51 protein-coding genes and 1 pseudogene (1 of these 52 running past the window's edge) are annotated in these 57,671 nt (G+C 70.6%); 10 read left to right on the plus strand and 42 right to left on the minus strand.

Annotation, left to right across the window (positions count from 1 at the left end; genetic code table 11):
• The 24 genes from EIZ45_RS08755 to EIZ45_RS08860 all read right to left on the minus strand — a co-directional run.
• Positions 1-195: acyl-CoA dehydrogenase family protein (locus EIZ45_RS08755; protein ID WP_134736039.1), on the minus strand; the 195-nt coding region annotated here is incomplete at its 3' end.
• Between the two features lie 5 nt (positions 196-200).
• A complete protein-coding gene (locus EIZ45_RS08760) occupies positions 201-1,073 on the minus strand; it encodes a TIGR03621 family F420-dependent LLM class oxidoreductase (RefSeq protein ID WP_134662183.1) in 873 nt (290 codons plus the stop codon).
• A complete protein-coding gene (locus EIZ45_RS08765) occupies positions 1,070-2,674 on the minus strand; it encodes a PQQ-binding-like beta-propeller repeat protein (RefSeq protein WP_134662184.1) in 1,605 nt (534 codons plus the stop codon). The genes EIZ45_RS08760 and EIZ45_RS08765 overlap by 4 nt, the downstream gene beginning before the upstream one ends.
• A gap of 62 nt (positions 2,675-2,736) precedes the next feature.
• The gene (locus tag EIZ45_RS08770) at positions 2,737-4,197 is read right to left on the minus strand and encodes an aldehyde dehydrogenase (protein WP_205669853.1); all 1,461 of its coding nucleotides are present in this window, start codon (positions 4,195-4,197) and stop codon (positions 2,737-2,739) included.
• A gap of 2 nt (positions 4,198-4,199) precedes the next feature.
• On the minus strand, positions 4,200-5,429 hold the full coding sequence (locus tag EIZ45_RS08775; RefSeq protein ID WP_134662186.1) for a CoA transferase: 1,230 nt from the start codon (positions 5,427-5,429) through the stop codon (positions 4,200-4,202).
• The gene (locus EIZ45_RS08780) at positions 5,426-6,412 is read right to left on the minus strand and encodes an alcohol dehydrogenase catalytic domain-containing protein (protein WP_134662187.1); all 987 of its coding nucleotides are present in this window, start codon (positions 6,410-6,412) and stop codon (positions 5,426-5,428) included. The genes EIZ45_RS08775 and EIZ45_RS08780 overlap by 4 nt, the downstream gene beginning before the upstream one ends.
• Positions 6,394-7,758, minus strand: a complete 1,365-nt coding sequence (locus EIZ45_RS08785) for an FAD-binding oxidoreductase (protein ID WP_134662188.1) — start codon at positions 7,756-7,758, stop codon at positions 6,394-6,396. The genes EIZ45_RS08780 and EIZ45_RS08785 overlap by 19 nt, the downstream gene beginning before the upstream one ends.
• Complete coding sequence (locus EIZ45_RS08790) at positions 7,752-11,204, minus strand: indolepyruvate ferredoxin oxidoreductase family protein (RefSeq protein WP_134662189.1); 3,453 nt, start codon at positions 11,202-11,204, stop codon at positions 7,752-7,754. Before EIZ45_RS08790 ends, EIZ45_RS08785 begins: the two co-directional genes overlap by 7 nt.
• On the minus strand, positions 11,201-12,109 hold the full coding sequence (locus EIZ45_RS08795; protein ID WP_081685179.1) for a TIGR03620 family F420-dependent LLM class oxidoreductase: 909 nt from the start codon (positions 12,107-12,109) through the stop codon (positions 11,201-11,203). Before EIZ45_RS08795 ends, EIZ45_RS08790 begins: the two co-directional genes overlap by 4 nt.
• On the minus strand, positions 12,106-12,507 hold the full coding sequence (locus tag EIZ45_RS46010) for a Zn-ribbon domain-containing OB-fold protein (RefSeq protein ID WP_167756382.1): 402 nt from the start codon (positions 12,505-12,507) through the stop codon (positions 12,106-12,108). The genes EIZ45_RS08795 and EIZ45_RS46010 overlap by 4 nt, the downstream gene beginning before the upstream one ends.
• A 5-nt stretch (positions 12,508-12,512) precedes the next feature.
• Positions 12,513-13,685 (minus strand): thiolase family protein, encoded by a 1,173-nt coding sequence (locus tag EIZ45_RS46015; RefSeq protein ID WP_167756383.1) that lies wholly within the window; start codon positions 13,683-13,685, stop codon positions 12,513-12,515.
• Positions 13,686-13,706: 21 nt separating this feature from the next.
• Positions 13,707-14,663 carry a cyclase family protein gene (locus EIZ45_RS08805; RefSeq protein ID WP_134662191.1) on the minus strand — a complete coding sequence of 319 codons (957 nt, stop codon included), beginning with the start codon at positions 14,661-14,663 and terminating at the stop codon, positions 13,707-13,709.
• Positions 14,660-16,228 carry a class I adenylate-forming enzyme family protein gene (locus EIZ45_RS08810; RefSeq protein WP_043840120.1) on the minus strand — a complete coding sequence of 523 codons (1,569 nt, stop codon included), beginning with the start codon at positions 16,226-16,228 and terminating at the stop codon, positions 14,660-14,662. The genes EIZ45_RS08805 and EIZ45_RS08810 overlap by 4 nt, the downstream gene beginning before the upstream one ends.
• 26 nt (positions 16,229-16,254) lie before the next feature.
• The gene (locus tag EIZ45_RS08815; RefSeq protein ID WP_043840019.1) at positions 16,255-18,273 is read right to left on the minus strand and encodes a hydantoinase B/oxoprolinase family protein; all 2,019 of its coding nucleotides are present in this window, start codon (positions 18,271-18,273) and stop codon (positions 16,255-16,257) included.
• Positions 18,270-20,381: a hydantoinase/oxoprolinase family protein gene (locus tag EIZ45_RS08820; RefSeq protein WP_167756384.1), complete on the minus strand. Its 2,112-nt coding sequence runs from the start codon at positions 20,379-20,381 to the stop codon at positions 18,270-18,272. Before EIZ45_RS08820 ends, EIZ45_RS08815 begins: the two co-directional genes overlap by 4 nt.
• Before the next feature lie 80 nt (positions 20,382-20,461).
• On the minus strand, positions 20,462-21,778 hold the full coding sequence (locus tag EIZ45_RS08825) for an MmgE/PrpD family protein (protein WP_134662193.1): 1,317 nt from the start codon (positions 21,776-21,778) through the stop codon (positions 20,462-20,464).
• A 3-nt stretch (positions 21,779-21,781) separates the two neighbouring features.
• Complete coding sequence (locus tag EIZ45_RS08830; protein WP_200864585.1) at positions 21,782-23,122, minus strand: MFS transporter; 1,341 nt, start codon at positions 23,120-23,122, stop codon at positions 21,782-21,784.
• 192 nt (positions 23,123-23,314) lie between these two features.
• Entirely contained in the window at positions 23,315-23,947 is a 633-nt protein-coding gene (locus EIZ45_RS08835; protein WP_134662194.1) for a TetR/AcrR family transcriptional regulator, read from the minus strand.
• 34 nt (positions 23,948-23,981) lie between these two features.
• Positions 23,982-24,545: an alkaline shock response membrane anchor protein AmaP gene (locus EIZ45_RS08840; protein WP_134662195.1), complete on the minus strand. Its 564-nt coding sequence runs from the start codon at positions 24,543-24,545 to the stop codon at positions 23,982-23,984.
• A complete protein-coding gene (locus tag EIZ45_RS08845; RefSeq protein ID WP_134662196.1) occupies positions 24,542-25,069 on the minus strand; it encodes a DUF6286 domain-containing protein in 528 nt (175 codons plus the stop codon). The genes EIZ45_RS08840 and EIZ45_RS08845 overlap by 4 nt, the downstream gene beginning before the upstream one ends.
• Entirely contained in the window at positions 25,066-25,434 is a 369-nt protein-coding gene (locus tag EIZ45_RS08850) for an Asp23/Gls24 family envelope stress response protein (protein ID WP_134662197.1), read from the minus strand. The genes EIZ45_RS08845 and EIZ45_RS08850 overlap by 4 nt, the downstream gene beginning before the upstream one ends.
• Positions 25,435-25,437: 3 nt before the next feature.
• Complete coding sequence (locus tag EIZ45_RS46020; protein WP_037812875.1) at positions 25,438-25,614, minus strand: hypothetical protein; 177 nt, start codon at positions 25,612-25,614, stop codon at positions 25,438-25,440.
• A complete protein-coding gene (locus EIZ45_RS08855; protein ID WP_037812876.1) occupies positions 25,611-25,928 on the minus strand; it encodes a hypothetical protein in 318 nt (105 codons plus the stop codon). Before EIZ45_RS08855 ends, EIZ45_RS46020 begins: the two co-directional genes overlap by 4 nt.
• A gap of 12 nt (positions 25,929-25,940) precedes the next feature.
• A complete protein-coding gene (locus EIZ45_RS08860) occupies positions 25,941-26,402 on the minus strand; it encodes an Asp23/Gls24 family envelope stress response protein (RefSeq protein WP_037812877.1) in 462 nt (153 codons plus the stop codon).
• A gap of 183 nt (positions 26,403-26,585) precedes the next feature.
• Here EIZ45_RS08860 and EIZ45_RS08865 point away from each other — a divergent pair, with 183 nt between their 5' ends.
• Positions 26,586-26,795, plus strand: coding sequence for a CsbD family protein (locus EIZ45_RS08865; RefSeq protein WP_037812879.1), 210 nt, complete (start codon positions 26,586-26,588; stop codon positions 26,793-26,795).
• Positions 26,796-26,934: 139 nt separating this feature from the next.
• On the opposite strand, the gene EIZ45_RS08870 is transcribed toward EIZ45_RS08865, so the two are convergent.
• The 6 genes and pseudogenes from EIZ45_RS08870 to EIZ45_RS08895 form a co-directional block, all read right to left on the minus strand.
• The gene (locus EIZ45_RS08870) at positions 26,935-27,648 is read right to left on the minus strand and encodes an alpha/beta fold hydrolase (RefSeq protein ID WP_205669834.1); all 714 of its coding nucleotides are present in this window, start codon (positions 27,646-27,648) and stop codon (positions 26,935-26,937) included.
• A 248-nt stretch (positions 27,649-27,896) separates the two neighbouring features.
• Positions 27,897-29,282: an MFS transporter gene (locus EIZ45_RS08875; RefSeq protein ID WP_134662199.1), complete on the minus strand. Its 1,386-nt coding sequence runs from the start codon at positions 29,280-29,282 to the stop codon at positions 27,897-27,899.
• 33 nt (positions 29,283-29,315) lie between these two features.
• A complete protein-coding gene (locus tag EIZ45_RS08880; protein ID WP_051728932.1) occupies positions 29,316-30,338 on the minus strand; it encodes an ADP-ribosylglycohydrolase family protein in 1,023 nt (340 codons plus the stop codon).
• 14 nt (positions 30,339-30,352) lie between these two features.
• Positions 30,353-31,288, minus strand: a complete 936-nt coding sequence (locus EIZ45_RS08885; protein ID WP_134662200.1) for a carbohydrate kinase family protein — start codon at positions 31,286-31,288, stop codon at positions 30,353-30,355.
• Positions 31,285-32,004, minus strand: a complete 720-nt coding sequence (locus tag EIZ45_RS08890) for a GntR family transcriptional regulator (protein ID WP_134662201.1) — start codon at positions 32,002-32,004, stop codon at positions 31,285-31,287. The genes EIZ45_RS08885 and EIZ45_RS08890 overlap by 4 nt, the downstream gene beginning before the upstream one ends.
• Before the next feature lie 107 nt (positions 32,005-32,111).
• Positions 32,112-32,222 (minus strand): annotated as a pseudogene (locus EIZ45_RS08895) (superoxide dismutase); the annotation flags it as partial.
• Between the two features lie 215 nt (positions 32,223-32,437).
• Between EIZ45_RS08895 and EIZ45_RS08900 the strand changes: the two are divergent.
• Together EIZ45_RS08900 and EIZ45_RS08905 are read left to right on the plus strand one after the other, a co-directional pair.
• Positions 32,438-32,815: a hypothetical protein gene (locus tag EIZ45_RS08900; RefSeq protein ID WP_134669838.1), complete on the plus strand. Its 378-nt coding sequence runs from the start codon at positions 32,438-32,440 to the stop codon at positions 32,813-32,815.
• Between the two features lie 57 nt (positions 32,816-32,872).
• Positions 32,873-33,448 (plus strand): DUF305 domain-containing protein, encoded by a 576-nt coding sequence (locus tag EIZ45_RS08905; RefSeq protein WP_134669840.1) that lies wholly within the window; start codon positions 32,873-32,875, stop codon positions 33,446-33,448.
• Positions 33,449-33,730: 282 nt separating this feature from the next.
• Here EIZ45_RS08905 and EIZ45_RS08910 read toward each other — a convergent pair whose 3' ends face one another.
• The gene (locus tag EIZ45_RS08910) at positions 33,731-35,119 is read right to left on the minus strand and encodes an IS1380 family transposase (RefSeq protein WP_037805948.1); all 1,389 of its coding nucleotides are present in this window, start codon (positions 35,117-35,119) and stop codon (positions 33,731-33,733) included.
• Positions 35,120-35,433: 314 nt separating this feature from the next.
• Here EIZ45_RS08910 and EIZ45_RS08915 point away from each other — a divergent pair, with 314 nt between their 5' ends.
• A complete protein-coding gene (locus EIZ45_RS08915) occupies positions 35,434-36,018 on the plus strand; it encodes a helix-turn-helix domain-containing protein (RefSeq protein ID WP_051728933.1) in 585 nt (194 codons plus the stop codon).
• A 42-nt stretch (positions 36,019-36,060) separates the two neighbouring features.
• Here the strand turns inward: EIZ45_RS08915 and EIZ45_RS08920 are convergent, their stop codons facing one another.
• Positions 36,061-37,227 (minus strand): LLM class flavin-dependent oxidoreductase, encoded by a 1,167-nt coding sequence (locus tag EIZ45_RS08920; RefSeq protein ID WP_134662202.1) that lies wholly within the window; start codon positions 37,225-37,227, stop codon positions 36,061-36,063.
• Positions 37,228-37,423: 196 nt separating this feature from the next.
• On the opposite strand from EIZ45_RS08920, the gene EIZ45_RS08925 reads away from it, so the two are divergent.
• The 6 genes from EIZ45_RS08925 (at position 37,424) to EIZ45_RS08950 (ending at position 42,362) form a co-directional block, all read left to right on the plus strand.
• The gene (locus tag EIZ45_RS08925; protein ID WP_134662203.1) at positions 37,424-38,791 is read left to right on the plus strand and encodes a cytosine permease; all 1,368 of its coding nucleotides are present in this window, start codon (positions 37,424-37,426) and stop codon (positions 38,789-38,791) included.
• On the plus strand, positions 38,788-39,195 hold the full coding sequence (locus EIZ45_RS08930) for a RidA family protein (RefSeq protein ID WP_134662204.1): 408 nt from the start codon (positions 38,788-38,790) through the stop codon (positions 39,193-39,195). Before EIZ45_RS08925 ends, EIZ45_RS08930 begins: the two co-directional genes overlap by 4 nt.
• A 12-nt stretch (positions 39,196-39,207) precedes the next feature.
• The gene (locus EIZ45_RS08935) at positions 39,208-39,984 is read left to right on the plus strand and encodes a creatininase family protein (protein ID WP_134662205.1); all 777 of its coding nucleotides are present in this window, start codon (positions 39,208-39,210) and stop codon (positions 39,982-39,984) included.
• A 34-nt stretch (positions 39,985-40,018) separates the two neighbouring features.
• Positions 40,019-40,591, plus strand: coding sequence for an NADPH-dependent FMN reductase (locus EIZ45_RS08940; protein ID WP_134662206.1), 573 nt, complete (start codon positions 40,019-40,021; stop codon positions 40,589-40,591).
• On the plus strand, positions 40,588-41,205 hold the full coding sequence (locus EIZ45_RS08945; RefSeq protein ID WP_134662207.1) for a 3,4-dihydroxy-2-butanone-4-phosphate synthase: 618 nt from the start codon (positions 40,588-40,590) through the stop codon (positions 41,203-41,205). The genes EIZ45_RS08940 and EIZ45_RS08945 overlap by 4 nt, the downstream gene beginning before the upstream one ends.
• A 425-nt stretch (positions 41,206-41,630) precedes the next feature.
• Entirely contained in the window at positions 41,631-42,362 is a 732-nt protein-coding gene (locus tag EIZ45_RS08950) for a twin-arginine translocation signal domain-containing protein (RefSeq protein ID WP_051728937.1), read from the plus strand.
• A gap of 537 nt (positions 42,363-42,899) precedes the next feature.
• Here EIZ45_RS08950 and EIZ45_RS08955 read toward each other — a convergent pair.
• The 10 genes from EIZ45_RS08955 to EIZ45_RS09000 all read right to left on the minus strand — a co-directional run.
• Complete coding sequence (locus EIZ45_RS08955) at positions 42,900-43,580, minus strand: winged helix-turn-helix transcriptional regulator (RefSeq protein WP_205669835.1); 681 nt, start codon at positions 43,578-43,580, stop codon at positions 42,900-42,902.
• Positions 43,581-43,592: 12 nt separating this feature from the next.
• Positions 43,593-44,024 (minus strand): thioesterase family protein, encoded by a 432-nt coding sequence (locus EIZ45_RS08960; RefSeq protein ID WP_134662209.1) that lies wholly within the window; start codon positions 44,022-44,024, stop codon positions 43,593-43,595.
• The gene (locus EIZ45_RS08965; RefSeq protein ID WP_167756385.1) at positions 44,021-49,231 is read right to left on the minus strand and encodes a type I polyketide synthase; all 5,211 of its coding nucleotides are present in this window, start codon (positions 49,229-49,231) and stop codon (positions 44,021-44,023) included. Before EIZ45_RS08965 ends, EIZ45_RS08960 begins: the two co-directional genes overlap by 4 nt.
• Positions 49,228-50,160, minus strand: coding sequence for an enediyne biosynthesis protein UnbU (locus EIZ45_RS08970; RefSeq protein WP_205669836.1), 933 nt, complete (start codon positions 50,158-50,160; stop codon positions 49,228-49,230). Before EIZ45_RS08970 ends, EIZ45_RS08965 begins: the two co-directional genes overlap by 4 nt.
• Positions 50,157-52,070 carry a CRTAC1 family protein gene (locus tag EIZ45_RS08975; RefSeq protein ID WP_134662211.1) on the minus strand — a complete coding sequence of 638 codons (1,914 nt, stop codon included), beginning with the start codon at positions 52,068-52,070 and terminating at the stop codon, positions 50,157-50,159. Before EIZ45_RS08975 ends, EIZ45_RS08970 begins: the two co-directional genes overlap by 4 nt.
• Entirely contained in the window at positions 52,067-52,999 is a 933-nt protein-coding gene (locus EIZ45_RS08980) for a DUF1702 family protein (RefSeq protein ID WP_134662212.1), read from the minus strand. The genes EIZ45_RS08975 and EIZ45_RS08980 overlap by 4 nt, the downstream gene beginning before the upstream one ends.
• Complete coding sequence (locus EIZ45_RS08985) at positions 52,999-54,267, minus strand: AarF/ABC1/UbiB kinase family protein (protein ID WP_134662213.1); 1,269 nt, start codon at positions 54,265-54,267, stop codon at positions 52,999-53,001. The genes EIZ45_RS08980 and EIZ45_RS08985 overlap by 1 nt, the downstream gene beginning before the upstream one ends.
• 291 nt (positions 54,268-54,558) lie before the next feature.
• Positions 54,559-55,677: a cobalamin-independent methionine synthase II family protein gene (locus EIZ45_RS08990; protein ID WP_134662214.1), complete on the minus strand. Its 1,119-nt coding sequence runs from the start codon at positions 55,675-55,677 to the stop codon at positions 54,559-54,561.
• Between the two features lie 213 nt (positions 55,678-55,890).
• Positions 55,891-56,913 (minus strand): LLM class flavin-dependent oxidoreductase, encoded by a 1,023-nt coding sequence (locus EIZ45_RS08995; protein ID WP_037812899.1) that lies wholly within the window; start codon positions 56,911-56,913, stop codon positions 55,891-55,893.
• A 28-nt stretch (positions 56,914-56,941) separates the two neighbouring features.
• Positions 56,942-57,671, minus strand: partial view of a N,N-dimethylformamidase beta subunit family domain-containing protein gene (locus tag EIZ45_RS09000; RefSeq protein WP_134662215.1) — the 3' portion only. It continues 1,403 nt past the right edge of the window; only the last 730 of its 2,133 coding nucleotides appear in the window; its start codon lies off the right edge, out of view — the gene reads right to left on this strand; it ends in the stop codon at positions 56,942-56,944.

The raw sequence follows: 57,671 nt of genomic DNA on the forward strand, positions 1-57,671 counted from the left end.
GCCGTACTCCTCCGGGATGGTGAGCCCGAACAGGCCCATCTCCTTCATGCCCTCGACGATCTCCGCCGGATACGCGTCCGCGTGCTCCAGCGCCTGCGCGTGCGGGATGATCTCCTTGTCCACGAACGAGCGCACCGTGGACAGAATCTCCTGCTGCACATCCGACAAACCCGCGGTCCGGGCCAAACGAGCCATCAGGGTCAGCTCCTCATCGCGGCGATGACCCGAGCGAAATCGCGCATCGCCGGTTCGGGCACCGTGACGTAGCTGAAGCCGAACGTCTTCCGGTGCTGGTGAAGGGTTTCCGCGATCTCCGCCGGAGGTCCGGAAAGGACAGTGGGCACCTGCGCCAAATCGATCGGTTGCGCCTCGAACCGGGGCAGCCGGTCGACTGCGGACTGGCGGTCGCCGTCGAGGGCGACGGCGTGGATCAGCAGGTTGAGTTCGAGGTCGTCGAAGCGGTGCGGGGCCGCTTGCCGCACGTGGTCCACGCGGGCGGCGAGCGCGTCCGCGCCGAGGAACCGGAGCATCCCGGGGTGTTGCCCGGGTGCGGCCCCGCTGAACGCGACGATGTCGGCATGTTCAGCGGCGATCCGCAGGACCCGGTCGCCGTTGCCCGCTACGCACAACGGCGGCCGCCGGACCGGGCTCGGACGGTGGTCCGGGTCCGCGAGGAGCCGCCCCACCTCCAGCACGGTGCGCTCAAGGTGGTCGACCCGCTCGGACGCGCTGCGCCAGGGAATCCCGGCGCGGTCGAATTCCGCTTTGACGTAGCCGGTTCCGAGCGCGACCTCGAGGCGTCCGTCGAGCAGCGCGTCCGTTCCGGCGAGGTCACGGGCCAGCAGCACCGCGTTGTAGAACCCGGAGTTCAGCACGAATACCGCGAGCCGGGGCCGGGTGGTGGCTTCGGCCGCCGAAACAAGCGCGGGCAACGGCGCGGGCATGCCGAGGTGGTCGGCGACGGCGATGACGTCGTAGCCGAGGTCTTCGGCTTCGCGGCACCGCGCCTGCCATTCCGCGCGCGAGGACGGCGTGAGCAGGTTGACGCCGAACCGGAACTCCCGTGCGGTCATCCGCGGGTCTTCCGGATCGCGTCGACGGCGTTGTGCCGGTCCGCGGCGACGTAGACAGTCCCGTCGGAGCCGAGCGCGAGACCGCCGGAGCGGGCGTACGGGACGTCCAGGTAGCCGACGTCGAGCCCGGTCGCCAGCACCTCGGTTTTTCCTTGCCGGTTCACCGAAAGCACGCGGTGGCCGGTGGCGTCGAGGACGACGGCCGTTCCGTCCGGCCGGACCGCGACGGCCCGCAGCCCGCCGAGCCCGGCAGTTCGTTCGACGACCTTTCCGGAGGCGGGTTCGACCTCGACGAGACGGCCGCCAGCATCGGCGACCAGCACTGTCCCGCGCTTCGTGACGGCAAGACCCGTTGGTGCACCGAGGTTCTCGACCAGCGGACGGACGTCCTCGCCGACGACGCGCAGCAGCCTTCCCTTCGCGGGTTCGGAAACCACCAGGCTGCCGTCGGACAGTTCGACGGCATCCGCGGGATTGTCGAGACCGTGCACTTCTCGGACAACCTTCCCAGTGCGGCGGTCCACCACCTGGACGGACCCGATCAGCTCCGAGGTGAGCACGAAATGCCCCGCGGTGACGCTGATCCCGGACGGAAACTCCAGCGAGGACGACAGCCGACGCTGGATTTCGCCGACCGCACCGGTGCGCGGGTCCACGGTGCGCAGCGCGGTCGCGTCCGCGACGTAGAGCGTCCGCCCGTCGGAGGCGAGATCCGCGGGGAAGGCGAGGCGGCTCGACGTAATGACCGTGACAACGCCGGTGTTCAGGTCCACTCGGGAGACGGAACTGTCGGCCATGTTGCTGACATAAGCGTACCCACGGGAGTCGATGATCATGTTGTCGTCCGCGGCGGGCAGCATCGCCACGGTGTGCTTGGCGCCGTCCGGGTCGATCCGGGCCAGCTGACCGGTCGCGCCGTCGAGCGCGTAGAGGCGGTTCCGCGGATCGAAACGCACGGACACCGGCTGCCGGAAGCCCTGGGCCAGCACCGAAATCGCTCCGGTTCGCGGATCGACCCGGGCCACTTCCCCGTATTTCGAACGCGGCGCGTAGATCATGCCGTCCGGTCCGAAGGCGAACGCGTTGAGCCCGCCCGGATCACGCACGACGAGGCGCGGCGCGGCCTGGCCGGCAAGGTCGATCTCCCAGAGCGCATCGGCGAAGGTCAGCTGCCCGACGTACAGGTGCTTGCCGGACCGGTCGAACGCGATCGAGTTGACGCCGGGCAGGTCGCGGGCGACGGTGCGGATCCGGCCGTCCGGCGCGCGGCCTTTCACCACGCCGCCGACCGGGTCGGTCCACAGGATTTCGCCGGAGGGGGCCACCGCGAGGTCGTCGGAACGGCCGTCGCGCGGGCCGACGAGGGTGTGGTTCCGCCCGGTGCGCGGGTCCACCGCGGAAATGGTTTCGCTGGCGAGACTGGCGGTGAGCAGGTCGCCGTTCGGGGCGAGGGCGATGCCGTTCGGCGAGTGCAGCGTGGTGCCGCTGACCAGCCGCTGGACCCGGTAGCGGGTGGCGGCGGCAGCGTCCGGGACAACAGTCAGGGGCACGATGAGCGCGAGGGCGAGCGCGACAGAGCGCAGGCGTCGAGCAGGGGGCACGGGTCTTCTCCTCCGCGGTCGGTCCCCGGGGCCGCACGGTGCGGCCCCGGGGCGGCGCTGGGTCAGAGCTGGGCGGCGCTGGCGTAGACGGACTGGAATTCCAGGTAGCTGTCGAGCGCCTCGGGCCCGAGTTCGCGGCCGACGCCGCTGCCCTTCATCCCGCCGAACGGCGCGCCGAGGTCCTGGAGGTAGTAGTTGAGGCCGATGGTCCCGGTCCGCACACGGCGGGCGAGGGCGAGGCCGCGCTCCTCGTCGGCGGTCCAGACCGAGCCGCCGAGCCCGTACTCGCTGTCGTTGGCGAGGCGGACCGCGTCGTCCTCGTCCTGGTAGGGGGTGATGGTGACGACCGGGCCGAAGATCTCCTCCTGCGCGATCCGTTCGCGGTTGTCCACGTCGGCGAACACCGTCGGCTCCACGAACCAGCCGCGGGACAGCGCGGCGGGACGGCCGCCGCCCGCCACCAGCCGGGCGGCGGAGGCGCGGCCCAGTTCGAGGTAGCCGAGGACCCTTTCGAGCTGTGCCTTGCTGGCCATCGGACCGCACGTGACGGCCGGGTCGAGCGGATCGCCCAGCACCATTTCGCGCGCGTACTGCGCGACCGCGTCGACCACCTCGGCGTAGCGCGAGCGCGGGGCGAGAATGCGGGACTGGACGGTGCAGGTCTGGCCGTTGTTCTGGAAGCAGGCGTTGTCGAGACCCGCGACGAAGGTGTCGAGGTCCGCGTCGTCGAGCACGATGGCCGCCGACTTCCCGCCCAGTTCCAGCGTGCACCGGCGGATCAGCCGCCCGCATTCCGCGCCGATGGTCCGGCCCGCGGCGGTGGATCCGGTGAACGCGACCTTGTCCACCAGCGGGTGGGACACCAGCGACGCACCGGCTTCGCGACCGGCGACCACGATGTTGAGCACGCCCGGCGGCAGCCCGGCTTCCGCGGCGGCGTCGGCGAAAACGTACCCGTCGAGCGCGGTTTCCGGCGACGGCTTGAGCACCACGGTGCAGCCCGCGGCGAGCGCCGGCGCGATCTTCATCATCGCGAGCACCTGCGGGTAGTTCCACGGCGTGATCGCAGCGACCACGCCTACGGGCGCGCGCCGCACGACCGTCGATCCGGACGCGCTCGGCCGGATTTCCTCCAGCTGCGTCGCCTCGATCTGGTCGGCATACATGTTCAGCAGCCCGCCCGGCGCGTCCCCGTTGAAGGCGTTCGACAGCCCGATCGGCATGCCGTTCTCCCGGCTGACGAGCGTGGCGGTGTCGGCGGAGCGGGCCGCCAAAGCCGCGGCGAACCGGCGCATCGTCGCCGCGCGTTCCGCAGCGGTGGTCCGGCCCCACGGACCCTCGTCCAGCGCGCGGCGGGCGGCCCGGACGGCGGCGTCGATGTCAGCGGCGGAACCCAGTGCGGCGCGGCCGAGCGGTTTCTCGGTGGCGGCTTCCAGCGCGAGGTGGGTTTCGGTGCCCTTCGGCTCGGTCCAGGCGCCGTCGATGAAGAACCGGGTGCGGTCGAGGGCGATGCTCGAATCGATGGTCAACGTACCTCCTTGTACGGGTTTTCCGGCGCGGCGATGACCCGCCGGTCGTGCAGGCCGCCGAGTTCGGCGGCGGTGAGGCCGAGCACGTCGGCCAGGACGGAATCGGTGTCCGCGCCGAGCGCCGGGCACGCTCCGGCGGGACCGCGTTCGCCGGAGAAGCGCAGCGGCGACCGCGCCGTGACGGCCGGGCTGCCGCTGGGCAGCCGCAGGTCCGCGAGCACGTCGTGGGCTTGCTCGCGGTGTTCGGCCACGAGGTCGGCCATCCCGCGGTAGCGGCCCCACAGGACCCGGGCGGCGTCGAGTTCCTTGCCGACCTCGCCGAGGTCGCGCGCGGCGAACCACGGCCGCAGGACCGCCGCGATGGTCTCGCGCAGGCGGTACCGTTCGGCTTCGTCGCGCAGGTCCGCGTTCAGTGCCTTTTCCAGTGCGGTGAACACTTCCGCCGTCCCGGTGGCCGACTGCAACGCGCGCCACTGGCCGTCGGTGAGCGCCACGACCATCACGCGGGCGTCGTCCCGGCAGGCGAAGTCGACGCCGAAACTGCCGTAAACGTGGTTGCCGTGCCGGGGCCGTTCCCCTTGCCGGTCAGCGGCTTCCGACAGCCAGCCCAGGTTCGCGACGCCGGCGAGAGCCACGTCGGACAACGCCAGCTCCACATAGGACCCTTCGCCGGCGCGGTCGCGACGGTGCAGCGCGGCGAGCACGCCGGTCGCGACGCTCAGCCCGGTGACGAGATCCCACGCGGGCAGCACGTGGTTCACCGGGGCGGCCCAGTCGCCGCTGCCGGTGATGCCCGGGACCCCGACCTCGGCGTTCACCGTGTAGTCGACCGCGGGCCGTCCGTCCGGATATCCCTGGACGCGCACGTGAATCATGTCGGGACGGCGGTCGGCCAGCCGCTCGTGGGCCAGCCATGGACGGCCGACTGCGTTGTCGATAAGGATTCCGCGATCGCGGCCGGGAGCGGTGGCCAGGGCGAGGACCAGTTCGCGGCCTTCCGGATTCCGCAGGTCGATCGCGACAGAACGCTTGCCCTTGTTCAGGGACGCCCAGTAGTAGCTCTCCCCCGTCGGCGCGACCGGCCAGCGGAGGTAATCGCTGCCGCCGCCGATCGGGTCGATCCGGACGACGCCGGCGCCCAGTTGCGCGAGAGTCAGGCCGCCGGTCGGCCCGGCGACGAAACTCGCGCACTCCACGACATGAGTACCGGCCAGCGGTCTAGTCACGACTCTCCTCCAGAAGGAACCAGCACAGCCCGCCCGGTCACCCGGTCAGCGAAAGCGCGCGCCGCGGCTTCGAGCGGGTAAGGAGTCACCACGGGTCGCACCCGGCCCTCCGCGACCAAGGCCATCGCGTCGGCGAAGGTGCGCATCAGCGTGGACCCCGAGCCGGTGATGACGGCTTCCTTCTCGAACACGAAAGCCGGGTGGACCCGGATCGGCTCCCCGCTGACCTGCCCGGTCAGCACGTACCGGCCCGCATGGGCGAGGACGCGGAAAGCTTGGCGGAACACGGATTGGTGGCCGGTGTTGTCGAGCACGACGTCGACGCCCCGACCGTCAGTCGCGTCGAGGATGTCCTGCCCGGCGGTCTCTCCGGCGAGCACCACCTGAGCGGCATTCCCCAGTTGCGCGGCCTTGTCCGGGCTCCGGGTGAGCGCAAGCACGCGCGCCCCGAGCGCGGCGGCAACCTGAACTGCGTGCAACCCCAATCCCCCACCGGCTCCGGTGACGAGGACCGTCTCGCCGGGCTCGACGCGCGCTACCCGGCGGAGAGCTTGCAGTCCGGTGCCGACTGCGCAGGCAACGACCGCGGCCTCGGCCAGCGGCACCCCGGGCGGCACCGGGAGCAGGGCGGATTCCGGCAGGACGGCGTATTCGGCGAACCCGCCGTAGAGGAACGCGCGCTGCGGACAGCGCAGTTCGTCGCCCATCGCGCACGGTTCGCAGCGGCCGCAGGTGCCGAACTGCTTCGCAGCGACGCGGTCCCCTGCCGCGAACCGGGTTCCACCGGCGACGACGGTTCCGGCGATCTCGTGACCGAGCACCGCGGGCAGCGGAAGGTTCAGCAAACCAGTCCGGTCGGCCTGATCGTGCCCGCACACCCCGCAGGCGGCGACCTTCACCAGGACCTCGCCGCTGCCGGGTTCCGGACAGGCCACCTCAGCGACCGCCAGCTCTCCCGGAGCGCTCAGGACGACGGCGCGCACGACGCGATCACCTTGCCCGGGTTGAGGATTCCGTGCGGATCGAGCGCGTTCTTGACCGCCGCGTGCATCGCCAGCACCGCCGGGCTGAGTTCCCGGGAGAGCCCGCCGCGTTTGAGCAGGCCGACGCCGTGTTCCCCGGTGACCGTGCCGCCCAGCGCGATCGCCTCGTCGAGGATCTCCTCGAACGCGGCCTCCGCGCGTGCCCGTTCCTCGGCCGGGACGACGAGGACCGGGTGCAGATTGCCGTCCCCGGCGTGCGCGACATTCGCGATCCGCACGTCATGGCGTACGCCGATGGCTTCGATCCGCCGCAGCATTTCCGGCACCGCGCCGCGAGGTACGCAGACGTCCTCGGTGAGCACCGGGCCCAACCGTTCGAGCGCCGGGTATGCCAGGCGCCGCGCGGCGAACAGCGCCTCGGCTTCGTCCACATCGGACGATGCGGCCGCCCAGGTGGCTCCGGCCGCGGTGAAGCAGTCGGTCAGCATCTTCGCCTCGTCCTCGCCGGGCGCGTCGGTACGGCCGAGCAGCACCGCTTCGGCTTCGGCGGACAGGCCCATGTTCTTCCAGGCGTCCACCGCGGCGAGGGTGTGCCGGTCGATCAGCTCCAGCGCCGACGGCACCACACCCGACTCGCTGACGGCCGCGACCGCGTCTCCCGCCGCCGACAAGCTGGGGAAATACCCGGCGACCGTGCGTTCGGCGGCCCGTGCGCCGCGCAGCCGCACGGTGACCTCGGTGACGATGCCGAGCGTGCCTTCCGAGCCGACCATCAGCCCGGCGAGGTCGTATCCGGCCACGCCTTTCGCGGTCCGGCGGCCGAGCCGGACCAATTCCCCGGTCCCGGTGACGACGTCCATCCCGAGCACGTAATCGCGGGTGACGCCGTATTTGACACAGCACAGCCCGCCGGCGTTGGTCGCGACGTTGCCGCCGATGGTCGACCACGGCGCACTCGCCGGGTCCGGCGGATACCAGAGCCCGTGGTCCGCGCACGCCGTCCGCAGGGTCTCGTTCACGACCCCGGGTTCGACCACTGCGAGCCGCTCGGCGGCGTTGATCTCACGGATGGCGGTCATCCGCTCGGTGGACAACACGATCCCGCCGCCGACCGCGTTCGCCCCGCCGGACAGTCCCGTGCCAGCCCCGCGCGGCACGATCGGAACGCGGTGGCGCAGGCACACCTGCACGATCTGCTGGATTTCCTCGGCGGTGTGCGGCCGCACGACAGCCAATGGCAGATCGTGCGGAGCCCAGGCTGCCTCGTCGTGGGCGTAGGCAGCGAGGACGTCCGGATCAGTGAGGACCCGGCCAGCGGGCAACGCCCGGCGAAGTTCGTTCAGCACGGCGCACCAGCTTTCACCGCACGGAACTCGTCCATCCGCTGCGCGAGCGTGCTCCGGTATTTCGCGACCGTGCCGAGCTTGACGTCCTCGTACCCGCGCACCAGATCCGGCAAGAGCGCCGTTTCCACTGCCAGGGCATGGTTTTCCGGGTCCAGCCGCTCGGCCAGCTCGCCGACGACCCGTTCGTATTCGGCGATCAAATCCCGTTCCAGCCGCCGGACCGCGGCGCGGCCGAACGGGTCCAGCGGGGTGCCCCGCAACCGCCGTCCCGCCACCAGCACCCGGAAAACCGGCTTGAACCACGGTCCCAGTTCGATCTTGCGGCGCATGCCGAGCGCCTTCAGCACCGGCGGATGCAACCGGTACGCGATGCGGGCGTCAGCGCCGAACCGCGCGCGGACCTGGCGTTCCTGCGCCGGATCCAGCGAAAGGCGCGCGACCTCGTACTCGTCCTTGTAGGCCATGAGCTTGTACAGATTCCGCGCTACCGCCTCGGTCAGCGCCGTCGAACCCGGGATCGCGCTGGACTCGGCACGGCGCACCCGTTCGACCTGTTCCACGTAGCGGCGCGCGTAGGCGACGTTCTGGTACGCGATCAGATCCGGCACCCGGACCCGCAGCAACCTCGCCACTTCAGCGCTCTCGCCGACGGTGGACAGGAGTTCGCGAGCTTCCGGGGTCAGCGCGGCCTCCGGTTCGGGTTCTCCGCGCAAGCTCGCGAGCAGAGCCGCCAGCGCCCCCTGGTCCGCGACCCACTGCCGACCGCGGCGGAACGCCTGCACGTTGGTCTCGACCCGAACCCCGTTGCGGGAAATGGCTTCTTCGATCGCCTCGGCCGGAATCGGCAGCGCACCGCGCTGGTAGGCCACCCCCGTCAGCAGGAGGTTGGCGTACTGGTCCTGGCCGAACAACACCTCGGCCATTTCCCGGGCGTCCAGCGCGGTCACGGTTCCGGTCGCTTCGCGGAGCCGGGCGAGCAACGCCGTTTCCTCCGGGAACGTGACGCTGGTGTCGGCGACCATCGCCCCAGTCGGGACCTTCGACGTCGAGACCACCGCGGTGGTCCGGCGTGAATCGGCGACGGCGAGGTAGCGCGGGTCCGCAGCGACGAGCACGTCGGCGCCGAGGTAGAGGTCGCATTCGCCGTCGCTCGCCTTGTTCGCGTGCGCCGCGCCGATCTTGACGTCGGAGACCACCGCGCCGCCCTTCTGCGCGAGCCCGGTCTGGTCGAGCGACCGCACCGGCAGCCCGGCGATGTTCGCCGCGGTCGCGAGGATCTGCGACAGCGTGACCACGCCGGAGCCGCCGACCCCAGTCACCCGCACCGTGAAGCGCTCAGCCGAGACCGTCCGCTTCGGCTCCGGAAGCGGTGCCGCCAACGGTTCGGCGAGCGGCCGCTTCCCCGCGTTCTTGCCGGGGAGCACGGTGAGGAACGACGGACAATCCCCTTCCAGGCACGAGAAATCCTTGTTGCAGGACGACTGGTCGATCCGCGTCTTGCGGCCGAACTCGGTGTCGACCGGCTGCACCGAAAGGCAGTTCGACTTCTCCCCGCAGTCGCCGCAGCCCTCGCAAACGCGCTCGTTGATCACCGCGTGCTGCGGCGGTTCCGGGGCGAGCCCGCGCTTGCGTTTGCGGCGCAGTTCGGTCGCGCATTCCTGGTCGTGGATCAGCATCGTCACGCCCGGGACGCGGGCGAGCGTCTCCTGCGCTTCGGCCAGCCGGTCCCGGTGCCAGACCCGGACTCCTCGGCCCAGCCGCACCCGCCGGTACCGTGCCGGTTCCTCGGTGGTGACGATGATCCGGCGCACACCCTCGGCCCGCATCGCCGCGATCACCTGGGGAACGGTCATGACCCCGGTCGGCTGCTGCCCGCCGGTCATCGCGACGGCCGAGTTGTACAGCAGTTTGTAGGTGATGTTGACCCCGGACGCGACCGCCGCGCGCACCGCGAGGCTGCCGGAGTGGTGGAAGGTGCCGTCGCCGAGGTTCTGCACCAGGTGGTCGTCGCGCACGAACGGGGCCATGCCGACCCATTGCGTGCCCTCGCCGCCCATCTGGGTCAGTCCGGTGATGTCGCCGTAGTCCTCGCGGCCGGTCATCAAAACCAGGCTGTGACACCCGATCCCGGCACCGACCAGCGAACCCTCCGGCGTCTTCGTGGACGAGTTGTGCGGGCAGCCCGAGCAGAAGTACGGCGTGCGCGCGGCGAGCGGAAGCGCGATCGTCCGTCGCGGAGCCCGCCAGGATTCCACGGACGGGAAGCCGCCGTGCGCACGCAACCGGAGCGCGAGCGCCGCGGCGATGCGGTCCGGATCCAGTTCCCCGTCAGCCGGGACCAGCGCCGTGCCGTCGGGTCCGCGTTTGCCGGTGACCGCCGGAGCGTCCGCGCGGCCGTAGAGCAGGTCTTTGACCGCGGTCTCGATAAAGGAGCGCTTCTCTTCCACGACCACGATTTCGCGCAGTCCCGCCGCGAACCGGGTGACGGTTTCGGGCTCGAGCGGGTGCACCATCGCGAGCCGCAGCAACCGGACTCCGCGCCGCTCCGATTCGGACTCGTCCAAGCCCAGGATCTCCAGCGCCTGGCGGAGATCGTGATAGGTCTTGCCCGCGGCGACGATCCCGATCCGGGCGTCGCGACCGCCGACGATCGTGTTCAGCCCGTTGGCCGCGGCGTAGCGACGGGCGAGTTCGAGCCGGGCGCCGTCGCGGCTGCGCTCCAGCCTGCCGAGGTCCGGTTGCAGCATCCGGGCGGTCATCTCGTGGACGAACGGCCGCCCGTCGACCGCCGGATCCGGCTGAACAGAACGGAACCGGCCGGGATCGACGCGCACGGTTCCGGTCCCGTCGGCGACGTTGGTGGCGATCTTGAACCCGACCCAGAGTCCGCAGGCGCGCGACATCGCGACCGCGTGCTGCCCGAGGTCGAGGACCTCCTGGGGATCGGCCGGGTACAGCGTCGGCATGCCGAGATCGGCCAGCAGCAGTTCGGAACTGCCGGGCACCGTCGAGGATTTCGCGCCCGGGTCGTCGCCGACCAGCGCCAGCGCGCCGCCGAGGCGATAGGTGCCCATGAGGTTGTTGTGCCGCAAAGCATCCGAAGCGCGGTCGAGGCCCGGGGACTTGCCGTACCAGTAGCCGGTCACGCCGTCGACGCGCCGGTTCTCCGATTTGGCCGCCAGCTGCGCGCCCTGCACCGCGGTGGCCGCCAGTTCCTCGTTGACGCCCGGTTTGAACACGACGTCGTGCTCGGCCAGCAGCTCGGCCTGTTTGCCGAGTTCGAGGTCGTATCCGCCGAGCGGCGAACCCTCGTAGCCGGACACGAACGCCGCCGTGCGCAGCCCCGCCCGCTGGTCGGCACGGCGGACGTCGAAGGGCAGCCGGGCCAGCGCCTGGACGCCGGTCAGCTGGAACTGCCCTTCGACCGCGCGATAACGATCAGTCACGACGGAATTCCTCCCTCGGAAGCCAGCGCCCGAAGCTGGTCCAGCACCGGCTCGGCACCCGGCGCACCGGTCAACGGATGGATCGCCACGTGGTCGGCCCCCGCGGCGAGATGCTCGCGAACCCGCGCCGCCACCAGTTGCGGATCACCGCGGACGACCAGCTCGTCCACCAGCCGGTCGCTTCCGCCGTCGGCGAAGTCGGCGTCCCCGAAACCCAAGGCACGCAAGTGATTCACGTAGTTCCGCAGCGCCAGCCGGGTCGCGATGTGCTTCCGCGCCACCTCGCGCGCCCGCGCGGCGTCCGCATCGACAACCACCGCCTGTTCCGAAACGAGCAACGGTTCCGGACCGAGCCGTTCCCGGGCGGCGGCGGTGTGCGCGGGCGGCACGAAGAACGAGTGCATCCCGGCCGCCCGGTCGCGGGCCAGTTCCTGCATCCGGGGCCGCAACGCCGCCAGCACCCGCGGCACCGCGCGTTCCGGGCGCGGCCCCTGGTAACGGTCGCCGTCCAGCACATCGAGGTATTCGCGCAACGCGGTCAGCGGCCGGTCGTGGCCGCTCCCGCGCCCGGCCTCCGCGTGGCTGGCGCCGAGGCCGAGCACGAACCGTCCGGGGAACGCCTCGCCGAGAGTCTGGGCCGCGCCTTCGGTGGCGACCGCGTCCCGGGCCCAGATGGTGGCGACCCCGGTGGCCACGGTCAGCCGTGTGGTCGCCGACAGCAGCAACGCGGCGTTGGTGAAGATTTCCTTGTGCGCCGGGGATTCCCCGATCCACAGCGCACCGTACCCGAGGTCCTCGACCACCCGCGCCGCCTTCGCGGCCTCGGCGGCGGGGACCTCCGCCAGGACGGACAGCCACACGCCGACCGGTCCGATCCGGGCCGCCAGCTCACGAGACAGGTTCACGCCCGCTCCCCCGGCCCGAATTCCGGCAGCCACACCCCGTCGCCGACCTCGCGGAACGACACGACGACCGGTTCGCCGAGCACCGGATCGCCGGAGCCGGCCCACGTCGTCGTCAGGTTCGGGCCGCTGTCGAGCCGGACCTGCACCACGACGTACGGCACGTCGTCGCCCTCGAAGTACCGCTTGTGGAACCGGACCCAGCTGTGCACCCGGCCGGTCCCCGCGTCGGTCGTCCACTCGACGGCGCGGCGGAAATCACGCGGGCACACCGGCGACGGCGGCCAGAACGCCTCGCCGCACGAGCCGCACACCGGCACGCGCAATTCGCCGCGAGCCGCGCCGTCGAGGTGTTCGACGTCCTCGGGATAGCGAAGCGGAAGAGGTCGCGCAGTGGTCATCGTGGTCACCGGTCCTTCGTGAAGACAGTCGAATCGCCGAACGGCGTCGCCCACTGGACGACCTCGCATCCGGTCACCTGGCGGTCGCCGGCCTGGCCGCGGATCTGGCGGACCGCCTCGGCCATGTGCCCCCAGCCGCAGAGGTGTGCCTCGGACAGCAGCCCGCCCGCGGTGTTGACCGGCAGTTCCCCGCCGAGCTCGATGCGGCCGTCCTGCAGCCATTCGAGAGCTTGGCCTTCGCCGGTGAAGCCGAACCGCTCCAGCACGAACACCACGTTGGGCGAGAAAGCGTCGTAAAGCTGCAGCGAATCCACGTCGCCCGGCCCGGACAGCCCCGCCATCGCGTACACCGGATGGTCCTCGGCCCGGCGCTCGTCGCCTTGGGTGAACACGCCCAGCCCGGGCGGCGCGAAGATGAACTCGTCCCGGCCGGCGCGCAGGCCCTGCATGCCGGAGACGATCACCGCGGGCTGCCGCAGATCGCGCGCTCGCTCCACAGTGGTCACCAGCAAGCAGGCACCGCCGTCGCTGAGCAGCGCGAAGTCCGGGCGGCGCAAGGGTTCCACGATATACGGCTGCGCGTCGTAATCCGCTTGCTCCAGCGGTTTGGTCATCTGCGCGTTCGGGTTGAGCCGCGCGTGGCGGCGCATCGCCATCGGCACCGCGGAGATCAGCGCGGGGTCGACGCCGTACCGCGCGCAGTACCGGCGGAACGCCATCGCCGCGCCCGCGCCCGGCGCGGTCATGCCGTAATGCGGCAGTTCCCCGTGCGAGCCGCCGCCCTGCCGCAGCCCTTCCGCGTCGCCCGCGCCGCCGACCATGCCCAGTCCGGAGAAAGACACCCCGGCCAGGCAGGCGGCGACCTCGGTGGTGCCGAGCGCCACGGCCTGGGCGGCCGCTTGCAGCGCGGGACCGACGAAACGGCCGTGGCTCCAGGTCTGCACGGCGGCGCGGATCCGCAGTCCGAACGCCTCCGCCATCCGGTCGTAATCGATCGACAGCGGATAGCCGACGTTCGTGAACAGCCCGTCCACGTCCCCGGCGCTCAGCCCGGCGTCGTCCAGCCCGGACTGGAGCGCCTCGGCGGCCAGGTCGAGACCGCTGCGCGCGGATTTCCGGGACAGCTCGGTGATGCCGATCCCGACTATCGCCACCTGGCGTACCGGTCCTAGCGGCATGTTCGTTCCTTTCTCGAAGCGTCAGAGAATCGCGTGCGCGTTCGCGGGGCTGCCGACCCCGCGCGGCAGCGGCAGCACCCCGGAGACGAGGAGGAACTCGTAGCTCCCCCGCTCCGCGCACGCCCGCGCGAGCCGGTCCAGCAGCCACAGCTCGCCCAGCGGCATGCCCTGCAACGCGATCAGCCGGCGGTGCAAAAAGCCCTTGGCGCGGTTCACCGGGAAGACCTCGACGCCGACGTTGTCCATCGCGACCGCGGCGAATTCCCGGTCCCAGAGGTAGGCGGCCATGTCCTTTGCCGATTCCAGCCCGGGGCAGGCGAAACCGGTGCCGATCGTCCCGCGCAGCGCGGCCCGGTCCCGTTCCGGAAGCTGCCGGTACCACTCCGTCCATCCGGTGCGGACCACGAGGATGTCCCCGGATGCGAAGACGGTTCCCTGCGCGGCGGCGACCTCGTCGAGCAGCGCGGCGGTGATCTCCACCGGCTCGTCCGGGGCGAGCGGAGTGCCTTGCGCCGCCAGGTGCCCGGCGACGTCGACCAGCACCCCGCGCCCGCCGAAGCCGTGCTCGGCCCATCGGTCGACGCCCAGCACCTCGCTGCTCGTCAGGTCGGCTTCGCTCCGGCCGCCCCAGTAACCGTGCCGTCCGGCGTTGATGTGCCGCAGTCCGTCCCACTGCGAGGAACCCTGCAGGTAGAACCCGTCCAGCCGGTCGTCGTGCCCGGCCGCGGTGTCCTCCACGACGTGCCGGAACAGCTCGCGTTCCTCGAACAACCCGGGAGCGGGTTCGTTCAACGGCAGGGTCAGCGAGATCATCCGCCCGCTGCGCACCGTCTTCGCCGCGGCGAGCCGCTGCCGCGGCCCGATCAGGTTGAGCGTGCCGATTTCGTCCGCGCGCCCCCACACGTCCCACGCGTGGTGCTCGTCCCGGTCCGGCAGCGTCGGCAGGTCCGCGAACGCCGGGGTGCGCCGCCCGGTCATCCCGCCGCCTCCAGCATCTCGCGCAGTTTGAGCTTGCTGACCTTGCCGGTGTGCGTCTGCGGCACCGCGGCCGAATCCAGCACCACGACCCGGGCGGGCACCTTGTAGCTCGCGGCCCGGGACCGGACGTACTCCCGCAGCCGGTCCGCCAGTTCGGTCCCGTCGGCGCCGCTGCGCTCGTCCGCGACGACGACGCAGGCCATCTCCTGGTCGCCGTCCGGAGTGGACAGTCCGAAGACGTACGCCTGGTCGACCTCGGCGTGCTCGCCGAGGATGCCCTCGATCTCCACCGGCGCGACGTTGATGCCCTTGATCTTGAGCATTTCCTTCCACCGGCCGCCGAACGACAGCCGCCCGTCCGCGTCGACCGACCCGAGGTCGCCGGTGCGGAACCAGCCGTCCGGGGAATGCGTCCCGCCGCTGACGTCCGACCCGCTGAGGTAGCCGTCGATCACGCAGCCCCGGATCTCGATCTCGCCGGTGGCGCCGGGCGGGCACACCGCCCCGGACTTGTCCACGATGCGGATCTCCTGGGTCGGCAGCCGCCTGCCCTGGGTGTGCAGCTTGACTTCCGGCAGGTCGCTCGCGTCGGTCATGGTCACGAAGCCGTAGGACTCGGTCAGCCCGTACGCGCTGCACGCCTCGGTGATGCCGAGCCCTTCGATGGCCAGCCGCTTGTCCTCGGCGTTGAACCCGACCGGGCCGGTCCGCAGCGAGGAGATGTCCCGGCTGCCGAAACTCGGCGCGGCCAGCAGCGCCCGGACCGCCGTCGCGAGTCCATAGGAGACAGTGCACCGTTCGCGCTCGATGAAGGCCAGCGACGCGTCGCCGTCGACCTTTTCCTCGACGCACAAGGTCAGGCCGTGGCTCAGCGCGACCGGCAGCGCGTTGCAGGCCCCGTAGCCGAAGAACAACGGCATCGCGAACCACAGCCGGTCGCCCGGACCGACGTGCATCCGCTCGCCCATCTCGTACCCGTTGCGCAGCAGCTTGCCGTGTTCCAGCGGCACCGCCTTCGGCAACGCCGTGCTGCCGCTGGTGTAGAGGATCATCGCGAGGTCGTCGGGTCCCGCGCTGCGTTCCGGAGCCGGGGCGGGCTCGAGCCCGGACGGGAACGGCTCGGCGGACGGCCAGAACAGCGCGCCCAGGTACCCGTCGGCGCGGGCTCCGGGCTCGAAGACCTCGCTGTGCCCGGCCGCGGTGAGCTCGGCGAGCATGTCCTTGCCGAACACCTGCTGTTCGGTGACCACCAGCCGCAGATCTGCGGTGCCCACCAGGTGCGCCAGCTCCGCCGACCGGTACCAGGTGTTGACCGGCACCGCGACCAGCCCGGCCCGCTGCGCGCCGAGCATCGTGACCAGCCAGCGCAGCCCGTTCGGGAGCAGGATCCCCACCCGCTCGCCCGGCCGCAGCCCCGCCGCGCGGAACGCGCCGGCCAGCTCGTCGCACCGCCGCGCGAACTCGGCGAAGGTCAGCCGCCCCTCGGGCGCGACCACCGCCTCCTCGCCGGGAAACAGCTTCGCCAGCGCCGCCAGCGCGTCCGGGAAAGTATCCGGGGCAACCACGTCGTTCCGCCTTTCGTTGTGGCCCGTCATCGGGCGTCCGGGTGCACGACCACGTCCGCGCGCAGCAGAGTTCCGGTGTCCGGGTCGGCGTACTCCGCGAGTTCGACCCCCGGCCTCGGCTGGCACCACTGGCCGCGTTCGGCCAGCCGTTCGTGCGCCGGGCTCCGGCGCACCGCCAAGCCGTCTTCCCGGGGCCATTCCCGCCTGCTGGCACGGATTCGGTCCCGCTCCCGACTGGTCTCGGCGAGGTCCGGGCCGCCCGCCGCGTCGAGCACGACGCCGTACGAAACCCGCGCCGCGTCCGCCGTCACCACGCCCGCGCGCACATCCGCCGCGACCAGGTCCGGATCGCGTTCCAGCGGATCGCCGTAGCCGCCACCGCCGCCGACCCGCAGCACCACCACGTCGCCAGCACCGACCGAAAGCCCGAACTGCTTTCCCTGCAACGGTTTCGGCGCGGCAGCGAGATCCTCGACGGCGCGTGGGACCTCGCCCCGGGCGAACGCCTCGTCCGCCCGGGCGCCGGAGACCAGCGCCGAACCGCTCGTGGATCCGGGATAGCCGCCGAAGACCCCGCACGGCGGAACCTGCCAGCAGGCCGCCATGACGTGCTCCTGGCCGCCCGGCGTGTACCACGGCGTGAACGCGAGGTCGATGCCCGCGCCGCCCCGGGTCCGGCCCGGTCCGCCGGAGTTCGGGTTCAGCTTGCGCCACAGGTACAGCACCGGATAGGCGAGTTCGTTGATCTCGATGTCCGGAATGCTGTTCTGCGGCTGGGCGAGCACGCCGCTGACGTCCATGCCGTCCGCGATCGCCTGCGCGCCCGCTCCGCTGCCGCCGCCGTTCATGTCCGGGAACGGCACGAGCCGGCCGGATTCGTCGGGAGCGTAGAAGAAACTGGCGCTCCATGAGTCCTGCCACGGTGCCGTCACGTGCTCGCGGACGAAAGCGTTTTCGCTGCCTGCCTGCAAATCGGCGAGCAGCCTGGTGACCACCTTCCCGATCCGGAACCCGGTCTCGATGTGCCCGGCCCCCATCGGCGCAGGCTGGCGCGCGTCGCAGATCGTGCCCGGCCGGGTCACCACCTCGATCGGGCGCAGCGTGCCCTGGTTGATCGGCAGGTCCGGCAGCAGGGTGATCAGCAGCGGGGACACGACCGCGCCCAGCGTGGTCGCCGCGCTGACGTTGATGAACCCGTCGGTCTGCGGCGCGGACTCGGTCAGGTCGAACCGCAGCGCGTCCTCGCTGACGGTGAGCGTGCAGCGGATCGGATACAGCTCGTCGGCGTGCCCGTTGTGCTCGGCGAATTCCTCGGCGGTGAACGTACCCTTCGGCAGATCCGCGATCCGGCGCCGGACGGCCTGCTCGGCCAGGTCCTTGGCGGCCTCGACATACCGGCGGAAAGTGTCCGCTCCGTACTGCTCGACGAGCGCCTGCAGCCGTTCGTCGCAGCGGTGGCAGGCGGCGATGAAGCACCGGATGTCGTTGAGCACCAGCTCCGGCACCCGGATGTTCGTCTCGATGATCCGCCACACGTCCTCGACCGGACGCCCCTGGTCGACGATCTTGACCCCGGGCAGCCGCAGCGCTTCGCCGTAGACCTCGGTGGCCGTCGGGTCCATCCCGCCGGGCGCGGCGCCGCCGAAATCGTTGACGTGCGCTTCGGCCCAGCACCACGCCACCAGCTGCTCGCCGAAGAAGATCGGCCGCACCACGCCGACGTCGACGGCGTGCGCGTTGCCGGTGGTGAACGGGTCGTTGCAGAGGAACATGTCCCCCGGCCGGATCTGCTCGCGGGGATACGTCGCGAGGAGATGCCGGACCGCCTGGCGGGCCGCGCCCAGGTACATCGTGATGTAGCCGGCGTAGCTGATGATGTCGCCCTCGGCGTCGGCGATGAAGGTGGAGAAGTCCACCGCCTCCGCGATCGCGGGGCTGCCGGACGCGCGCATCATCACCACGCCCATTTCCGCGGCGACGTTGTCCAGCGCCTTGGCGAGAATTTCGACGTCCACCGGGTCGAGCCCGGTCGCGGCGGCGGTCATGCGGTTTCCTCCCCGGTGAACCCGGTCGTCCGGGCGGTGTCGGTCAGCAGGTAGTTGCCCCAGCCGTCCACGTTCAGCTCCCAGCCCTCAGGCAGCGAGACGGTCGTCAGCGCGTGTTCGATCAGTGCCGGGCCGGAAATCCTGGCCCCGGCGGTGATCCGCCGCGCGTCGTAGACGTCCACTTCGGACTCTCCGGCCCGCTGGACCCGCCTGCGTCCGACCGGTTCGGCCGCGTCGCCGGTCAGTTCCTGCTTCGCTGGCTCGAAGAAGTCGACCCGGCCGGTCGCGGTGACCCGCACCGACATCAGCACCACCGGGCTGCCCACCCATGCCGTGCCCTCGCCGTACTCCTGCTCATAACGCGCGGCGAACCCGTCCTGGATCGCGACCAGATCCGCTTCGCCGAACTCGTCCCGGCGCGGGATCGGCACCCGCAGTTCCCATTGCTGGCCAAGGAACTTGAAGTCGCCCTCCCAGCGGACGTCGATCCGGTCGTCCGAGTAGCCCGCGGCGTGCAACGCCTCGACGAGTTCCGCGTCGAGTTCCTTCAGCGCGGCGTGCACCGCCTCAGCGCCGCCGCCCTGCCACATCACCGAGCGCGCGCGAGTGCGCACGTCGTCGCTGGACAGCAGCCCGCGCGCGGAGAACACCGCGGCTTCGGCCGGGATCACGATCTGCCGGATGCCGACCGAACGGGCGATGTCCGCGGCGAACAGGCCGAGCGCGCCGCCGAAAGCCACCATCGCGAACCGGCGCGGATCGTGCCCGCGCTCCACCGTCACCGCGCGGACCGCGTTGCCCATGTCCGCGACCACCATCCGGTGCACCGCCGCCGCGGCCTGAACCGCGTCCACGCCCAGCGGTTTCCCGATCTCGCGGGCGAGGGCTTCGCTCGCGCTGCCGGTGTCGAGCGCCCGGCGACCGTCCAGAAAGGACCCGGAATCCAGCAGCCCGAGCACCGCGGACGCGTCGGTCACCGTCGGACGGGTGCCGCCCTTGCCGTAGCAGATCGGGCCCGGCTCCGCTCCCGCGCTGTGCGGCCCGACCTGCGGAACTCCGCGCGAATCCAGCCACGCGATGCTGCCGCCGCCGGTGCCGATGGGCAGCACGTCGATCTTGGACAGCGCGGTCAGGAACCGCTCCCCCAGCATCACCCGCCGGGTGACGTTCGGAGTCGCGTCGCGCAGCACCGAAACGTCGAACGACGTGCCGCCCATGTCCGCGGTGACGATGTCCTTGAGACCGAGCCGGTCAGCCAGCGCCCGCGCCCCGATCACGCCGCCGGCCGGTCCGGAGTCGATGAGCGTGATCGGCCGCCGCCGGGCTTCCGCCGCGCTCGACGTGCCGCCGAAGCCCTGCATGAACGCGACCGGTTCGCGCAGCCCGCGCGCCGCCAGCTCGCGCTCGATCCGCTCGGTGTACTCGGCGACCCGGATCCCGGTGAACGCGTTGAGCACCGTGGTCATCGTCCGCTCGTACTCCCGGATCACCGGGTGCAGCCGCGACGCGACGCTCAAGAACAGCTCCGGATGCTCGGCCTCGACGATCGAGGCCAGCAGTTCCTCGTGCTCCGGGTTCGCGAAGCCCCACAACAGGGACACGGCGATCGACTCGACGCCCTTGGCCGCCAGCGCTTCCACCGCCTCGCGCGCCCGCCGCTCGGTGAGCGGAACGACGACCCGGCCCTTGCGGTCGATCCGCTCGGGCACCTCGAGCACGTTCTCGCGGGCGACGATCTGCGGAAGGCTGAGCTGCTTGTGGTGGTCGCGGTGCGCGTTGCGGGCCGACCGCGCGATCAGCAGGTTGTCGCCGAAGCCCTGCGTGGTGATCAGCCCGACCTTCGCGCCGCGCAGTTCGGCGACCGCGTTCGTCACCACGGTCGTGCCGTTGACGAACCGCGTCGTCGCGGCGAGCAGCTCGGTCAGCGGCAACCCGACGCGGGCGGCGAGATTTTCCAGCGCGGCAAGCAGTCCCGCGGCGAGGTCGTCCGGAACGGTGTCGGACTTGTCCGCATAGGACTGTCCGTCCGAGGCGAGCGCGACGACGTCGGTGAACGTACCGCCGATGTCGCACCCGATCTGAAACGTGACTTCGGAACGCAACGTCATTGTCCTTCCGTGGAACGGCTCCCGGCCTGCGAGCCAGATTAGACACGACATAGTGTCGAGTCAAGCGACAACTTGTCGATTCAGCGCAGATGCGCGGCGAACTCCGCGGAATCGGCGCCGGAGAAGGGTTCCCGGACGGCCCGCAGGACCGTGTCGGCACCCGCGCCCAGCACCGGTTCCGCATAGGAACGGAACTTCTCGGGCACGGATACCGGTGCCTGCTCCCGGCTTTCCGCGGACACGACGCGTCCGTCGGCGAGCCGGACTGCCACTCGCGCGTCCCGGCGCGCCGGAAAAGCCGCGTCCGCAACGGGATCCACTGCTACCGAGATCCGGACCGCCAGCTTCGCCAGCCCCGGATCGAGCGTTCCGGCATAGCGGTCCGGACGGATCGCGCCGTCGGTCAACGCGGCCGCCACCGCGAACTGCAGGCTCATCTGCCGGGAAATCGGTGCTGTCAAGGCAGTCGCGTTGTCACAGCCCGGATAGCGCGCCGCCACGCCGGACGTGTACACCGTGGCTTCGGCGACCTGCTCGGGGTGGATTCCTTGTCCGGCAAGGACGATGGCCGCGTCGATCGGTTCCTGAGTCAGCGCACACGACGGGTACGCCTTGAAAAATGTCTGCGAGATCGCCATCCGATCCAGCCGGACGTCCGGTGGCCTGGCTTCGTCTCGTGCACCGCCGAATGCCTGGCGCAGGCCGAAAATCCCGTCCACCGCCGACGCCGCACCGGTCGCGCCTTCCTGGGCGAGCAGCGCCGCGACGACACCTGCCCGCGACGCACCGGCGTTCTGGAAGAACACCTCGGTGGTCCCGTCGTGCGCCCACTGGCACAGCCCCGCAGCGGAACTGGCAGCAATCCCGAACGCGTGCGCGGTGGCCACTGGACTGAGCCCCAGCAAATGCGCCGCCGCAGCCGCGGAGCCAAAGGGACCGAAGACACTGCTGGCCCGCCATCCGCGTACGCCGAACTCCTCGGTCAGCACTGCGGCCGAAACCTGCGCGATGGCTTCGTAGCCGAGAACGATCGCCCGCAGCAGCGCGGGCAACGGCGAGCGCCGCCGTTCCCCGATCGCCAGCGCCGCCGGAATCACCACCGTCCCGGGATGCACTCGGCTTTCGGCATGCGTGTCCTCGTGCAGCAATGCATGGGAGGCAACGGAATTCGCTAACACCGCGTCCGCGAGCCCTGCCCTTCGGCCGCCGGTCGCCCAGATCGTGGCGTCGTCGCCGCTGCCCGCGATCGCCCTGGCCTGCCTGGCCCACGGCAGGTCGCGTCCGCCGTAGGCGCAGGCCAGTGCATCGAGAAGACAAGTACCGGCTTGGTCGATCAGCTCGCCGGTAATCCTCGGGGCCGCGGTGTCGAGTTGCTCAGCGAGATCGGTGAGCAACACGGGTCACACCCCTTCGGGAGACCGCTCGCTGACCGCCGGAGCCGGCTCCGCGTCCTCCACCCGCTTGGTCGCCCGCCGCACGAACAACGCCGCGATCAAGCTCAACAGCGCACCGAACATCAGGAACAGCGCGGGCGCACGGTTGTCCCCGGTGGCTTGCACGAGCGTCTGGCTGACGTACAGCGCCGGACCGCCCAGCAACGTCGCCGCCAACGCGAACCCGACCGCGAACACGGTGGCGCGCACCCGGGCGGGAAGAACCTCCACATAGGACGCCGGAGCCACCGCCGTGTACAGCGCGGGCAGGACGCCGAGCAGCACCGTCATCCCGATGGCCGCGCCCAGGCTTTTCGCCGAGGAGAGCCCGATGAACAGCGGATAGGCCAGCACGAAGGTGCCCGCGGACAGCCCGAGCAGCATCGGCCACCGGCCCCACCGATCCGACAGCGGCCCGCCCAGCGCGACCAGCACGACCGCCACCGCGATGCTGATCACCGTCGCCAAAGTGGCTTGCGACTGCGAGAACCCGAGCCGGATCAGGTACGTCTGCGCGTAGGTGAAGGCGACGTAGTAGCCGACCTGCTGGAACGCGGCGATGCCGAAGATCAGCACGATCAGCCGCCAGTGCGCGGTGAACGACTCCTTGACCGGCGAGGCGGGCACCTGCGTGCGGTGCTCCAGCGCCCGGAACTCGGGGGATTCGTCGAGTTGGGAACGGATGTAGAGCCCGACCAGGCCGAGCGGCAGGGCCAGCAGGAACGGGATCCGCCAGCCCCAACTCGCCATCGCGGCGGGCGTCAACAGGGTGCTCAGCAACAGCACCGCGCCCGCCGCCAGCAGCAGGCTCGCCACGCTCCCGATCTGCACGCGGCTGGTCATCGCGCCGCGCTTGCCGCGCGGGGTGAACTCGGCCGCGTAAGTCATCGCCGTGCCGTACTCGCCGCCCGCCGCGAGGCCCTGCAGCAACCGGAACAGCACCAGCAGGATCGGCGCCCAGACGCCGATCGACGCCACCGGCGGCAGCACGCCGATCGCCGCCGTGCTGCCCGCCATCAGCGCGACCGTGGCGACCAGCGCGGGTTTGCGCCCGATCCGGTCCGCGATCGAGCCGAACAGCAGCGAACCCAGCGGCCGCACCACGAAGGCGACGCCGAACACCGCGAAGGCCGACAGCAGCGCGACCCCCGGCTGTTGCGCGGGGAAGAACAGTTTCGAAAGCACGACCGTCAGAAAGCCGTAGACCGCGTAATCGTAGGTCTCGACGGTGTTGCCGATGGCGGACGCGAAAACCACGCGCCGCATCAGCGCCGGAGACGGAGCGGCGACGCCAGGACTGGAGGACATAGGGGACGCTCCCGAGTCGTCGTTGACAGGTGGGCGAAGACCGGCGTCTTCCCTGTCGACGCCTCGACACCAGGCGGGCAGGCCGCACAGGGCTGCGGCCGTCCTTGCCTGACCTGCGCGTTCACTGGCGGCGCAGGTGTCCCCGGAAGACTAAGGACGACACTGTGTCGAGTCAAGCGTCAATCTGTTGATCTAGTCGCGCTCCAGCCCCAGCGCGTCGACCCACAGCCCGGTCACCACGTCGAGCAGCCGCGTCCGCTCGATGACGAACACCTTCTGCACGATCGCGCGGAAACACACCTGGTCGAGCTGCACCATCAACAGCTCGACCCGCAGCCGCCGCTCCTCGCGCCGCGCCGGCGGGAACTGGACGAGGTACTCCTCGAGCCCGCCGGCGAGCTGGTCGATCTGGTCCTTCCACCGGGCCGCGACCTCGAGGTCGCTGGCCATCGCCTCGTGGATCGCGGGCAGCAGCGCCGCCTGGCTCTCCCACCAGGACAGCGCCCCGTCGAGCCAGGCGCGCACGCTCGCCGCCCTGCCCTCGGCGAGCGCCCGCCCGAGCAGCGACCAGTACTGCGCGCTCTGGTCCTCGCGGACCGCGCGGTAGACCTCGGTGAACACCTCGGCCTTGTTGGTGAAGTGCAGGTAGAACGTCGCCCGGTTGACCTTCGCCGCCTTGGCGATGTCGCCGATCGAGGCCTGTCCGTAGCCCCGCTCCTCGAACACCTGCCGCGCCGCGGTGATGATCCGCTGCCGCGTCATCCTCCGCTGCTCCTCGCGCACCGAAAGCAGCTCCGTCGATTCATTCGACACGTTGTCGCCCACGCGCAGATGGTAACGCCGGGGTCTCCCCTACCCCTCACCCGACACGGGACGCCGCCTTGCCGGTGAACCGGAACTCGATCGCGACCGGAATGTCCTTCAGCTCCAACGCTTCCTCGAGCCGCGGCAGGCTTTCTCCGGTGACGCGGCCGCGGATCTCGCCCAGATCCGCGTCCCGCTCGCACGTGAGGATCAGCGCGAGCGACGGCGTCTCCCGGGTTCCGGCGAGCGACGCGCTCGCCTTGTGCACTCCGGGATGCCCGCGCAGTTCCTCGACGAACGGGGCCACCGCGTCGTCCGCGCGCAGTTCGGTGCGTCCGTAGGCGGGATCGGTTTCGAACCGCCACACTCCCGTGCGCGGCCGGTGCGCGAGTTGGGCCAGCATCCAGCGCAGCGCGAGCAGCCCCGCCACGACGGCCGCCGCGGCGATCGCGTAGAACACCCAGGTGGGCGGCTCCGCGGTGCCCGGCACGAGCGGCGCTTCCGGATCGATGAACCTGAGCACGCGGAAATGGGTAGCCAGGCCGAATCCGCCCGCGGCGAGCAGCACCAGGCCGATCACCGCGAGCAGGACGCGGTTGAGCGTGGCCGGACGGTTCATGAGGCCTCCCTCGTCGCACGGACTCGCACCGACACGGCGGGCCGCCGGGCCGGCGAGATGTGGTCGAGCCGGGATTCGACGGCCGCGCGGACCGCGTCGGACAGTCCGTCCGTCCGGGTGCGGGCGGTCTTCACCCGCACTTTGACCTTGCGCGAACCGGTCGAGAGCCGGGCTTGCTCGACGCCGTCCACGTCCGCCGCTGCTGCGCGCAACGCGGACCGGTAGCCCGTGGTGTCGGCCCCGGAATCCGGGTCTCCCGTCAGCGGGAGGATCCGGCGTTTGCCCGGCAGGAGCGCCGCCCACAGCAGCACCAGCCCGACCAGGGCCACCGCGGCTGAGATCAGCGCCGGGACGAGGTCCGTCCAGTGCGCGTTGTGGACCGCGGTCGCGACCGCGCGATAGTCCAGCCACGGCTGATTCCCGGTCAGCCGCTGGATCGCCGCGACAGCGACCAGGACGCACACCGCCAGCAGCACCGCGGCGGTCAAGCTCGCCGGAAGAGACCGGCGGGTTCGGCGTTTCACTCCACCCTCCTCTGTCCCGCGGCCTCGGTGTGCAAGGCCGTCACCGTGATGCCGACGCGGCGGACCGGCATCCCGGTCAGTTCCTCGACCCGCCCGCGCAGATGGCCGCGCACCCGCTCGGTGGTCGCGCCGACCGGGGCCGGGTATTCGAGCGAGATCCGCACGTCCAGCTCCACCTCGCCGCCCGCGATCCGCGCGGACGTCTTCGCCGACCGGTCCAGGCCCTCACCGCCGAGGCTGATCCCGAGCGTCCGCCCGGCGGCCCCGCCCACCCGGTCGATCTCGCCCGCCGCGTGGGCGGCCAGCCGCTCGACGGTGTGTTCGCTGATCGTGAGGGTCCCCCGCTCCTCCGCTGCGACAGCCACGGCTCACCCCCGGTCGCGGCCGGTGAGCTGCGAGAGGTCGAGCTTGCCGTCGAGCAGGCGGCCGACGAGCAGTCCCGCCGCGCCCAGCACGAGGACCAGCAGGAACGCCCCGAACCCGCCGATCGCGGCGGCGAGGCCCAGCGCGAGGCCGGTGACCAGCCCCAATCCCGTTGCGTTCACGACACCGTCTCCTTCCGGTTTTCCGGCCCGGGTTCCCCCGCGGCCGGCACTTCGACGTCGGCGATCAGCACGTGCACCGGACGGCCGGGGGACGCGGCGGCCGCGCGCACCGCGGCCGCCACGTCGCCCGCCGAGAACGGGGCCCGGACCGTCACGCCGACGGTGACGTCCTCGTCGGTCACCCGGACTCCGCCCACCCGGCCGCCCGCCCCGAGCGTCGCGACCCGGCCGAACTCGCCGCCGTGCACGTCCGCCACCTCGGGCAGTTCGCGCACCGCGGCGGCGATCCGGCGGGCCTCCTCAAGCGGGTTCATCGGTCCGTCCGCTCACTGCACCCGGCCGCTGTCGCCGGACGCGTCCTCCTCGTCGTCCGACGGCAGGTGCAGGTCGCCGACGTTGATGTTGACCTCGACCACCTCCAGCCCGGTCATCCCCTCGACCGCACTGATCACGTTCCGCCGGATCGAGCGCGCGACCTCCGCGATCGACACGCCGTACTCGACCACGATCTGCAGGTCCACCGCGGCCTGCTTCTCCCCCACCTCGACCGAAACGCCCTGCCCGGCCGACGCCGTCGCGCCCGGGATCCGCTCGCGCAGCGCCGAAAACGCCCGCGCCGCGCCGCCGCCGAGGTCGTACACGCCGGGGATCTCCCGCGTCGCCAGCCCGGCGATCTTCTGCACCACCACGTCCGCGACGGTGGTCGTCCCCTGCGAACTGGTCAGCGGACCGGCGTTGACCTTCTCCACGTCCTGGGTCTTGGCCGCCGTGTCAGTCGTCGAAGCCATCGATTCTCCTCCAGTCGGTTCCCGTTGTTCAGTTCATCGGATCGACCCGGCCGCCGCGCAAAACTCACTCCCCGAACGAGTGGCGACGATCACATCATCGGGTGAGTGACGATTCGGGATCCGCGCTGTCGTTCACTCTGACGCATTCCCGCGTTCGTTGTTCGGCAATGAAGGAGGGCACTCATGTCGATGGGCGACAAGATCGGCGCCAAGGCAGACGACTTCGGCGGCAAGGCCAAGGAGGCCGCCGGTTCGCTGACCGGCGACGAGAAGCTGGAGAACGAAGGCAAAGCCGACCAGGCGAAGGCCGGGATCAAGGAAGCCGCCGAAAACGTGAAGGACGCTCTCGGCGACGCGGCGGGCAAAGTCAAGAACGCGCTGAAGAAAGACTGACTTTCTCCTCGAGAACGCGGGATTCCGGCACGGAGCCGGGGTCCCGCGTTCGCTTTTCGGGGATCAGTGAGTTTTCTCGGCAGCTGCGGCGGGCGGCCCCGTTGCGGCGATGCACTGCCGCCGGGCTGCGTGGCGGACCTCAACGCTGCAGCAGATTCTCCACCGCCGCGACGACCACGTCCGGCCGGTCGAGCGGGACGTCATGAGAACTGCGCTCAGCAGTGACCAGCGTCCGGTTCGGCGCGCCGTGCGCGAAGTCCTGCTGCGCCTGCCGCCACAACTGCGCGTCCTCGGGAGTCGGAAACGGCGTCTCGGCGGACACGATCACGGCCGCCGGAATGCCGGACGGCCAGGTCAGCTTGTGATACGCCGCGTGCACCGGCCCGTAGCCGTCGGCTTGGGCGAGCAACTCGCGCGTCTGCCGGGTGGACGGCGTCTTCTCGAGCTCTTCCACTTGTTTCTCGTTCAACGCCACTAATTTGGCAGTCTCGGCCGGGGTGAAGAACTGCGGCAGATTAGCGTCCACGAACACCGCGCCGACAACCCAGTGCGGATGGCTCCGGGCGAAGGAAAAGGCGACTTCGCCAGCCAGCGAATGCGACACGAGAACGACGTTTCCCGTTACTCCCAGCTGCGTCAGCCCCGCGGCGAGATCGGCGGCGGCATTGTCCGCTCGCCACGGGCCGGACGCCTCGTCGCTTTTGCCTTCCCCGGCCCGGTCGTAGGCAATCACCTCGGATCCGGTCTTCGCCGCGAGTTCCGGAACGACCTTGCGCCATTCCGAAGAATCCATCCCGCCGCCCGCGTCGAGCACAATCGCGGGCAACCGGCCCGGAGTCACGGAAAACGCCATCGTGCGGCCATTCACCGGCACCAAGTGCGGTCCGGCGGCCGGAGGATCAGCCGCACCAGCGCACGCAGCCGCTCCGCCGATCGCGACAACCGCCGCCACCAGGGCAGCTAGCCGCGCTTTTCCCTGCCGTACACCAGAATTCGTCACTGGATCCCCCTCCACTCGCCAAGAAGCAACCTCAGCGTCGCGAAGAATCCAGTCGAATGCGATACCGCTGGCTGCCCAAGCGCAGTAGGGGAAACCCCACCTCAGTCGCTGAGCGGAAGCGAGCGTTCTCCAGCCGCCGCGCGCCGTTCGGCCAGGTCTTTCTCCACTGTCGGGTAGATCCGCTCCAGCCGGTAAGCCCAGAACAGAACGATCAACAGCACGAACAACGCCATCGGCACATAAACGAACAGCGCGTTGATCGCGGACAGCGCCGAATCCGGCTGCGTGCGGTTCAAGCCGTTGTAGCCCGCCGCGCCCATGACCCAGCCGAGCACCGCCGCGCCCAGCCCGTACCCGAGCTTCTGGCCCATGCTGCCCGCGCTGTACAGCACGCCCTCCAGCCGGCGGCCGTTCTTCCACTCGCCGTACTCGATGGTGTCGGGCAGCATGCCCCAGATCGCGCCGAAGATCGGGATCCGCCCGATGCCGCGGAGAACCGAACCGGCGACCGCCAGGGTCATGTCCGTCGGGTCGATCGCGATGACCAGGGAACCCGCCACGAAGATCGCGGCGCCGACGATCATCGGCGCGACCTTGCCGAACCGCTGGTAGACCGGCTGCATGAACAGCATCCCGAGCAGCGCCGGGATGTAGAGCAGGAACGACATGAGCGCGGCGAACCCGGCGTTGCCCAGGAAGTACTGGGCGAAGTAGGCCGTCGCCCCGGTGTAGAGCGATTCCGCGACGCTGAACACGATGAAGATCGCGAACAGCAGCAGCCAGTAACGGTTCCGGCCCGCGAGCTTCAGCGATTCGGCGATTCCCGGCTGGTCCTTCGGCGGCGCGGTGTCGACGAGACGTTCCCGCGTGTTGCGGAAGGTGATGAAGAACAGCACCGCCGCGACCGCGCCGAACAGGCAGAACGTGATGATCCACGCGCGCTGGTCGTCGCCGAGCGCGCTCACCAGCGGCAGGGTGAGGACGGTGACGACCAGCGAGCCGAGGGTGGCGCCGAACATCCGGGTGACGTTGAGCCGGGACCGTTCGGTGAAGTCCCGCGTCATCCGGGTGTTCAGCGTTCCGTACGGGATCACCGCCGCGCTGAGGGCGATGTTCATCAGCGCGTAGGTGATCGCGATGTACACCAGCGTCGGCGCCGGGTCCATGCCCGGCACGGTGAACACGAGGATCAGCGCGACGGCGAACGGCCCGGCGGCCCACAGCACCCAGGGACGCGCCTTGCCCCAGCGGGTCGAGGTCCGGTCGACGATCGCGCCCATCCCGACGTCGACCACGCCGTCGAACAGCCGCGCGACGAGCACGATCGTGCCGACCGCCGACGCCGCCGCCCCGATCACGTTGGTGTAGAAGAAAACCACGTAGGTGGCCAGCGCGCCCCAGGCGATGTTCGTGGCCAGGTCACCGCCTCCGAAGGAGAGGCGTTCCTTCCGGCTCACCGTGGCGAATTCTTCGCTTCGTGCGCTCATCGTCGAGCGTCCCTTCGGATCGGGGTGGGGAGATCAGTGCTGGGTCGCGGCCAGCAGTTCGTCGGCGAGCGCGGCCAGGTCGAGGTCGTTCGCGCGCTCCACTTGGGCGACGGCGGCCGGGTCGATCGCTTCGATGCCGCGGTACGCGCCGGCGATCGCGGCCGCCATGCAGCCGATGGTGTCGCTGTCCCCGCCCGCGTTGGCCGCGAGCCGCGCGACGCGCACCGGATCCCCGCCGGCGGCAACGAAGAACCCGAGCGCCGCCGGCACCGCTTCCGCGGCGGGCAGGCCGACGCCGATTTCTCCGGCGATCAGGTCGATGGCGTGCTCGTCGTCGCGAGCCGTGATGGCCAGCGCGACCGCGCGTTCGATCCGCCGCTCGACCGACGCGCCCGGCACGTCCCGGCCCTCGGTCCGGCCGAGTTCGGCGCCCGCTCGCGCGCCGTCGACGGCCGCGCGGACGATGTCGACGATCTCCGCGCCGGGAGTGCAAGCCCGCGCGACGGCGGCGGCGATGGCCGCGGCGCCCGCGACGCCGGGCGGCGTGTTGTGGCTGGGCACGCAGGTGGTGAACGCGGTGCGGACGGCCGCCTCCGGGTCGCCGTGGTGGAACAGCCCGACCGGCCCGACCCGCATCGCGGCCCCGTTGCTGGCGCCCTGGGTCATGATCGTCCCGGTCCGGCCGACCTCGCGCGGGTCCTCGCCGCGTTCCAGCCGGGCGATCGCCTCGCGGGTGGTCGGCCCGGCGAAGTGCGGGAAGTAGTTCTCGTTCTTCGACCACTCGATCAGCAACCGCGCCATGTCGTCGGGGCTCAGCGCGGCTCCGGTGCGGGCGAGCAGCCGGGTCAGCAGGATCATCTGGCTGGAGTCGTCGGTGATCTGCGCGGCGGCGCGTCCCTTGGCGTACGGCGCACCCGGGAGCGGGGCGTGGAATTCGGTGACGTAGCCGCCGAACGCGGCGCGGATCTGGTCCCGGCTCAGTTCCTCGGTCGGCGCGCCGAGCGCGTCGGCCAGGCAGGCCGCGGCGAGACTGCCGTGGATCTGGGAACGCAGCACAGAATTCAACTCGGTTACCTCTCAGTCGTGATCGTGATCAAGTCGTCTGGCCACCCGCCGCGCTGCGAGCCGGACAGATAGGTGCGGCCGCCGACAGCGGTCACGCACCGGGTCGCCTGGGCCACTGCCCGGCGAAGGCTTTCGGACACTCCGGCCCCGGCCAGCAACGCGCCCAGGAACGCCCCGGCCAGCGCGTCACCGGCCCCGGTCGTGTCGACGGCAGTCACCTCGCCGGTCAACCGCGCGCGATGCACCACTCCGTCGCGGTCCACAGTGGACGCTCCGTGCGCGCCTTCGCTGAGGACAACGAGGTCCGCGCCGAGCCGGATCACCCGCTGGGCCGCTTCCCGCGGGGTGGCAGCGAGTTTGGCCGCCGAAGCGGCGTTGAGGAAGACGATGTCGCTGAGCCCGAGCAGCCGCGCGAACTCCGGCTGGTCCGGCTCGAACGCGTCCGGTTCGAGATCGACGGCGACCCGCGCCCCACGCTCCCGGCCGAGTTCGGCGACGGCGGCCGCCCACGCGAGGTCGTCGGCCAGCGGGGCCACGATGTCCGCCCCTGCCAGGACCGACGCGTCGATCTCCTCGATCGCCGGGATCTTGATCCCGGTGTCCGCGCCGGTCAGCGCCTTCTCCCCGCTCGCGTCGAGCTGGACGAAACACATCCAGGTCGGATGCTCGAGGTCGCGCAGCGAATGCTCGAGCGACACGCCGAGCCCGCGGAGTTCGGCCAGCGCGGCGTCGGTGTCCGGCCCCGCTCCGGTCTTCGTGATCAAGTCGACCGCGATGCCGTGCCGCGCGGCCGCGGCGGCGAGGTTGGCGCTCATCCCGCCGCCGTACACGCCGGACAGGGAGCCGATGGCCTTGTTGTCGTTGCCCGCGATGTGCGGGACCTGGACGAAGTAGTCGATGCTCGCGTCCCCCACGACGACGAGCCGCGGCCCGGCGCTCATCGCTCGCTTCTGAGGTCGATGTCGAGGTGGTAGCGATCGCCGCGCAGGATGTAGCGGGTGAACTCCACCGGCCGCTGATCAGCGCCGAACGACGTGCGCTCGCGGAGCATCGCCGCGACCCCGGGTTCGACCTGGAGCCGTTCGGCCTCCGCCGCGGAGAGATTGACGGCGCTGACCCGCTCCCGCGCATGCGTGGGCTGCGCGTCGCGGCCGGAGAGGAACGCGTACAGCGAATCCCCGGTGAACTCGGCGAAGTCGATCCCGGGCTGGGGCGCCAGATAATGGTCGAGGAAGACGAACGGATCGTCGCCGATCCAGTACCGCCGCTCGATGTGGCTCACCGTGTCGCCGGTTTCGAGGTCGAGCGCCTTGGCAACCGCTTCGGCAGCGGGTTCTTCGGCATTGCTGAGCAACTCGGGCCGGATCGCGAAACCGCGCTGCCGCAGCTCGCGCCCCAGACCGAGCATCGGGCTCATCGCCCGAATCTCGTTCGACGCGACGATGCTGCCGCGACCATGGAACCGCTCCACGAGCCCGAGCCGCTGCAACTCCTGAAAGGCGCGCCGGACGGACGTCTGGGACACCCCGTACTGCGCCCGCAACTGACTCTCCGACGGCAGCCAGTCCCCCGGCTTCAGCCTGCCGCTGAGGATGTCGCGCTGGATCTCGCTCTGAATCGTGCGATAAAGCGGCGCACGGCTGGGTCGACCGGTCATGCAACTTAGTGTACTAAGTGTGTCAACTAGGCTCCCGCTTCACCCGAGGCACCCAGGCCCCGACGTCCGTGAAGGGCTCCTTGAGGGAATCTGACCTGGATCCACCNCACGTAGGCGGCGTGGTGCTTGCTGTGGTGCAGCTCGTTGATCTCGCCGGAGATGTGCGGCGCGAGGGCACCGTAGTCGTAATCGAGTTCGGGCAGCTCGTACCGGGCCATGGGGCCCTCCTTCTGTCTTCGACATCAAGTCTTGCCCCCTCGAACCTAGTAGCACACCCGCACCCCGGGCGAGCGGGGGCGGCCTCGGCGCCACGGGCTGGAACCTGGTTGAGTGAATGTTCAACTTCCAGTACGGGGCGGCTTCGCCGACCACTGAGCGTGACCGTTTCGTCCGCCCCGCCCCGGTTCCCCCGGCGCCAGGTACGGTTGCTCCCATGGCGACGTCCCGGCTCGGCAGCGTGCAGCGGGTACTGCTGCTGTTCGCGCTGGCACTGGGCGTCGCCGTGATGCACCACGTGCCTTCCCCCGGTGCCGGGCATGCCATGACCAGCCAAATGTCCGTCGAGGCGCACTCGGCCTTGCCTGCCCCGGCCGCCGAGTCCGGCATGCCCGCCGGCGAACACTCGATGCTGCACCTCTGCCTGGCGGTCCTGTACGCGGCGGGCGCGCTCGTCCTGGGCCTGCTGGCCTTCCGCCGCTACCCCGCCGTGAAGGCCGTTTTCGACAGCACCCGCGGCTCCCCCGCCGCCGACCGCCCACCCGACAGACGGGGCCGGACTGTCCTGACTTCTCTCTGCGTGTTGCGAACCTGATCGGTATTTCCTTTCCGGTCTTTCCTCGCAATTTTCCTTTTGAGAGAAGGTTTTTTCGTGCGCAAAATCTTTCTCAGCGGCGCCGTGCTGACCGCGTCGCTCCTGCTCGGAGCCTGCAGCGGCCCGGAATCGCCCGCTCCGGCGCCCAGCTCGCAGGCGGGCCACAACGCCGCTGACGTCACGTTCGCTCAGCAGATGATCCCGCACCACCAGCAGGCGCTGGAAATGGCGAAAATGGTGCCGTCGCGCAGCAGCGACCCGAAGGTCGTCGACCTGGCGGGCCGGATCGACCGGGCGCAGGACCCGGAAATCCGGCAGATGCAGGGCTGGCTGAAGACCTGGGGCGTCGCCGCGACGAGCCACTCGATGCCGGGCGGCCACGAGATGTCCGGCGACCACGCGATGACCGGCATGATGTCCGACGCCGACATGAAAAGCCTGAACGCCGCCAAGGGCCCGGCCTTCGACCGGTCGTGGCTGGACATGATGATCAAGCACCATCAGGGGGCGGTCGAGATGGCGAAGACGGAGCTCGCGCAGGGCTCGGATGCCGGGGCGAAGGCTCTGGCGCAGCGGATTATCGATGCGCAACAGGCGGAGATCGCCGAGATGCAGGGGTTGATGAAGAGCTGAGCCCCGGGGGCACCGGGGTCGTTGGGCGGCTCCGGTGCCTCTGTTTCGCGGTGTTCCTCTGTGGACGATCCGCGCACAGCAGGCCGCGGCCGTTGAGATACCAAGCACCGGGCAGAAGGCCGTGAAGGGCTCCTTGAGGGAATCTGACCTGGATCCACCGAGTTGAGGTTTTGCTGATTTTGGTGGTGGGTGTGCGGGTGGTGTTTGTTGGGTGGGCGCGTTGGTGTGGCTGGCGTCGCACCAGCGTGTCCACTGTGGGTTCTCCGGTCGGTGGTGGGCGGGTCAGGCTGTGCGGGGTTTTCGGTGGGTGGCGGTGAAGAGCCCGAGGCAACTGTCCGCTCGTGGCCAGTTTTGCGGCAGGTGGAGGGTGATGGTGCGGGCGGTGCGGGTGAGCCGGGCGGCGAGGGCGACCAGGTGGCGGCGGATGGTGCCGGTTGCGGCTCTGGCGTGGAAGCGGCTGGCGAGGCATCCGGCGGCGCGCAGCAGGTTGTGGGTGAGGGCGGCGAGGGCGAGCCAGGCGGCGTTGGCGGCGAACCGGCCGGAGGGGAAGTGCGCGAGGGCGGAATTGTTGAGGTCGGCGAACACGGCCTCGATCGCGCCGGCGCGGCCGCGGTGCTGTGTTTCGGCGGTGACCGTGTCGAATCCGGTGTTGGTGAACACGGCCTGGTAGCGGTAGGCGGGGAACAGTTCGCCGGTCGCGTCGCGGGTGTCTCGGGCGGTGACGCGGACGCGGCGGACGATGAGGCGGGCGGTGATGAACTGGCCGTTGCGGGTGGGGTTGGTGAACGCGGTGTAGGGGACTTCCGCGATCTCGGCGGCGTGGGCCCATTGTCCGGTGTCGGCGTCGTGGACCGGGCGGCCGTAGGCGATGTGCTGCCATGCGTTCTCGCCGATGGCGGCGATCGCGGCGCGGACCGAGGGGTTTTGCGGCGCGGTGACGGAGAACCGGGCTCCCTCGGCGAGGATCGCGGCGAGGATTTCCCCGTGGTAGAAACCGGAATCCAGCCGGGCCACCAGGGTTGCGGTCGCGCCGCAGGCGCGGGCGGCGGCGAGGTTGGCGCGCACGAACGAAACCGCGTTGCGGGCGGAATGGGCCTGCCCGCCGCGCAGCCGGGTCCCGGTGATCACCGGCGCGGCCAGCGGCGAGGACAGGCACGCGCCGAGGAAGTTCAGCCCGCGGACCTTCGTGTAGCCGACCGCGGTGCCGTCTTTGCCCGCCCCGAACACCCGTGTGATCTTGGCGTCGATGTCGAGGAACGCCAACTGGCCGACCCCCGCCAGCAGCAGCGGGGCCCGCACAGCCAGGTTCTGCAATACCCGGGCGGAGACGTTCTGCAGCTGGGCGACGTGGCCGAGGGCGAAATCGCGCAGGAACGTGCCCAGCGTCGAGGGTGCCCGCGCCCCGCCGAACAACCGCGGCATCGCGCCGTGGCGGACCACGTCCAGATCGTCGATCGAGTCCGCGCCCGCCGCCATCCCCGCCACGATCGTCGACACCTTCGCACCGGCGTTGGACCCCGCTGTGGTCCCGAGCGTGAGCAGGTCGTCGGCCAGCGCGGCTACCCCCGCGTCCTCGGCCAGCCGCATCACCGGCACCAGCCCCGCATGCGACACCAGATTCGGATCGTCGAACCTCGCCGACACCGATCCAGCGGTATGCAATGATCGCATCCAGCAGATGCCCTCTCCCTCGGTGACAATTGCTCTGTCGCAAGAACAATCATCCCAGGCCAGAGGGCATCTGCTCCTCTAGACACGGCCTACAACACCAATCACACCGGTGGATCCAGGTCAGATTCCTTCAAGGAGCCCTAATGGGTTGTGTTCGGGTCTGGTTTGGCNTGATTCCCTCAAGGAGCCCTTCACGGATCTCTGCCCCAGCCGCGGGCGCTACCCGCGATTCCCGCGCGCTTTCCCTTGCACATCGCCCCGTTCCCCCTCCAACGTCCACTTCGGAACACCCCCGCTCCGGTATAGTCGGGCCAATGCGAACCCCTCCCTCCCCCGATTCCGGCGCTGCGCCCGATCCCGCGCAGCTGCTCGGGGCAAGGGTGCGCGAGCTGCGGCGCGGCCGAGGGCTCACCCTGAAGCAGGTCGGCGAGGTTTCCCGTCTCTCGCACGCTTTTCTCAGCCAGTTCGAGCGAGGCCTGGCCGCCGCGAGCGTCAGCACGTTGCAGCGGATCGCGGTCGCGCTGGACACCACGGTGTCGGCGCTGCTCGCGGGTCCCGCCGAGCAGGGCGTGGGATTGCTGCGCGCCGACGAGGGAATGGTGATGCCGGGGGCCGAAATCCCGACCGGGTCCACCGCGCGGGCGTTGTCCAGGGCAGGGTTTCCGGTGCAGCCCATCGAATACACCGGCGGACCGGCGGAGTTCGGCGAGTATTTCGAGCACGTCGGGCAGGAGATGCTGTACGTCGTCACCGGACGGATCGAGCTGGATTTCGCCGACGGGCGCCGCGAGCAGCTGGGCGAGGCGGACGTGGCCACCTATCCCGGGTCGCGGCCGCATCGCTGGCGCAGGCTGGGCGACGAACCGGTCCGGGTCCTGCTGATCAACGCCGGGGAATGACCGCGCGGCCGGGAGAAGCCGCGCGGTCCGGAAAAGCCAGGTTCAGCGCAGCAGCGGCACGACCTGCTCGCTGAAGCGCCGCATCTGCTCGGCGGCCATGTCGTAGGTGTGCCCGGGGAAATGCGGGAACAGCACGAGCTGTTCGAGGCCGAGCGTGTCCTTGTGGTGCTGCACGATCTCCGCGACCTCTTCCGGCGTGCCGACCGCCCAGCACTTCTGCCGCGTGGACTGCTCCAGCGTCGGCACCAGCCCGGCCGGGGCCCGGTTGCCGTCGTCGCCGCGGTAGCCGCTGCTCCAGCCGAACGGGGCGAGCAGGTTCCAGAACTCGTCGTGCCCGATCCGCCCGGTGCGCCAGGCCTCCTCGTGGGTGTCGGCGATGTGCACCGGCAGCACCAGAATGCGGTTCTGCCCCGGGGCCAGCCGGGTGCCGTGGCGCTGTTCGTACAGCTCGGCGTAGCGCTCCCACTGCTCGCGGATGTATCCGTGGTACTGGTTCCACCAGACGCACCCGTGGCCCACCTCGGCCGCGTAGTCCAAAGTGGGCGGACTGGTGACCGCCTGCCAGATCTCGACGGGATGCAGCGGACCCGGCACCAGCGTCAGCGTGTCCGCGTCGTGGTCGGGGTCGCGGTTGTCCGGCGGCGGCAGTTCGAAGAACTTCCCGTTGTACGAGAAGGTTTCCTGGCTCAACGCGGTGCGCACGATGTCCATGTACTCCGCGAACACCTCGCGGTTGTGCGCGTCGATGACCTTGCGTTCCTCGCTGGACGTCATCACGCCGATGTCCGCCTGATGCGCGGTGAGGCTGCGCAATTCGCGCGACACCGTGCCCCGGCCGACTCCGAGCACCGCCCGTCCGCCGGAGAGGTTGAGCAGGCTGCTGAAATCCTCGGCCAGCCGCAGCGGATTCCACTGCGGGACGATGCTGAACATCGACCCCAGCCGGATCCGCGACGTCCGCGCGGCCAGATGCGCTTCGAGCAGCATCGCGTTGGGCACGACCTCGTAGCCCTCGTGCTGGAAATGGTGCTCGGCCAGCCAATAGCTGTCGTATCCCAGCTCCTCGGCCAGTTCGCCCATCCCGACCAGCCGCTCGTGCGCGTGCCACACCTGCTCGCGGGTGGCGCGGCGGCGCGCGGCGGGCACCGGGTTCCCGGCCAGCACGTCCGGCATCTCGACCGAGCCGAAGAAAAACACTCCGTGCCGCACAGCGCCTCCATCCCGCCCGGGCTCGGCCGGGTCGTCCGCAAAAATGTAAGTAATATCAACACTGTGCGGCGCGACCTGCGGAGTGTCAAGCCCCAAGCAGCCTCTTGACATCTCGGGAAGCCGCAGCGCAGGCTGTGGCATCCGTGTTACCTATATCAACACTTCCGCCGCAGGGGGCTCTTCCGCTGGAGGACAGATGGTCAAAGACGCCCAGGCAGTCCGCCCACCCGCCGTGTCCGTCGAGCACCACGGCATCGAAAGGATTCCCGACGACCAGCGCCACGGTTCGCCGCGCTCCGCCTTTTCCCTGTGGTTCGCGGGAAATCTGCAGTACTCGGCGCTCGCGGTCGGCGCCATTCCCACCGCGTTCCTCGGCCTCGGGTTCGGCGAAGCCGTCCTCTCGCTGGCCATCGGCATCCTGATCGGCAGCGTGCTGCTGGGCTTCGCCGCCTCGATGGGCCCGCGCGCCGGCGTGCCGCAGATGATCCAGTCGCGGATCCCGTTCGGCTACTACGGCAATTTCCTGCCGGTACTGCTCCTGTGCCTGACCGGGCTCGGCTACTTCGCGGTCAACACCGTGCTCGGCGCCTACATCGTCCGCGAACTGTTCGGGCTGCCGTTCCTCGTTTCGCTCGTCGCGGTGGCGGCGGTGCAGATCGTCATCGCGATCGTCGGGCACGATCTGGTGCACCAGGCCGAACGTTTCCTCGCGATCGTCGCGTCCGTGCTCTTCGTGATCCTCACCTGGTACGGCCTGGCGAAAGGCGATCTCGCGGCGTCCGGCGACGTCCTGCACCGCGGCGCGGGCGGGGTCGCCGGAGGCATGCTGACCACCGTCGCGCTCGCTTCGACCCGGACGTTCGGCTGGTCGATCGGCGGCTCGGACTACACGCGTTACCTGCCGCGCGACACGTCCCGGCGGCGCGTGCTGCTCGCGGCGTTCTCCGGCGCGTCGCTGGCCGGGCTGTGGATGGCGGTCGTCGGCGCGGCGATCGGCACCGTGATCACTGTGGACAGTCCGACCGACCTGGTGGCGAAGCTGATCCCGGCCGGCCTCGCCGCCGTGATCCTGGTGGCGCTGCTCGCGGCTTCGATCTCCGGCAGCGTCCTGGACATCTACACCGCTTCGCTCGGCCTGCTGATGGTCGGCGCGAAGGTGCGCCGCTGGATCTCCGCGATCATCATCGGCGTACTGGGCACCGCGGTCGGTTTCATCGCCGGGCACAACGCCGGATCCGTCTTCGGCACCTTCCAGAATTTCCTGTTCCTGATGGGTTACTGGATCGGCCCCTGGCTCGGGATCGTCGTCGTGGACGCCGTGGTCTTCGGCCGCCGGGAGATCGATCCGCAGCGGTATTTCGACCGCACCCGTCGGTTCCGCCCCGGCCTGGCGGCGTTCGTGATCGCCATCGCGGTCTCCGTGCCGTTCATGGACCAAAGCCTTTACACCGGCGTTTTCGCGGCCCGTTTCCCGCAGTTCGGCGACCTCACCCCGTGGGTCGCGGGCGCGGTCGCCGCCGTGGCCTACTACCTCATCCGACGCTACCGGAAGGCCGACGAGTGACGAAACAAGCGCTTGGCCCCTTGAAATACGGCACCACGGTCATGCCCTGGGGCAGAGGAGCCGCGGCGGGCGGCTTCGTCTTCCTCAGTGGAATCGACGGCGTCACCGATGAGCACGGCCGGCCCGCCCACGGCGTCGCCGCGCAGACCCTGGTCACGCTCAACCGGGTGCACCGGCTGCTCGCCGACGCGGGCGCGGAGTTCGAGGACATCGTGCAGTTCGACCAGTTTCTCGCCGATCCCGCCGACCGCGCGGAGTACATGCGGGTCCGCGACGAATGGCTGGCCGAGCACGCGCCGAAGCTGCTGTCCGAGCGTTCGTACGCGTCGCTGCTGATCTATCCCCCGCTGGCCACCCCCGAGATGCGGGTGGAAATCCGGGTCGTCGCCTGTCTCGGTGCTTGAAGGAGATTCCTTATGGCTTCACGGTTTTTTGCCGAGCTTCGCGCGTCGCAGGTCCAGGCCGCCTGCGGCCCGTCCTCGGTCGCAGTGCTGCCCGTCGGCGCCATCGAACAACACGGCCCGCACCTCCCGCTGGCCACCGACGCGCTCGTCGCCGAAGCGGTGTCGAAGGAAGTCGTCGCCACGCACGACGAAGACCTCTGGCTGCTGCCGACGCTCAGCTACGGCCGCTCCGTCGAACACACCTGGGCGGCGGGCACCCTGTCCCTGTCCACCGCGACCTTCGCCGCGGTGCTCGACGACATCGGACGTTCGGTCGCCGCGGCGGGAATCCGCCGGATCGTCCTCGTGAACGGCCACGGCGGGAACGTGTCCGAAATCCAAACCGCGCTGCGCGATCTGCGCTTGGCCTACGGCCTGCTGACTTTCAGCATCAACGTCTTCCTCCCCGAGGAGCACGACCCGGCTTGGGCCGCGAGCGAAACCGGTCTCGGAATCCACGGCGGGGCCGCGGAAACGTCCCTGATGCTGCACCTGCGCCCCGACCTGGTCGACCTGTCCGCGGCGGAACGGCGGATCCCCGCGCAGATGGCCGACAACGTCCACACCCGATTCGGCGGCAGCGTCGCTTTCGGCTGGCTGGCCAACGATTTCGGCCCCGAGGGCTACCTCGGCGACCCGACCCTGGCCAGCGCCGAAGCGGGCGCGAGCGGGTTCAAGTCGATGGTCGCCACCTTGGGCGACCAGCTCGCGGAAGTCGCCCGCTTCGATTTCCCCGACTCCGCCCGATGACTCAGTCCCTCTCGCCGCAGGAAGCCGGTTCGCCATGCATACACCCCTGATCGTCGGCATCGGCGGCACCGTCCGCCCCGACTCCTCCTCCGAACGAGCCCTCCGCACAGTGCTCGACAATGTGCGGGCACACGGGGCTCGCACCGAACTGTTCACCGCGCGCGAGCTCGATTTCGCCATGTACGAACCGGATCTCGCGCACCGTTCCCCGTCCGCGACCGCGTTCCTCGACGCCGTCCGCCGCGCCGACGGCGTGCTGATCTCGACGCCCGGATACCACGGCGGATTGTCCGGCCTGCTCAAGAACGCGCTGGACTACCTCCAGGACCTCGCCGACGACGACCGCCCTTACCTGCACGGACGCGCCGTCGGCTGCATCGTCAGCGCGTACGGGCCACAAGCCGGGGTCACGACGCTGACGTCGCTGCGCTCGACCGTGCACGCCCTGCGCGGCTGGCCGACCCCGCTCGGCGTCGTGGTCGACTCGACGGCTCAACCGTTCTCCGCCGGCGGCCGCGTCGCCGACCGGAAACTCGCCGCCCAGCTCGCGACCGTCGCCGAGCAGGTCGCCCGGTTTGCGACCGCAGAGATCCGGACGGTCGCATGACGCTCTCGCTTGACACACGCCCCGTCGACGCCGCCCTCGACGCTCTCTCGGCCGGACAGCCGATCGTGCTCACCACCCCCGGCGACGCGGCCCTCGTCCTGCCCGCGGCGGAGGCCTCCACGAGGGTGCTGGCGTTCGTCATCCGGCACTCGTCCGGACTGGTCGGCGTCGCCCTGCCCGGCGACCGCTGCGACGCGCTCGAACTGCCGCCGATGCGACCGACCTTCCGCCACGACGACGGCCCTGGCTGGTGCGTCGCGGTCGACGCCGCGACAGGCGTCACCACCGGGATTTCCGCCGCGGACCGGGCTGAGACGATCCGCCGCCTCGCCGACCGCGCGACCCGGCCGGACGACCTCAACCGGCCCGGGCACGTGCTGCCGTACACCATCCGTCCACACGGGGTTTACGGCATCCCCGAAGCGGGGGTCGACCTGTGCCAGCGGGCCGGACTGCCCGCTGCGGCCGCCTTTGCCGCGCTGGTCAGTCCGGAAGATCCGACGCGGATGGCTAGGGCGGATGAGGCAGCTGCCTTCGCCGCGGCGCACAGGTTGGCGGTGCTTGATTCGGCCGATGTTCTCGGGAATGGCTCGGACGATCTTCGATCCAGATGAAGGCCCTCTCCGGACGGGGGTATCGCGACGGGCTGCACGGTTGAGGGGAGTTCGGCACCGCGCTGCATCCCCTCCGAAGCTTGACCGCGCTCCCGTCGGTGTTGCCGACGCCACGAGTCCCGGCGCAGGTACCGGCCCGAGCCGCCGAGCGTCCTTTGTGGACCGAATCTGAACCGGATTCGTCTTGGCAGAAGCGTTCTCGTCCGCATTCCGCGGTGATCGTCGCGGAGGTCCGGCGAGCGACACCCGACCTGATGACCGGGGTCGCCTGTCCGGCTGGCGGGGTCCCCCGGGTCCGGTCGCCGTGGGTCATCGGCGGCGGACACGACCGGGTCGATCTTGCTCCGGACCCTGGTCGCGCGAGCGGGCACTACCTTAAATTCAAGCGAGCCAGAGTCTTCGAAACGCACTCGCGGAGGTAGAGGATGCCTGCTCCGAACGACGAGAAACCCGACCGGCAAGGTTCCGGCAAGGACCGGCGGGACTTCCTGAAGGGGGCCGCCGCCGCGGCCGCGCTGGGGGTGGGCGGGGTCGCGGCCGGCGGCTTGCTGGGCGGGCAGCAGGCCCAGGCCTTCCCGCAGCAGACCGGACTGCCGCCGATCGGGGCGGAGATCCCGTGCAGCTGCCTGGCGATCAACACGCCGCTGCAGATCCGCACAGCCCTGGTCAGCGTGGATTTCCGCGGCGGGATCAAGGTGCGGGTCGACGTGAACCCGGACGACCCGGTCAACTCGGTGCGCCTGCGGGTCGTCGGCCACCGCGTGACGGCCGAACTCCCCGGCGGCGACAGCGCGGAGCAGGGCGGCGGCACGATCACGATCGAGCAGAACGACGTCGACGTGGACGCCAAGAGCCTGCTCAAACTCACGCAGAAGTTCCCGCCGCGCTACGAACAGGTCATGGTGCTGAGCTTCACCATGACGATCGACCAGCCAGACGGCCTCCTGCGCCGGGCAGGCATCCGGTCCCGGAAGGCATACGAGCCGCTGGTGCTGACCACGAAGGAACCGGGGATGCTCGTCGGACAGCTGACCCAGTTCCCGCCGCGCGGGGACCTGTACCAGCTGCAGAACCCGATCGACCTGGTGCTCCCGGACGACCCGGACACGACGATCGCGTCGATCCAGAAATTCCCGGTGAAGGTGGGCGGCCTCTGACGTCGCCGGGGACATCCGGCTCGCGGCCCGGTCCGCCCTTGCGAGGGCGGGCCGGGCCGCTTCGCGAGTTCTGGGACGACGGGGCGGCGGCAGCGCGCTGGCCCTGCAAGGCAGGCCGGGCCGCCTCACAAGTTCCGGGGCGACGGCAGCACCGTTGCCCTGCAAAGCGGGCCGGGCAGCCTCGCAGGGACAGCGGCAACCGCGGCGCGCATGCCTACAGAACGCGCCAGGCCACCCAGCAAGTACTGGGGCGGCGCGCTAGCCCTGCACGGCAGGCCGGGCCACCTCGCGAACTCTGCAGCGACCGGGCGACGACAGCGCCCTTGCCCCGCACAGCGGGCCGGGCCGCCAGTCCTGGGACAGCGGGCAACGGTGGCGCGCTTTCCCTGCAGCGGCCGGGCCGCTTCGCGAGTTCGGGGCGGCGGCACGCTTGCCGTGCGGGCCGTTCTCATGGGCGGCGATTCCGGTGAGAACCGACATTGCCGCTCACCAGCCACCTGCTCGCCGGTCATCCCGTCGGCGAGTTCGCCGCCCAGATCACCCGTCCGCGCGCGCAGCGGGTTGCGCCATCAGCCCCAGCACCGTCGAGCAGCGGACTACCGCGTCTGGGTCGCCGGAGAACGTCAGTTTTCCCGTCGCCAGCGCCTCGAACGGGCCGAGTGCGCCGGCGCCGATGCGGACGAATGTCGTCGCGTCGGTGCGGATGCTCAGCGCCGGGGTTTCGGCGGGTCCGCGTGCCGTGGTGAGTGCGCCGCGGTCGATGGTCAGGTGGAAGGTTTCGTCGTCCACCTGGAATTCGTACGTTTCCGAGACCTCCGGCAGCCGGCTCGCGTCCGCCATCGACTGGACGGCCAGCAGCGCCCAATGCGGGCGGGTGACCATGTCCGCGCTCGGTTCGCCCAGCAGGCCGATGCCCCATTTCGACAGCGCCAGCACCGGTTCCCGCAGTTGTTCGCCCAGCGGGCCGAGCCGGTAGGCGTGTCCGGCGCCGGTTTCGGAGCGTTCGACGATTCCGGCGCCGCTCAGCTTCTTCAGCCGGTCCGCCAGGAGGTTGGTGCCGATGCCGGGCAGGTCCGCGAGCAGTTCGGTGTAGCGGCGCGGGCCGAGCAGCAGTTCGCGCACGATGAGCAGCGTCCAGCGTTCGCCGACGGTGTCGAGGGCGGCGGCGAGCCCGCAGTACTGGCGGTACTGGCGTTCTCCTCGGGCGGTGGTCGTCACCAGCCCACCTTACTACGCGATTTTCAAGTACGGCGTCAGGGCCGCCCGGAGCTGCTCGGGGACCGGGACCGGTTCGAGTCCGGCGGGGCCGCGGGTCATGCAGGCGACCGACTGGTGCCCGCGCGCCACCAGCTGCGGCACCGCGACCTCGGTCCGGTAGTAGTCGAACGCCATCGCCACCCGGTGGCCCTCGAGTTCGGTCAGGGTCATGCGCAGTTCGACGACGTCCCCGGCGGTCAGTTCGCCGAAGTACTCGCAGCCGCAGCCGGTGGTGACCACGGCGAAGCCGTCGGTGAGCGAGGCGAGGACGTCCGGGGCGTGCTCGGCGAGGAACCGTTCCCGGCAATGTCCTTGCCAGCGAACGTAATGCGCGAAGTAGACGTTGCCGACGAGGTTCGTCTCCTCCAGCGTGACGGGATGGCGGTACCGGTAGGCGGGGGTCATGCGACGCCGACCGTGAGCAGAGCGATCGCGATCGGCAGCGGGTAACCGTCCACAGTGAACACCGCGGAGGCGATCCGCGCGCGGCCGGCGGCGAGGACGAGCCAGCCTCCGTCGTACGCTCCGGAAAGCCTTGCCTCTGAAGGACTCGCGCTCACCTGGGTCAGGCACCGCGTCACTGTCGAGACCCGCGCGGCCAGACGTTCGGGCGGCTCGTCGCACGGGCCTGAGAGTACGCGGAGCAGTCTGGGGTCTGGCGGTTCGTGTGGTTCCACGAATTCCCAGGCGCAAGCGGCCGGGCAGGAACTGCCGGCGTCCACGCTGAACGGTTCGCCGATCGATACTCGCAACGACGGATCGAGCCCGAGCGCCACCGCTGTCCGGGTGATCGCCACGGACAACAAGGACGCGGGCCACGGCCGGTCGTCGGGCAGTGAGCCGGTGTCGGCCAGGCGCAAGCCGGTCCAGCGGACGGCGGTGCGGCCGTCCGCGTCAGTCGCCGCGACGTTCCAGGTGTAGCGGCCGTCCGCGGCGTCTTGTTCGGTGCCGCGGAGTTCCCACGGGCCTGCCGCGCGCGGGTCGAAGTCGACGCGGTCGCAGGCGACGGGCAACAGCCGACGCGTCGGGACGCAGGCTTGGAGGACGTGCACGGTGGCGTCGTGGGCGGCCGGATCGCCGAGTACCGAGGTGAACCAGGGCTCGTCGTTCGGGGTGATCGTGGCCCGGCACGACCACGGGTCCGGGACGGCTGCCGCGGTGACCCGGCGGAACTGTCCTTTGTGGAACAGAAGCCGGTCGTACAGTTCGGTCGGCTCGATGCGGCCGTGGTCCGGGACGACCGGTGGCGGCGCGGTGTTTTCGCTGGCAGACAAGGGGAAAGTGGCGGTGAAGTGGTCTGTCTGGAAAGCGGATTCGGCACAGCGCAGCACGGTGGTGATCACGTCGCCGTCCCGCAGCGCGCAAACTCGGACAACGTGCTCGCCGGTGTCGGGAATGATGATTGGCCGGTCGAACTTGACGTCGCACGCGGTCGTCAGGGCCCGGTCAGCGACCGCAGAAGCGGCCTGTGCCATGGCTTCCAGCCCGACGACGGCGGGCAGCAGGATTGCTCCGTCGACCCGGTGACCGTCCAGCCACGGGTCGGCGCGGAGGGAAAGGGTGGCGTCGGCGACGAGTTCGACGCCGGGGTGGCCCGCTCGGATCCGCTCCAGGAAGCGGCCGGTTCCGGCCGGGAATTCAGCGCCGAGCCGTCCGTGCACGGACACGTCGGCGGGGGTCGACGGCACGCGCAGCAGCCGCAGGAACAGTTCGGTTCCGTCCTCGACCGGGATCGGCGTGGCACCGGAGCGGGCGAGGGCTTGCGCCGCGCCCATGCGTTCGGCCATGCCAGCACCCGACCACGCGGACCAGGCGATGTCGAGCACTCGGCAGGACGGCACCTCCCGGGCGAGCCGTCGAGCCTCGGCGCGCAGGAGGCCGTTGGCCAGCGCGTAGTGGCACTCCCCCGCCATCCCGGCCGACCCGATGACTGAGCCGAACGTGACCAGCAGCCGCAGCGATTCGGGCGGGACGGCGGCGAGCAACGCGCGCAGACCGGTGACCTTCGGACGCAGGTGAGCGCGGATCCGGTCGGGCGTCAGGTCGGCGAATCGGGCGGGTTCGTTGATGCCGCTCGCGTGCAGCAGGGCGGTCACCGGGCCGGTTTCGGCGGTGAGTTTTTCCACGGCGAGCGCGACGGCATCCGGGTCGCCGACGTCGGCGGCCTCGTAGGCGACGCGGATCACATCCGCCCTCAGCCGGTCCAAGTTAGACCGGAGGAGGTCGTCGGTCTCCGGATGGGAGCGGCCGAGAAGGGCGAGCGCGAGCCCCGTCGTTCGGGCCAGGGCGTGCGCACACTCGTAGCCGATGCCTTTGCCGCCGCCGCTGACCAGGAGCACGTCTTGCTCGTCGAGGAGGGTTTCGTCCGGCTCCGCGGCGACGAGTTGCTCGCGCGGTTCGTACCAGGAGCCGTCCTCGCCGAGGACTAGTTCGCGGAATCGGCCGGGCTCGGCGTGGAGTGCTGAGAAATCCGCGGTGCCGACCGGGACCTGAGCGAGGGTGATGCCGATCCCGGGGTGTTCCTGGTGCAGCGAACGGAAGAAGCCGCTGAGCGCGCAGTCGTGCGTCACGACCACGAGCGCCTGATGGCGCAGGGCTTTCCGCCCGGCGTCGAGCAGCGCCTCGACGTCTTCCGGGTCGGCGAGGCACACGGTTTTCGTCGGACGCCACGGTTCCGGCCGGGCTGGGGCCAGGACCTCGGTAAAGCAGCCGGTCCAGGGCCGCACTCCCGGGGTCTCCACGTCGGGTTCCGCGGTCTCCGGGAGCCGTTCGATCTCCGCGATCACCTCGCCGACCGAGCTGTCGGCGAACGCCATCGACACCGACGGGAGCTTCCGGCCGAGCGCCGACGCCGCCTCCACGACGAGCTGGGTCGCCCGGAGCGAGCTCAGGTTGAGGTCGGCGAGGAGGCGGGCGTCGGAGCCGATGAGCGCCGCGTCGAGTTCGGTGGCCTCGGCGAGCAGGCCGGTGACGGTCGCGGCGGCATCGCGAGCCGGAGCAGCGTCGAGCGCTTCCCGCGGTTCAGGGATCGCCGAGGGTGCTGCCGAACACGGGTTCGTCAGGAACTCCGGTTCGTGGTCGAGGTCCAAGGGACGCGCGGCGCGTCCGGCGAACCAGCGGGCGAGGTTCGCGACGGCTCCGGCGGCGAACAGCGCGGCAACGGAGTCGGCGGCTGCCCGGTCGCCGGATGAGCCGATGTCCAGGCTGACTGCCTCCCGACCAGCCAAGGTGCTCAGAGCCCGGCCGGGGCCCGCCTCGACAAACAGGTCCGCGTCGACGGCCTGTACGGCGGTCCGGAACTGCACCGGCGCGCACAACTGCCGGACGAGCAGTTCGCCGAGATCATCCTCGTCGGTGAGCGGGCGGCCGTACACAGTGGACACCACCGTGCGCCGCACCGGAGCGAGCCCAATGCCCTTGAGGAACGCACGCCACGGCTTGGTGCAGGCAGCCATGGCGGGGCTGTGGAAGCCGTGCGACACCGGAAGCCAGGTGACGCGGAACCCGCGCCGCTCGGCTGTTTCCGCCACCGTCTGGAGTTCGGCCACCGAACCGGAAAGCACCTGCGACAGAGCGGAGTTGTCGGCGGCCAGCACGACGTCCGTGCCGGTACAGAGCGCCTGCGCCTCGTCCGCGCTCGCCGCGACAGCGAGCATTCCGGTGCCTGACGTGCCGTATTTGCCCATGATCCGGCCGCGTTCGACGGCCAGCCGTTCACCGTCCTCGGCAGACAGACAGCCCGCCCACGTGAGCGCGGCCAGTTCGCCGAGACTGTGTCCGATCGCCGCGCTCGCGGTGACGCCAAGTTCGTCGAGCCGCGCGAGCGCCGTGCGGCAGGCACGGTAGATCGCGGGCTGGGCGAGCGTGGTGTCGGCTGGTTCCGCGCCGCTCGCGCCTTGTCCGGGGAAAAGCAGCGCGACCCGGCCTGGCACAGCGTTGCCCAGCCAACAGCCCGGGGATGCCGCGAGCTGACCATGGGGCAGCGACGGCACCTCGGCGGCTGCGCGGGCGGCGAGAGAAGCCAGCTCAGCCGGAGTGCGGGCGACCAGCGCGGCGCGGACGGGCCCGGCGGTGCCCAGGCGTCCGTATTGGCAGGCGAGGTCGTGCAGCTCGACTCGCGACAACCGCGGTGCTGCCTCGGCGATCCGGGTCAGTTCGGCGGCGACGAGAGCGGGGTCCGGTCCGCTGACCGCGATGACGTCGAATTCCGGGGTCGGCCGATCCGCCACCGACGACCGCACCGGCCGGGCCCGCGCCGGAGAGCCCAGCACGACGTGGGTGTTGATGCCGCCGAACCCCATGGCGCTCACCCCGGCGAGCCGGCGGCCGTCCGGCCAGGGCTCTGCCTCCGATAGCACCCGCAGGGTCTCGCCCAGCGCCGGATGCGGCGTCGCGCAGCCGGTGGTCGGCGGCAGCAGCCCGGAGGACACGCTGAGCGCGGCTTTGACCACCCCAGCGGCCCCGGCAGCTGCTTTGGTGTGCCCGATGTTCGCCTTGACCGAGCCGAGCGCGGCGGCCGACCTCGCCCCTGACCGGGCCCGGTTCAGCGCTGTCAGCTCGACCAGATCGCCGACCGCCGTTCCGGTGCCATGGCCCTCGTACAGCCCGATCTCGGCGTGCTCGATCCCGGCCATCTCGCCCGCGCGGCGCAGCGCGAGCAGCTGCCCGTCCGGCTCGGGCCGGGTGATGCCGCCGCGGCCGTCCGAGGAAACGCCCCAGCCGAGGATTTCCGCGTACACCGGTAACCCCGTCGCGCGGGCGTCCTCGGCGCGGGCGAGCGCGAGCATTCCGCAGCCCTCGCCGGGCCAGAAGCCCGCCGAACGCTCGTCGTAGATCCGCATCTCCTCGGCAGCCAGCGCACCGGTCTTGGCGAAGCCGACCAGCTCGAACGGGTCGAGCGACAGGTCGACTCCCCCGGCCAGCGCGAAATCGGCACTACCGTCTCGCAGCGCACGGCAGGCGGTGATCACGGCGAGCATCGACGAGGCGCACGCACCGTCCACTGTGTACCCGCCGCCGTGGAAGCCGAAGTGGTTGCAGATGCGGCCCGCGATGGTGTTGGCGAGACTTCCGGCCAGCGTCTCGTCCCCGACCTCGGGAAACGCTGCCAGGTACCGCTTTTCCGCTTCCGCGAGGTCGACCTCGGACAGCGTGGCGCGCAGGACGTCGCGGACGTACGGCCAGCGCAGCCGCAAGGTCCGGGCGCGGGTCACTTCGCCGGTCAGGCTGTTGCCGACCACGACGGCCACCCGATCCGCGTCCAGGCCGGCGCCTGCCGGATGGCCCGCGTCGGCCAGCGCCCGGTCCGCGGTTTCCAAGGCGAGCCAGTGCGCGGGATCGGCGGCGCGGAACGTCGCGCCGGGAATCCGGAACGCCTCCCGGTCGAACTCCCAGTCCGCCAGCACCGCGGCCTGGGTGCTGTAGGTCCGGTCGGGGACGCTGGCGTCGGCGCTCCAGTAGTCGGCGAGGTCGAGGCGCCCCGGCGGCAACTGCCGGAACGCGCGGCGCTGGTGCAGCACGGTTTCCCACAGCTGCGCCGGGTCGGCCGCGTCCGGGTAGCGGCAGGCCATCCCGACGATCGCGATCGGCTCGCCGGGTTCGCGGCGGGTCATGCGGGCTCCCGGGCCGGGACCGGCTCGGCGGCGGTGCGCGGCGCCGGGACCAGGACCGTCCATTGCGGACTCTTCCGGGCGGCGATCGCGAGCATCGCGGCCCGCAGCGTGCAGGTGATCGTCAGCGCGAAGAACAGGCCGAACACGACGTGGAACTGCACGAGCGCGCCGTACACCGCGGCGGTGGCGAGCCCGAAGTACACCTGGTTCCGTCGCGAAGACGGCGTGGTGCCCGGGTCGGTGATCATGTAGTTGGTGAACAGGACGAACGCCGTACCAGTGATCGGCAGCACCGCGCTGACCAGCGAAATGTCGGTGAACAGCGCGCGCAGCAGGGCTTGGGCGAGGAAGCCGCCGACCCAGCCGAGGATCAGCGGGAGCTTGCCGGTGAGCTTGGCGTTCAGCATGGTTCCGGCGACCAGCAGCAGGGCGGGCACGAGCGCGCCCCACCAGCCGGTGACCCATTCGGTGAACTCGTACGGCGGCGCGATGCCGACCCAGCCGAACAGCAGCAGGACCACCACGATTCCGACGTTGCTCGGGTTCAGCACGTGCCTGCTCTTGCCGCCGATCCGCACCCGCACGAGGTACTTGGAAGCGACCCCGACCACCGCGGCGAGCACCGTCGGCATGAACCGGTCGTTGGCGTACAGGAGCATCGCGCACGCCATGCCGGTGATGTAGGCGGGGAGCAGGAAATCGACCACCGCACCGGGTTTGCCGAGGTAGCGCGGGCGACGTCCGGCGGCCGCGGCCTCCACGGACTCCAGCACGATCTCCGCGGCCAGCGCGGCGAACACGGCGACCACCGGGGTGAGATACGCCTGTTCGAAGCCGAGCACGGTGTGCCCGAGCACGGTCAGCACGGTGATCGACGCGCCGAACCGGCGCAGGGCAGCGGAACGGCGTTCGCTCGGCGACTTGGTCACCGGTCCTCCTCGATGGTGCCGTCGGGGTTGAGCCGCAGCTGGTGCCAGCCGGGCGGAAGCGTCACCGAACCCTCGTGGCGGTGTCCGCACCCGTCTCGCCACGCCAGGCGGACCGGCACCGTGGACGGCGGCTCGCCGCCCAGACCGAAGTGCAGGTCAGGGGCGTTGACACCGTTGTGCCCGTTGGCCGGGTACACCTGTTCCAGCCGCTTCCCGCCACCGGGTGCGGCGACCTCGGCCTCGGCTCCGATAGCGGGCGAGGCCGGCCCGCCTGTCCCGCACGCGGTGCCGCCGACGGGTTTTCGCAAGCGCAGTCCGAGGAAGGCACCGGCCGGCGAGATGTTGCGGTACAAAGTGGACGGTGCCCACTGGTTGGCGACGACGAAGTCGAGCCGCCCGTCGCCGTCCACGTCGCCGACCGCGAACGCGCGGCTCACCGCGTCGGTCCCGACTCCGACCCGGTCCGCGACGTCCACGTAGCGGCCGTCCGCGCCGCGGGCGAAGAACGAGTTGTGATCATGCCCCGACAGATCGGTCCCCTCGGTGAATCGCGGCCACAACGCGGGGTGGCTCAGCACGAGGTCGTTCGACATCGCGGTCTCCTGCAGTTGCGCCCACCGGTTCACCTCGCCCGCGACGAACCCGGTCGCGTGCATGACCTCGTCGGAGCCGGAGTTGGCGAAGTCGGCGGCCTTGACGTCCCACGACCATCCGGTGCGGGACAGGCCGAGGTCCTCGCTATGATCGTCGTAGGGTGCCACTCCCTCGCGCAGTCGGGCGGCTGTCTGCGCGCGGTCCATAGTGGACTGATAGGCGAAGTTGCTTTCCTGCAGCGCGTACGGCTCGGTGATGTTGCTGACCAGGATGTCCGGGACGCCCTTCGCGTCGAGGTCGGCGAAGGCCACGCCCATGCCCTTGAACGAATCGTTGCCCAGCACTTTCGATTTCGGTGTCGTCGCGTGCCTGGTCCCAGTCGCCGTGCGGAACGCGACGCGGCCCGGAGCGGACTCGTTGACCAGCAGGTGATCAGGACCGAAGTCGTTCGCCACGTAGAGATCCGGCAGTCCCCGGCCGCCGATGTCCTGGGCGCCGAGCGCGATCGCCCACCCGGTTCGCGTCTCCGGCGGGAAAGCGTCGGGCACCTCAGCGAACTGCCCGGCTCCGCTGGAGCGGAACAACCGGAGCGTGCCCCCGTTCGCGGCGTGCGACAGCGAATCGTTCATCGTCAGTTCCGGCTGGTGCGCGGTCGGATCGAGCACGCGTGCGCCGTCCGGGAAGTAGTTGCCGAAGACGAGATCGGTGTGCCCGTCGCCGTCGAAATCGCCGATGGTGGCGGCGTTGGTGTTCCAGACCTGCCACGGGCTGACCAGTTCGCGCGCGCGGAACGCGGCCGCGGACGTCGCGGCCCCCGGCAGGCGCTCGAAGACGACCGGCGAACGGCCCCAGTAGTAGACGACGACGTCCTGGCGGCCGTTCTCGTCGACGTCCGCGGGCAGGCACCCCATCGGAGCCGCGAAGGACGGCATCTCCAGCCCTGACGGCGTCAGCGCGAACGGCTGGTATCGCGCGCCGGTGCCAGGGGCGGGCTCGACGGTGACCGTGTCCGTGCGCGGGTCTACCAGGCAGACGTCGTGCGCGACCGGGCCGCCGTCCGCGGCGAACAGGCCGGTCGCCGCGCCCACGGAAGAGATCCACGACCGGATCTGTTCGTACGCCGGGGCGACGGTCCGCACGTGGCGTCCGCCAGGCGCGTTGTCCGGGCTGACCGGCACGGCGGCGAACGAGAACTGGTGTGCCAGCTCGGTTTCCTCGGCCGAGGACGACTGCGGAACGACTGTGAACGCGAACACCGCCGCGCAGCCGAACAACGCGACCACGCGGGCGAGATGCCGGCGCAGAAAAGGCCTCATCGGCTCTTCCTCTCCCAGAGATACCGGATTTCCGCGCGCCAGCGCTGGTAGTGCGCGAGCGTCGACGGAGCGGGCAGCCGGCCGAGCGCCTGGTCGGTCCAGTCCGCGGCGGCGCCGGTGCTGGTCCCGGCCAGCACCTCGGCCGCTTTGTCGGTGTGCGCGGGCACGATTCCGCTGACCCGCCGCGCGGCGCAGGCGAACGCGCACCCCTGTGCCAGATGCGCGCGCAGCGGCCCGGACAGGTCGGCGAGCCGGGCGAGCTCCCCGGCATCGGCACCGCCCGCGTACGTCGCGGCGAGGCCGACTCCGCTCCACAGGTCCGCCTGCCGTTCGACGGGGAATTCCGCGATCCGCAGCGCGACGCCGTCGGGGTCGGCGCATTCGCAGAACCACAGCGCCCGGCCGAGCCCCTGGTCGCGGATGTGCCGCGGTCCGAGGCCGATCCCGGGTTCGACGCGATGGCGGCCGACTGTCCGGTCGGTGTGGAAAAAGCCTTGGTGGAAGCCGAATCCGTCCCAGGCCAGCCACCGCAGCAACGGATCCGTTCCCGCGTTCCGCGACGGGCGCAGCCGCAGCCGTGCATAGGCCCAGCCGATGCCGACGTGCACGAGGTGCGGATAGTCCGCGGCCGGTCCGTTCAGCAGGGCCGCGACCCGCCCGCGCCGGGCCGGGAGGAGCAGGTCCAGCAGGGCGCAGCCCATTCCCGCACCCTCGAGCGCGAACCCGCGCAGCTCCGGTTCGAGCGCGGACACCCGCTGCCCGAGCGCGTCCCGGTCCGGCTCGACCGAGGCGTTCAGTCCGGTCAGGAACGCTCGCCCGGACGCTTCCAGGACACCGCGGGCGGGGCCGGGACGAAGCCGGAACCGGCGCAGCCCGAAGTCGACCTGCCTCATGTCCTGGCGCAGCGCCCTGGCCACGACGCCGGGCATCACCGCGTTTCCTGAGGCATGGCGACGACGCGTTCCATCAGGGCGGTGACCAGCATGGGCCGGGCTTCGCGCTGGAAATCGACGTCGGGATGGAACTCGCGCACTGTGCCCTCCAGGACCAGCAGGGACAGAATCGGGAACACGAACTGCGGATCGGCGTGGAGACCGTGGCGGCGCTGGAGGTCGAACAGCTTGGCGGCGAACGAAACCAGGTCGAAGTCGGCCGCGCTGCGCCCGGTGTGCTCCTCCACCAGTGCGGACAGTTCGGCGCGGAATCCCGCGGGGTCGGACCCGGGCGGTGCCGTCGCGGTCGACAGCACGATGTCCGCGCAAGCCTCACCGTCGCCCTGGCTCATGCAGTAGAAGAACGCCGCGAACTTCTCCCGTGCGGACTCGGACAGCTGGACGGTGAAACCCGCGTCCAGCACGACGATCGAACCGTCTTCCCGGAAGTAGAGGTTGCCGGGGTGCAGGTCGCAGTGGACCACGCCGTCCAGGAACAGCATCCGGTACACCGCGCGCAACGCCGTGACCACCGCGTTCCGGCGCTCCTCCTCGCCGAGCTCTTCCGGACGGCGACGCGCCAGGCCGTCCAGGAAGTCCATCACCAGAATGTCCTCAGTGGACAGTCCGCGATGAACTCCGGGCACCGTCACTCCGTCGGCGGTGCTGAGCGCTTCGCGGAAGCCTTCCAGCCGCTCCGCTTCCCGCGTGAAATCCAGTTGCGCACGAATGCTTTCGGCGAGTTGCGCGGTCACCGCGTTGACCGGCGCCCCGCGCAGTATCGGCAGTCGGGCCGCCAAGCGTGCGCCGCATTCCAGCATCGCGAGATCGGCCGAGAGGGACCGGACGATCCCCGGCCTGCGCACCTTGGCCGCCACCGTCCGGCCGTCCGGGAGGTCCACCCGGTACACGCAGGCGATGCTGCCCGCACCGACCAGCCGCGGTTCGGCCGCGCCGAACCGCAGCGCGGGCGGCATCGTGCGCAGCGGGGCCGGACGAACCTGGTCGTGCAACCGGGAAAGCGCGCGGCATCCGCTCGGCGGCAGGAGGTCCGCCCGGGTGCTCAGAAGCTGGGCAGCCTTCACGAACGCCGGTCCCAGCGCCACCACGGTGTCCGCCAGCCAGACGTCCCGGTCGAACCGTTCGCCGCGCAGCCACGCCGCTGCCCTCGCCGGTCCCAGCAGCAGTGATCGTCCGGCGAGGACCGCCAAAGCCCGCGCCGCCCGCAGCGCCACCGCGCCGCCGCTGATTCTCGAAAACGTCATCTCTCCCCTTCGCCGTCCGGCCGCACTGCCGACGACCGACGTTACAACCAGTAGCGCAGCGAATGCACGCTGTTACTGCAAGACCATCCGTTCCAGCGAAACCGGGCCAGAAACACCCGGCCGGGCAAGCCGTTTCCCTTTCGTGGCCGGGAATCCGGTCCGGTTTGCTGCGCATGGTCGGCCGCGGGTCACCGCCACCGCCTCGTCCGCACCCTCGCCTGCCCCGATCCAGGCACGGAAAGGCACGGTGCGTAGCGACCGCCGGGCGATTTCCCTTACCGCGCGCGATAATCAGTCGACAGCGGCGGCCTGGTGCGCATCCTGGCCGGTGCGGGCAGCGGGAAAACCGACGCCGAGCTGATCCGCCGCGAGCGCGGTGCCTTCCAGCCGCGCGCGGATCTTGGCGAACGCGGTCTGCCGCGAGGTCGACTGGTCGTCCGCGAACGGGGAAAAGCCGCAGTCGTCACAGGTTCCGAGCTGCTCCACCGGGATATGACGAGCAGCGCGCAGAACCCGGTCGCGCACCTCTTCGGCCGTCTCCACGCGCGGGTCGATCGGGTCGATCACCCCGACGAACACGCGGACTCCCGGCCTGAGCTGATCCGCGATGACGCGCAGGACCCGGTCCGGATCGGGCTCGCTGGCCAGCTGGACGTAGAAATTGCCGACGGTGTGCCGGAACAGCGTCGGGAGCAGGTCGGCGTAATCGACGTCGAGGCTGTGCGTCGAGTCCAGGTCGCCGCCGGGGCAGGTGTGGACGCCGATGCGTGCTCGCTCGGATTCGCTGAACCTCGCCAGGACCCGGTTGTTCAGCTCGACGAAATCGCGCAGCACCTGGCCGCTGGGATCGAGTTTGAGCGACAGGCGTCCCTCGGTGAAATCGAGCTGGACGACGTGCGCGCCCGCGTCGAGGCATCCGCGGATATCGGCCTCGGCCCCGTCGACCAGGTCCTCGAGGAATTTCTCGCGCGAATAGCCGTCGATGCCCGAGGCCGGGTAAAGCAGCGACAGCGCGGAAGGCGCGATAACCGCTTGTTTCACCGGAATATTCGTGCACTGCCGCGCGGCCCGCACATACTGCTCGGCGTGCTCCTGGTAACGGAACGGCCCGGAGGCCAAACAGGGCAGCTGCCGCTGGTGGCCGTCGGCGAACGGGATGACGACGCCGTCCGCGGAAAGGTTGCCCGAGCCCGCGATCGGGTAGGTGACGAAGCTGGGTTTGCGCTGCTCGCCGTCGGTGACCACGGTCGCGCCCAGCTCCGCTTGCGTTTCGATGGTCTCGCGGACGGCCCGGTCGAGAACGGAGGCGAAGGCCGCGTCGCCGAGCTGCCCGCTTTGGCGCGCGGCGAGAGCGCCGAGCAATTCGGGCGAACGCGGAATGCTGCCGATGGGTTCGGAAGGAATGGTCATGCGGCGAGCCTAGAAGCGGCGGCACCGAGCGGAACAGGAAGGAACGCCGTTCTCCTCCTTTCGAGCCATTACCGGTTCGCCGGTGTTGACACGGAACCGCGGCGGGAAAACGCTTTATTGGCGCAGCGCGAAAAGCGTTTTCGCGGACGACGAAAAACTGACCGAGGGGACGGCGGCCCGTTTTCGGCCGCCGTCCCCTCGGTCAGCGTGCGCTCAACGCCAGCCCAGCTCCGGAGCGACGTGCGTCAGGATGCTCTCCAGCACATGGGCGTTGTAGTCGACACCCAGCTGGTTCGGCACGGTCAGCAGCAAGGTGTCCGCGGCCTGCACGGCCTCGTCCTCCTTCAGTTCCCGCACCAGTTCGTCCGGTTCGGCGGCGTACGAGCGGCCGAAGATCGCCCGGGTGTTCTCGTCGATCATGCCGATCTGGTCGCGCGAGTTGCGGTCGCTGCCGAAGTACGCGCGGTCCAGGTCGTTGGTCAGCGCGAAGATGCTGCGGCTGACCGAAACGCGCGGCTCGCGTTCGTGGCCCGCCTCCTTCCACGCCTCGCGGTAGGCCTCGATCTGCTTGCGCTGCTGGACGTGCAGCGGTTCGCCCGTCTCGTCGTCCTTGAGCGTGGAACTCTGCAGGTTCATGCCGAGTTTCGCCGCCCAGACGGCCGTCGCGTTCGAGCCCGAGCCCCACCAGATGCGGTCGCGCAGCCCCTCGGAGTGCGGTTCGAGGCGGAGCAGGCCCGGCGGGTTGGCGAACATCGGCCGCGGATTCGGCTTCGCGAAGCCCTCGCCTTCGAGGAGCTTCAGGAAGACCTCGACGCGGTCGCGGGCCATGTCCGCGTCGGTCTCGCCCTCCGCGGGGGCGTAGCCGAAGTACCGCCAGCCGTCGATCACCTGCTCGGGGGATCCCCGGCTCACGCCGAGCTGGAGCCTGCCCCGCGAGATGAGGTCGGCGGCACCGGCGTCCTCGACCATGTACAGCGGGTTCTCGTACCGCATGTCGATCACGCCGGTGCCGATCTCGATCTTCGACGTCCGCGCGCCGATGGCCGCGAGCAGCGGGAACGGGCTGCCCGCCTGCCGCGCGAAGTGGTGCACGCGGAAGTACGCGCCGTCGACGCCCAGCTCCTCGGCCGCGACCGCGAGGTCGATCGACTGGTGCAGGAAGTCGGCGGCCGACCGGGTCTCGGAGTGCGGGCTCGGCGACCAGTGGCCGAACGACAGGAAGCCAATGTTCTTCACGCATCGTCAAACGTTCAACTACCCCGTCTCATTCCCTGGCCGCCGCCGCGGCGGCGGAATGTGCCGGTGCGGGACGGCTGAGTGCCCGGTCGACCACGTTCCGCAACACCTGCGCCACCACCGGGTCCACCCGGACGGCGCCGTTGAACGTCAGCGACGACGCGCTGAACACGAAACCGCCGCCGGGCAGTTCCTTGCACGCCATCGCGGCGCCCGCGCGGTCGGTCGGGTTCGTGCCCTGCGCGATGACCCCGCTCGGCGGCACCTCGCCGTCGAGGCCTTGGAGCGTGTCGAACTCCCAGGCGCTCGCCGCGCCGTTGCGGCCGTGCGCGCCGAACTCGCTGCCGGCCGTCAGGCCGGTCCCGGCCAGGAACGGGTGGTCGCGCAGGACGCGGTACGGCGCGAAGGTCATCCAGCCGTCGTACTCGAAATTCACCCCGAGCAGCTGCGACTCCGGCAGGTCGTAGTGGTCGAGGAACAGGTCGCGGCTGCCGTCGGCGGCACGGAACGTCAGCGTGGTGCCCGCGGCGTCGAACTCCGCGCGTTCGTAGATCTGGTTGCCGCCGGTGGCGATCACGCTGCCGCCGGCCGCGAGGTAGCCGGCCAGGTTGATGCGCATGGCCATCGAGAAGTACTCCGGGTGCGAGCCGAGCACGACGGCGCTGTAGTCCTCGAGCCAGCCGCCGGTGTGCAGGTCGTGGTCGGTGTAGCAGTCGAACCCGACCTGCTCGGCACTCAGCCAGCGCAGCAGTTCCAGA

Source organism: Amycolatopsis sp. CFH S0740 (genome assembly GCF_004522315.1).
Lineage (GTDB): Bacteria > Actinomycetota > Actinomycetes > Mycobacteriales > Pseudonocardiaceae > Amycolatopsis > Amycolatopsis nivea.

Coding starts and splice junctions, on each gene's coding strand:
- EIZ45_RS08760 (WP_134662183.1), bottom strand. CDS start 1,073: ATGACCGCACGGGAGTTCCGGTTCGGCGTCAACCTGCTCACGCCGTCC.
- EIZ45_RS46010 (WP_167756382.1), bottom strand. CDS start 12,507: ATGACCACTGCGCGACCTCTTCCGCTTCGCTATCCCGAGGACGTCGAA.
- EIZ45_RS46015 (WP_167756383.1), bottom strand. CDS start 13,685: ATGCCGCTAGGACCGGTACGCCAGGTGGCGATAGTCGGGATCGGCATC.
- EIZ45_RS08805 (WP_134662191.1), bottom strand. CDS start 14,663: ATGACCGGGCGGCGCACCCCGGCGTTCGCGGACCTGCCGACGCTGCCG.
- EIZ45_RS08815 (WP_043840019.1), bottom strand. CDS start 18,273: ATGACCGCCGCCGCGACCGGGCTCGACCCGGTGGACGTCGAAATTCTC.
- EIZ45_RS08820 (WP_167756384.1), bottom strand. CDS start 20,381: ATGACGTTGCGTTCCGAAGTCACGTTTCAGATCGGGTGCGACATCGGC.
- EIZ45_RS08830 (WP_200864585.1), bottom strand. CDS start 23,122: ATGTCCTCCAGTCCTGGCGTCGCCGCTCCGTCTCCGGCGCTGATGCGG.
- EIZ45_RS08840 (WP_134662195.1), bottom strand. CDS start 24,545: ATGAACCGTCCGGCCACGCTCAACCGCGTCCTGCTCGCGGTGATCGGC.
- EIZ45_RS08855 (WP_037812876.1), bottom strand. CDS start 25,928: ATGAACCCGCTTGAGGAGGCCCGCCGGATCGCCGCCGCGGTGCGCGAA.
- EIZ45_RS08860 (WP_037812877.1), bottom strand. CDS start 26,402: ATGGCTTCGACGACTGACACGGCGGCCAAGACCCAGGACGTGGAGAAG.
- EIZ45_RS08865 (WP_037812879.1), top strand. CDS start 26,586: ATGTCGATGGGCGACAAGATCGGCGCCAAGGCAGACGACTTCGGCGGC.
- EIZ45_RS08870 (WP_205669834.1), bottom strand. CDS start 27,648: ATGGCGTTTTCCGTGACTCCGGGCCGGTTGCCCGCGATTGTGCTCGAC.
- EIZ45_RS08875 (WP_134662199.1), bottom strand. CDS start 29,282: ATGAGCGCACGAAGCGAAGAATTCGCCACGGTGAGCCGGAAGGAACGC.
- EIZ45_RS08885 (WP_134662200.1), bottom strand. CDS start 31,288: ATGAGCGCCGGGCCGCGGCTCGTCGTCGTGGGGGACGCGAGCATCGAC.
- EIZ45_RS08890 (WP_134662201.1), bottom strand. CDS start 32,004: ATGACCGGTCGACCCAGCCGTGCGCCGCTTTATCGCACGATTCAGAGC.
- EIZ45_RS08900 (WP_134669838.1), top strand. CDS start 32,438: ATGGCGACGTCCCGGCTCGGCAGCGTGCAGCGGGTACTGCTGCTGTTC.
- EIZ45_RS08910 (WP_037805948.1), bottom strand. CDS start 35,119: ATGCGATCATTGCATACCGCTGGATCGGTGTCGGCGAGGTTCGACGAT.
- EIZ45_RS08915 (WP_051728933.1), top strand. CDS start 35,434: ATGCGAACCCCTCCCTCCCCCGATTCCGGCGCTGCGCCCGATCCCGCG.
- EIZ45_RS08925 (WP_134662203.1), top strand. CDS start 37,424: ATGGTCAAAGACGCCCAGGCAGTCCGCCCACCCGCCGTGTCCGTCGAG.
- EIZ45_RS08935 (WP_134662205.1), top strand. CDS start 39,208: ATGGCTTCACGGTTTTTTGCCGAGCTTCGCGCGTCGCAGGTCCAGGCC.
- EIZ45_RS08940 (WP_134662206.1), top strand. CDS start 40,019: ATGCATACACCCCTGATCGTCGGCATCGGCGGCACCGTCCGCCCCGAC.
- EIZ45_RS08945 (WP_134662207.1), top strand. CDS start 40,588: ATGACGCTCTCGCTTGACACACGCCCCGTCGACGCCGCCCTCGACGCT.
- EIZ45_RS08950 (WP_051728937.1), top strand. CDS start 41,631: ATGCCTGCTCCGAACGACGAGAAACCCGACCGGCAAGGTTCCGGCAAG.
- EIZ45_RS08960 (WP_134662209.1), bottom strand. CDS start 44,024: ATGACCCCCGCCTACCGGTACCGCCATCCCGTCACGCTGGAGGAGACG.
- EIZ45_RS08965 (WP_167756385.1), bottom strand. CDS start 49,231: ATGACCCGCCGCGAACCCGGCGAGCCGATCGCGATCGTCGGGATGGCC.
- EIZ45_RS08975 (WP_134662211.1), bottom strand. CDS start 52,070: ATGAGGCCTTTTCTGCGCCGGCATCTCGCCCGCGTGGTCGCGTTGTTC.
- EIZ45_RS08980 (WP_134662212.1), bottom strand. CDS start 52,999: ATGCCCGGCGTCGTGGCCAGGGCGCTGCGCCAGGACATGAGGCAGGTC.
- EIZ45_RS08985 (WP_134662213.1), bottom strand. CDS start 54,267: ATGACGTTTTCGAGAATCAGCGGCGGCGCGGTGGCGCTGCGGGCGGCG.
- EIZ45_RS08990 (WP_134662214.1), bottom strand. CDS start 55,677: ATGACCATTCCTTCCGAACCCATCGGCAGCATTCCGCGTTCGCCCGAA.